Origin of the sequence: Candidatus Seongchinamella marina, assembly GCF_026262685.1 — a bacterium.
GTDB lineage: Bacteria > Pseudomonadota > Gammaproteobacteria > Pseudomonadales > Halieaceae > Halioglobus > Halioglobus marinus.
On sequence record NZ_SHNP01000006.1, the window covers coordinates 1 to 57,671 of the forward strand.

Here is a 57,671-nt window from a genome sequence, read left to right on the forward strand (position 1 = left end):
ATATCCTTGACCGTCTTTTCGGTGTTTGACATGCTCATGATGATGCTCCTGTACTTCAGTTTAAAAGTAGCAGAAGTCTCTCTTAGCAAATCAAGTCATTTGGTACCATCGTGGCTGACGGGATACAATAGTTAACAGCCTGGTCCGCGATAAGTGGTTGCCAGTGGAACGTTGCTTATAATGGATTGACCGAAAAGATAGCGTTAATCCCGCTTATACTTACGAGCTCATTGCGCAATATAATTGTTGAGACATAGCCCAAGCCTACACCTATCTCCAGTACTCGTTCCCCTGGCTGGATGATTCGGCCGATTTCTTTAGACTCTTTCCCTTCGTAGGTACCATTGCAAATGGCCTGCAGAATCGGAGGTGAGATGATTGATTCGTCTATAGGGATCACAACATCATTAAGGCGGATTGAACCCTTGAGCCTTGCGATTTTCTGCCGAAGCCTCAACCTGAATTGCTTGACCTTCCTAGTTAAATTCAATTTAGATCTCCATGCTGATTGAAGGAATTAATACTTATATTTGGCGAGTAAAGTCACTGCCAAACCTCTCCCTCAAAAATTCATTCTGAAGCTTGAAGTCAGTATCCAGCGGCTCAAGAATGTGATCGGGAATTTTGATTTTCTGGGTGACATGGGCGGCCTTTGACAAATTGGTGTATCCGTCGAAGGGAGAAAGCCCAATGTGTTTTTCAATCTTTAGCATGGTGTTTTTTGCTTCTCTAGAGACCTGTTTAAAGGGAATGTAAAGAAGGTCCTCAGCGGGGATCTCATCGTCCCAGACAGGAATATAATTCCTGTAGTCACCTCTGTTGAGTATCGGGGTGGCCTCAAAGGCCTCTTGCCATTGGCTGGTACTCAGGCACTTCATTTTCTTGCCAAACTTGCGCTCGACAGTCATGCGTAGTTGTGAGCGCGCCCTGGAGGCGGGGTCTCTAATCATGTATATGATTTTCGGGGTTCCCAACAAGCGCTTAATGTGCTGGATGCCCTCGCGAGGAACGGTGCAGTATTCTGGAGTGATATCCCCCAGTGTCTTCCCGTCAGCAGTCGCACGACCGAAGGCGCTTCTGTACCATTTTTCGGAGAATAGCTCGACTTGGGCCAGATCGGCCAGATACTTCACGTAGTCAAGATTAATGTATTCGCTGTTGTGAACATGAGATGAAATATTTGATCTCACGCCGGATTTGATGTGCCCCTCGGTCCACTGGCGGTTGTCGTCTACGTACAGGTGGTCAAAGTAGTGCAATTCCTTGACTGGCGGCATCCAGACATCGGGGTGCTGGATCAGCTTCGCGTACAGCCAAGATGTGGCAGCTTTCTGTGCTCCTATACACAGAAAAGAAGGTAAACTCATAATATTGCCTGGTTGTGAGGTGCTTTTATCACGTCTGATACGGGTTCCTTGCGGCAGGCCTCGCAAGAACCGTTCCAGAGGATTAGTGTGAACATCCGGCTAGTCTAGACTATTTGGGGTGGTGTGAGCAAAGCTTGCATGCAGTAGGAAGGTGAAATGAATTGGTTTCGGTGTAAAGCGCATGACATCTATAATCGCTGGCGAAAGTTCAGGGGCCACCACTTTGACTACGTGCTGATAATTACCTACGGCCGATCTGGGTCAACCCTTTTGATGGGGTTGTTGAATACGGATGACTCATGCGTCATCCGCGGCGAGAACAATAATTTTATGTATCACCTATATTGCGCCAGGAGGAGTCTTGATCGAGCCAAATCCGGTTACAGCGACGAAACTTGCGGGAAACCCACCTCTCCATGGTGGGGCGTGGATGATATTGATCCCGCTTCGTTCCAGCGGGACATGGAGCCAATTGTCAGGAATGTGCTGCTGAGCGGCCTCGGTCGGCGGCCCAGAGTGCTGGGATTCAAGGAAATTCGCTACTTCGATCTGTTCCTAGAAGGCGAACTGGGGGGATATCTCGGCTTTTTGGCCAGAACGCTTCCGCGTTGCGCTTTCGTTTTCAATGTGCGCAATATCGACGATGTTATGCAAAGCAAATGGTGGGCGGAGCTGGGGGAGAGCGAGGCTGCTGAGACGAAAGTCTTGCTAAGGGAATTCGAGGAATTTGCGATTAATTTCTGTAAAAAGTACCGAGACAGTGCTCGTCTAGTGAGCTACGAGGCCGTCGTAGCCAATGGCCGTGAACTGAGAAATATTTTTGCCTTTCTCGGTTTGAAATACGAACAAGGGAAAGTATCACAAATGATAGACGTGGTTTGCGAGCAGCCGATCGTTAATATGGACCCGCATTGGCGACCGCAGTTTTATCAGACACTACAGGATGGTTTCCAGTATGATTTTATTGGGAGATTCGAGAACCTTGATTCGGACTTCCTGCACGTACTAAGCAAAATAGCTCCAGGAGTAGATCAAGCTGTTGCCAGAGAGGATAGGCATGCCACTCGCGCTGATAGCGGGCTTGCAGACTATTTCACGAGCGAACTCAGCAAAAAAATCATGGAGAAATTTTCGGTTGATTTTGAGTTTTTTGAATATCCAGTTCATGTGTAACTAGTGTAGTTTTTTTCAGATAGCCCTAGCTTATTTTTACAATTGCACGTATTCAGGAGAGTTATTGATGCCTTCATCGCCCCATGTTTCTTTTAAGACTAATCCAATGTGTACCACTTGAATTGTGAACATCTAAAGTGGTTATGTAGCTGAATGGCGCCATTCTAACTGCTAACGTGCCCGCTGGATCTCTTTGATACAAGTAGATCGATGCATCGCCGGAAGCGTGGTAACCTACACTATGGCCCGGTAGAAGCTCCGAATAGGCCTGGATCGGCTCGCGTTCATCCGACCTTATTCGAAAGCGCGATATTGCCGAGTCTGAATAAAAAATATCGTCATCATTTTTCCTTCCAAAAGAAAAGCAAGATTCTGAGCCAAACTATTTATTATATTCACGCTTGGTATTCCGTCTTAAAGAATTTCTAGAGATGGTGTTATTGCTCTCGCACTGTTTGCATGCTTAGAGAGGATCAAGAGGCTGAGCCTTACCTATGTTTCATGTTCATATTTATTCGCGTTCTATCATGGCTGCCATTTCGATCAGGAGCTTGGGTATATATGTTTTAAATGCTAGCTCGTCGCTTACAAAGTCCAAGGGAGTTGAGTTCGGTACTCGCGGAGAAAATAGTTGGCTCCCCAAATTGTATCGGTTCGCTACAGATTTATTACCTTCTTCATAAGATTCCAATAAGTTAAAAGCTTGCGAGTTGTTGAGTAATCGCGTGGACCCTGTGTCCTCTGCAATAGCAAGGTTTTCCAGAGCTTCGAGTACCATATTCCGGCCGCGTGCTTGACCGAAAAGATAGCGTTAATCCCGCTTATACTTAAAAATCCGCCCTGTTCCTGGCATTTGTAACAACGACGTACCGCCGAAATATTGATGCGATCTTGAGAGGTAGTCAGCCGCAAATCGGCCTGGCAGATTTTAATCTTGTACTTTGCACTGAGGATGTCACCAAAACTAAACCAGACCCTGAAGTCTATGAGCTCGCCCTGAAGCGCCTTGGCCTCTCGGCAAATGAGTGTCTTGCTATCGAAGACAGTGAAACATCATTGGCAGCAGCTAAATCAGCTGGTATACCAACGCTAGCTACCCCAGGAGCGTTTACCGCAGAGCAAGATTTTTCGAATGCAGATTGGGTGTACCCTTCGGTAGCGGCATTCATTGACAGTGGCGAAGTGCAATTTTTATCGTAAAAATTTGGTTAATTGGCGGGCAGAGAGTCAGCAAGACGTGAATTTTTTGCCTGCCCCGATAATACCTTATTAACTAGTCGAGGGATTCTGTCGATTCTGCCAAGTTAACAGCCCGAATTGTTAGAATCGGCCTATGAATACATACAAACGCCACCGATCCCCTCCCGACATCATTTCTCAAGCAGTCTGGCTCTATTATCGATTTAATCTCAGCCACCGTGATATCGAAGATCTACTGGCTGAACGAGGCATCACTGTCACCCGCGAAGCTATCCGCCTCCGTCTCCTAGACTGGTTAGCACATTGATGGTGCCGTTTACTTATTCTTTGCGATTATCATCATGGCGTGCAACAACCTTGCGCAGCAACGCAACTAACACGCTTTTTGATAACGGCTTGACGAAATCAACATGGGTATTTAAAGGCACTGTCTCTTCTACGAATGGGCCTCTTGCTAACGGTCGCAGCGAGGTATAGCGCCATGGTCGCAACCGCTTTGTCACCAGGTGCCATGGCCGCGACTTCCTCACAGCACAGTGCATTGGTGCATGTCCCGGCATGGGGTGATAGTTAATCAGAAACCTGTCTACGGTCTTCTTTATCTCGTCGTTATTCTCTGGTACGTTCAGTTGCCAGGGGTTTCCAGAGTGTTTTTTTTGTCCATTTTTCTTCCTGGTATTTGCAAATTGCCAGAAGAATAGAAAACTGACCAAACTGTTCATAAACAGCTCAAGCCAGCGCTCTTTTCGAAATCTTCGCCCACCAACAATATGTACGGCTGGTTCCATCAACAGCAATTGCGGGACCGGAGCACCAAGGCGTTCCATTGCGTGGGCAGTTTCAAAAGCGAACCACCCGCCGAGCGAGTAGCCTACCAGCACAGGTCGACGATTCGGCAGGTGTTCTATCACCAATTGTGCAAACTTATCGGCAAAATGTCGAATAGCATCTGCATCGGAAACCTCCGATACAACTGTCCTGTAGTCTTCAACCCCAATCTCGATCGCATGTATCGAGGCAAAGGTGCCTGCTTCCGGCCACAAATGGCGCAAGGTTGCCGGCCCATGTATTCCCGGCATGAAGACCAGATCGACTGCCCCTGAAATAGTGGTCACAGACTGCCAGCAAGAGCTGCTCTGGGGTTCTTTTGTGTCAGCGTGGTATGCAACACCCTCGATGATATCCGTTAGTGTATTGGAACCATAAATCAACGAAAGCGGCAGCGGTTTTCCAACTGCAGATTCCAGTTCAAGTTGCAGTCCCACAGCGGCCATGGAATCTCCGCCTAGGTCGAAGAAGGATTCCGATGGATCAGCATTTGGTCGGGCGAGAGCGCCACGTATGGTCTGCAATACTGATTTTCTGTCTTTCGGATCGAGCAATTTCACGCTACCAGATTGCTCTGTCAACAAATCGAAGCGGCTGGCGAACGCAACACGATCGACTTTTCCTGTCGTGGTTCGCGGCCACGCATCAACCACCAGCCAGCGTCGCGGAACCGCGTGACGAGGAAGCTGGTCTTCGAGCAGGTTCTGAAGGCAAATTGTCCAGTCATGATCCAGCATGTCTGAATGGTCTTCATGTTCGTCAGCGATAGATGAAGGTGTTTCCGCAATGCGTATCACGGCCGCCCCCAGCTCTTTGGAAACGTCAGTTCCGAAAGCGATTACCTCAGCATCCTTGACTCCGGGAAGCTTCCGTATTGCCCTTGATACCTCCTCAGGCTCCACCCGATAGCCATGAATTTTTACCTGTTCATCAAGCCGGCCGTGGAACAGCAGTTCTCCATCGCTGGTCCAAGAGCCGAGATCGCCAGTGCGATACCAGTTACCACTGTCGTCAGCAAGCTGTATGAATCGCTTACCTGTTTCCTCCGGGTCATTTAGATAGCCATCTGCCACGCCTGCGCCACCGATAACTATTTCCCCGGTAATACTCGGAGCCACCCTGCGTAGTTGCTCGTCAAGAATACGGATCATTGCCCCGCGGTTCGGAAACCCTATCGGGATCGATGGAAAAGAAAGCGACTTGCTGCTTATATCGTAATGCGTGCACACGACGGTGGTCTCTGTCGGACCATAGCCGTTGCAAAGCAGTACTGCGTCATCTGCATGCGCGAGCCATTGTTCAACGAGTTCCGGGGAAAGTACCCCCCCACCAACACCAACAAAACGCAATGTGGGCGGTATCGGGTTTGCCATTTGCGGCGCATCACGCATCCACATAGACCAAAGCGCCGTCGATATACCTACGAAAGTAATGTCATAGGACGCAAGCGATTCAACAAAACCGCGAATGCTCCATACCGACTCTGGTTGCGGAATCACGACACTTCCCCCGACCGAAAGAGGAATCAGTACTTCTGACAGCGTCGAGTCGAAGGCCACTGAAGACGTCCAAATGGATCTCCGGAATGTCCCCCGACCAAAGTACCTGATCGAATCCTCAGTGTAAGCGTTAAGTCCACGATGGGTGATCCTGACACCTTTGGGTTTACCGGTACTGCCAGAGGTAAAGAATACACATGCAATTTCCTGGGCGAGAAATGCTTCGCATTTGCCCGGCAATCCAGTACCAGCCTGGTCATGGTTGCCAAGAGCAGGGAGCCAGGTGGTAGCACGATCGTCCTGCAGGGGCAGTCCAATAGCCACGTCGGCCGATGTTCGCTCCAGTATATCCCGAACCTGAACATCCGGACTCTCGTCAGAGATTGGGACAAAAGCGCAGCCCAGTCCCATCACCGCCAACTGCGCCATGATCAATTCGGGCGACCTCGCAAGCCGTATTGGCACCATATTCCCTTGTTTTACGCCTGCTTCCCGCAACCTCGCCATTATCGATGCGACTTCTCGCCCGAGTTTTCCGTAGGTCCAGAGCTGTCCATCCGCGGTTTCGATAGCCGTAGTGCTTGCGCTGCGCGTGAATTCATCAAAAATTAAAGCAAGAAATGATTCTGGCGTCGGCTCGAAGGCCCCGCCACTTTCCCATTCACGTATCGAGATCTCGCTGGCCGATCCCAATAGTGGGAGTTGGGAAATACTGGTCGTAGGTTGATTTTTCATCACTCCGCGTAAGGTCGCTGCAAGGTCCCCAATACATGAGAGATTTGAAGTGCCGCTAGCCAGCCAGCGTCCATTCTCTCGAATAATTTGCCACGAGGACATGCCGAAGTCTGTTGTCCCAGCACCTCCCGGAAGCCACTGGATCGGCAGTGTAGCTGGATCAGTTATTTGGGTCTCACCATTTCCCCCGCGCTCCAACAGATCGGCAAAGAACGGACCTTGCCTCTGGGCGCGTGCGACCAGCTCAAGCCATGTGTTTGCAAATGAGAGTATCGATGCATTTTGATCAATCTTGAGCACGACCGGGGCGACGGGGTTGAGCAGCGATGCCACAGCCAAATCATGGGCGGCGGTTACTGACTCATCTATCTCTGTTTGGGTCCACCACCGTCCCACTTCTAGTTGAGCTTTGCGGAAGGTCAGAGCCCAGGCCAGTAAACCGCAAGCCAGATCATACTCCGTCTTTCCAAGATCGACGGTAGGCGTCTTGTGCAATACTGAGGGCAAGGCGTTCCCGGTGCCCTCGAAACGCTTCTGCATCCGGCAACGCCAGCCGCACTCGAATTTGAAGACTCGCTTTTCCCATGTGGCAATTTGCGCGAATTCATCAGGCGACTTTATCTCGGCATGCCCCACTTGGCGGCAGAGCTCGTTGGTGAGCTTTGGCGTAACGCGTTTGGCAAGCAGACATCCCTCTGACGTTGCGATGTGCAACTCCAAGTTCGATGCTATGAAAAGGGTTCCCGGGTGGGCAATCTGATTCGGACAGCCATTATCAAGACACAACTCAGCACCGAGTAATCTGTGCCACGCCCCATCAACGCGAAAGCGCGCATAGCCTATATAGTTCGGAAAAGGACCAAAATCAAGAGCTCGCACAAGCCGCTGAATTCTGGCGGCTGACCATTGCCAATTAACCTCCATGCCCTCTCGTGGCCAATGAGAGTTGCCAAAGTAGGTTCGTTCATTCAAGTTTTGCTGGCGATGAACAAGGGATCCCTGGCCGAGTTTGAGGACAAGTTCATCAAACGCCTGAATACCTGCTTCAAGACAGCGAAGATTGAGAGTTTGGCTGGTATCGTCACCATATATGGGGACAGGCGTTTGCATGATGATGTCACCAGTGTCGATCCCCTCTTCAACCATATGCCACGTTACAGCATGCTCACTTTCTCCATCGAGCAGAGCGCGGGTAGGCGCATAGAGACCGGCATATCGTGGTAGAGGCCCATCGTGAAAATTAATGGTTCCCCGGGCTGGATGACCAAGAACCTCGATCGATATCAGGCGGGCATTATTTACACTGACTATCCAGTCGCACGGAATGTCAGTGAGTATGGCCAGCGGTGTGTCAGGATCGTAGGTTCTGATCCCTTCGCGGCGCGCTGAAGCGGCAAACGCCTCGCTATTGGCAAAACAAGCGACCACTTCATGTCCGGTTGCCTTTAATGCAAGGAGGCAGTGCATTGCGATGGTAGAGTCACCAATCACGGCGACCCGGCACCGTTGATCTTCAGGCAGGACAACACGTTCAATCATTGGCTATTAACACTATGCGCGGCATTAGCCAAAGTTACAGCCATGGTGACGTATTGCCAAGTTAACTTGAGGTGATAAGCCGGAGCGCTACCAATCGACTTCTAGTGCCCAGCTGGCAGGTAAAATCCGCCTCCGGCGGCACGTCATACATTAAAAATGATTGTCTCTATAGGTGCAACATGCGCTAGCTTATCAGGGTTCTGCCAAGTTAGGTCGCCAATGTTGCTAGAATTGGCAGATAAATACCTACAAGCGTCACCGATTCCCGTCAGATATCATCAGTTATGTCGTCTGGCTTTACTATCGCTTTAATCTGAGCCACCGGAGTTATGGGGATACGTTTTACATTGATGAAGTATTCGCCGGTGTGCCGGACCATTCGATCAGTGGTAGACAGCATTACCTTTGGTAAGCAGTTGATCGGGGTGGTGAAGTGGTTGACGTATATCTTCAGGCGAGGCGCGATGGGGCAGTGGTAAAGCGCTTCTTCAAGCGCCTGTTGCGGAGTCACGGCGATGAAACCAGAAAAATCATCACTGACAAACTGCGCAGCTATGGGGAAGCGCACCGGGAACTGCTTCCGGAGGCGATCCACAGCAGACGGCAGTATGAGAACAATCGGGCAGAGCAATCCCATGAGGCTGCCAGGGTGAGGGAACGGGGGATGCGGAAACCTTAGGGACAGTGCGTTTGTAGAATCAGGCAGGGCAGTAGCCTAGGATCAGGAACCGGTTTTCCTCGGTCTGGAGAGGTTAACTTGCCAGAACCATCACCACAAATGTATTGCCCGAAAAGATGGGTTTCAAAGCTAGGTTGACTACCGAGATGGATTTCACTCGCGCAGCTGGCAATGAGGCAACTAGTGCCCATTTTAGTATGCTCTTATCCAGTGATGGAAAGCGCAGTTTTTTTTAGTCAGCACCCAGCAAACATGATTCAGGCGTATAACCAAAAAATGATGTTACTGCAGAGTGCGGGCGTAAGGTTCTTACGATGACCCCTACTTCTGTTTCACTCAATAGCGACACCTGCTCTCGGTTTTTATTCTCTATGCTTGATCGTGGATGGTCTTTTATTTTCAGGAGCAGATTTTTTCCGAGGTTAATAGTTCCGCCAGTCGCTTTTTCCAATAAGTTCTTTAAGGACCCTGGTGACCTACAGAACTGTTTGTAGCTAAAGGTCGTGAGGATCTGAGCGGACGTTTACTCTTTGAGTATATTACTGCAATTCACCCACTCCATCGTGCGCCTTTGAAGATTTTGAAGCCTGTCAGCCTCCTCTAGCTGCTCGATATTCGGCGTATTTTGAAAGAAAGTGCTGGAACAAAAAGCTCCGGGATATCGGTTTTTCACTACACATTTCGTCTTACCAAATAATGAGCGAAGCGCTTCGATACGAACCATGTTCGGTGGCGATTTTTATACGATTATCTTTAACCGACCGTCGGTATTGTTCTCCCGATATCTATTCAGCCATGTGGACCTAACGGACGCTCTATAAAATCCTGCATTGGCTTTTCAGTTCCTCTGTCTCCCGGGAATCAATTGCTGACCTTCGCCATTTTTTACTAGTAGACTTATGTGAGGACTGATAGCCAGGTAACTGGCAGTGGCTGTGCACCCTGTATAGGGCGGAGTCAGAATAAACACGAAATGGGTTTCGTCCTGATTATTATAGCGAAAATTAGGCCATCGATTATTATCTGCCTCTACATTTGCAAGACCTGATCGTTGCATGCTGCCTTTAGTGTGTTTCATTTAGGCGCCTATGTTGGTGCTTCGTTAGCATTTGTCTTTTTAATTTTCTTAGAGTTTTGGCGTTGTGGTGAGGAATGAGTATTTATTAGATGTAGATCAAACTACAAAGGACTTCAGGCCCGGCTTATTGGCTTGGTATTGCGTTTATCAGTTGGGTCAATTCGGTTGAGATTATTTCCAGCTGCGCTGACATCGTCTACGATGTGGCCCAAAATGGATCGCCGCTTTCATTATTTGCTTGTATCTTCAGTAAGAGTGCCTAGCTTCTAAAACGTGTTTAACCTTTGCCAAGTTGAACTCTTCTCCGAGAAAATTTGGTAACGACTGCAATGACTCCGGATTAGTCGTATAGTCCTCGTACCTTATCCAGAAAGATTTTTGGAAATATTCTCTCATCGTATTTTTCATTAGCTCCTCCGTTTCTACTAATCTGCTATGCGCGTTAGGTTTATCCGCCCACCATTTGCTAGATGCAACGTTGGAGAGATTGCGAGAGTTAAATATAAAACAAGAATCGGGAAACTGCTTGTCGAGAAAGCTCATGAAGTCCGCAAACTCACCATCCGAAAATTGGCTCGCGATATAGCGAATTTCTTTGAAGCCAATTACAGAGGCTTTATCGTCAGGCCTTATTACGTACTTTATGAAGCTGGCAGTCAGTTCAGCGGCGAGCGATTCTGGGTCCGTGTTCTCTATTCCGTACCATGCCGATGTTACTGGAGTGGGTTTACCTACATGTTTGTTTTTGGCATCGCGAAGAATTTTGTAAGCGCGAAATATTGGGAGCAACACACACCCGTTCTCGCCTCTTATGCAATAGCCATCAAACGAATTAAGAACGCCCTGCAGCAATGTTGAGCCGGACCGACCATAGGAAATGATAAAGCAGAATGAATAGTTAGAAACAACAATGCCCTCGTTCTAGAAAAAAGGTTTGAGATAGAGAGGTAACGCCACCAGAAGCGCACAAAAGGATCTCACTAAATGTGTTGGAGTGCAAATAGCATCTGGTTCCCAAATAGGCTTCTTAAATGTCTGAAACCCCCTGATTGTCTACGACTGCCGTGAGGCGAAAGCAGACTTTTTGGGCCTGAATCACTTTGGAGGGCTAGATGTCCGCAAGTGGTTGCCAGTGGAACGTTGCTTATAATGGATTGACCGAAAAGATAGCGTTAATCCCGCTTATACTTCGTCCTCCAGCGTGTCTGTCACATCTGTAGCGGCCATCGTGGTCGTCAGTGGCCAGTTGATGATATAGCGGGAGTAATCATCCAACACCGTGGACAGGAAGTACCAGCCCCAGCCGACAACCCGGAAATAGGTGAAGTCGGTCTGCCACAGCTCATTGATCCTACCGGTGGGGTTCTGAAACTTGTCCGAGGCACTCATCACAACAAACTGGGGGCTGGTGATCAGGTCATGGCCCTTGAGAATCCGATAGACACTAGATTCCGAGACAAAGTAGTCATGGGTGTCGGTGATATGCAAGGCCAGTTCCCTCGGCGTCATGTCAGGACGCTCAAGCGCTACTGCCACAATCAGTTCCCTGACAGAGTCGGGAACCCGGTTCCAGTGCTGGCGGACCGCACGGCTTGTATTCTCGAGACCATCCAGGCCATCCTGCTCATAAGCCCGATACCAGCGGTAGAAACTGCTGCGGCTAATCTTGATCTCCCGTAGCGTTCGCCGAACCGATAGCTCGGACTCCTCGACTAGCCGGATAATAGCCAGCTTCTCGGATGCCGTGTACATCATTCGTCGTCTAAGGTCACACCCTGCCCAGCCAAACTTTTTTGAGCCAGTCATTGCGCAGGTAAAGCTCAGCCACAGCCTGCTTCAGATTCTTGTTCTCGCGCTTTAGGCCGGTGACTTCATCCGTATTAGCTTCCCGAGACGTATCACCGTCCAGCCGCTTCTTGCCGGCTTCCAGGAGGTCCTTACTCCAGCGGTAATATAAATTGGGGTTGATGCCTTCCTTGCGGCAAAGCTCGGCTATGGAGCTTTCGGCCCGCAGGCCATCCAGAACAATACGGATCTTCTCCTCTGTGGAGAACTTGCGGCGGGTCTTACGGCGAATATCTTTGACTGCTTTTTCTGTATTATTCATGCTCATTATGAGACTGCTCTGCTTCAGTTAAAAGTAGCAGAACTGTCTCCTAGTGAATCAGGCCTTTTTGGTAACTCATGCTTTGACGGCGCACAGGCGCACAGGCAGACTATGGTGTAAACTAGGGTTGGACTGATCGGATCTCGGTTGATCAATTTCTCTTTGTCCAGTTCTTAGGAAAAATCCAACTTATGAGAACATTCATTCTCGGGCTTGGTGCCCAGAAATCCGCCACGACGTGGTTATTCCGTCAGCTAATCAAATCTCCAGACTTTGCCAGGGGTTTTTCCAAGGAGTATCACCTTTTCAACGCGATCCATCTGTCGAGTGAGAAGAGGGCGATGAGCCATATTGTCCGTCGGATAAACAACTACCCATTTCATGACGGAGACAACTTTGTTGAAAAGCACGAGCGAATCATGCTCGACTTCTACAGTACTCCTGACAAGTACTATGACTACTTTGATAGCATACTCGATGAGGGGCAGTTTACGCTCGACATCACTCCTTCCTACTCCGGGTTATCGTCCGAAGTGCTAAAGGAGATTCGCAGGGAGTTTGAACTCAGGGGTATTCAACTCAAAGTTGTATTCTTCCTGCGCGAACCAATATGCCGAGTCGAAAGTGCGGTTAAGATGGGGTTGAGGCGTTCAAATGTACTGCGTGAGGTAAGTTTGGAGGTAATGACCCAGAAACTGCGTAACTGGATCAATAGCAAGGATGACCTTCTAAGGGCTAACTACAGAGAGATCGTCGCTAGAATTGATGGCGCTTTCAATCAGGAAGAGGTCTACTTTGGCTTCTATGAAACCCTTTTCTCTGCAAGTGAAGTTCATCGCTTGTCCACTTTTCTCGGACTCCCGGAATCCTTGATAGATCCCGGAAAGAAAGTAAACGCTACGCCCAGCCTGTTCAGGTATACCGAGGTCGATATGGATGACTTTCGGGACAAAGTCGCTGATAGGTATGAATTTGTATCCAGCCGGTTTGGTTTTGACCTATCAATATGGCACCGGGCTACAGAGGCGATAACGATAGGAGCCAAATAGGCTGTTGCCTCGATCCGGCACGAGTACCAACAACTCAAAGTCGAGGTGGTGTAGCTGAAGCCAAGTTCCCATTCGCTTCATTCTTGCTCAAATCGGTCTGTAAACAAATCGGCCAGACCTCTCTGAATCAGGCAGTAGTTCTCCATTTCTAATACTTTTCTAGGGCTTAGGTTGGCTCCTGGTGTCCAATGTGAAAACTCGTCTATGGCTGTATCCTTTATCTCTTCGATGCCTGCCACCGTGAAATGCCGAATTTTGATGTATTTGGGGTGATGCAGCACTTCCCAGTCTTTCTCCTTCCTGAAGTACACTGCTGGTCGATTTGGAAATAGCCTGTTTTCACGATGTATCTCTTTTTTGGATATGTAGCGGTTGCTATCGGGTGCTATATATACAGTTTGTACAGCAAGCTGCCCTATGGTTGGTAGGCGTGAATTCAGCAGTCCCTGGAAAAAATTTTGTAGTTTTCGGCTGGGGCTGTTGAGCGGGCTAAGCAACATATCGGCGTCCCACTTACAAACATAGGTGTATTGGCACTTGCTCAAGCACCAGTTGTAGTAATAAGCCAGACTGTGTACGGAGTTCTGCGATGTGGTTTCATTCTCTGTGCCACAACGAGATACTGTGAATGGGTACTTTTCTATACGAATCTTTTCAGATTGGTCGTGTTTGAGTATAAATTCTTGCGCAATCTCCAAAGTACGATCGGAGCTGCCGTTGTCGATCAGAACTATTTCATCAAACAACTCGTACATAGATTGGAGGCAAGCAGCGATACGTACCTCCTCGTTTTTGACGCGAAGCATTGCGCTTACGCCTACCTTTTTGTGGGAAGATTTTAGGTAGAAATTGAACGCGTCTTCCTTCTCCAGGTTGCTGAAGCGTCTAGTCCTTCTCAATCCAATTGCGGAAGTGGCGAGTACTAGGCGAATAAGCCTCGATATCTTTTCCTTTACCTGCTTGAAATCAGCGCTTAGCCTGGATGACAGCTTCTTCTTTGCGATTGGCAGTAGTTCCCTGAATCTAAGAGATGTGCTTTGACTCTTGCAAAACCTAACTTGTTGCTCCAGTTTGTCCTTTTCGGCCCAGGTGTCCAGTAACATTGTCATTGGAAGTGTAGGCAGAGAGAGCAAAGAGCCGTCTACTTCCTGATCGCAATTGCCTACATGTCCGGATGGTACGCGAGGGTATATCTCTACAGGCTTGTCTTTCGGTAGGTATTTACGTGAGAAAGCAAGGTTGGAGGCCTCAAAGTAGGCTCTGACTTGAGAGTGTAGTGAGTCGGAAAACCTGCTTGCGCTTGCAGTCTCTACGTAATTTCTTTTGCGAAACCAGTGGCGAAAGTAATGACTAATACGATCTCTCTGCGCGATGGACAAATAGTTGCTATCAAAGCGGTTAGCTTGTTGTAGGAAGTCGATGACATCGTCCGACCAGGTTTCATTCTTACTGGAACTGCTGAAAAAATACTCCGAATCATCCAGTTCTAGCACCTTCAGAAAGTCACGACAAATGTTGCCTTGGGGGAAATCTTCGAGATGATAACGATTGACGGTTATTGCTTCCTTGCCGAAGTGTTGCTCGTACTCTCCCAGAAGCCACCCGTAGTCGTGAGCCGATAGTGTTTTGTCGACAAACTCGGTGAAGGTATCAGAAACCGCTCGTACGCCCGAGTGAATAAGTTGAGCATAGCCTGATTCGATTCTTGAATCCTGTGCTCGCACATAGAAGACGAATCGAACCCTGTTGTTTCCCAGGAGGCGCTTCAGTTTGGCAAGGTTGGGTAGTTCATCCTTCAGGAACTCAGGGCTGAAGAACTCGGAGGATAGCAACAAATGCTCACACCCACTTTCCTGATATTCCTTTAGGATGCTATCCCATATTCTCTCTTCATCTAGCTCTGGCCAGCCCAGCAGATGCTGCTCTTGATCTACCAGTGATACAGGAAGTAGATGTGAGTTCGGTCCCCATGCATTTGCCACACTGCAGTAGAATATCCCATCGGATTTGAGCTGATCCTCGTTTTCAGCAAGGAACTCTTGAATAGCCGTTGAACCTGTTTTGTGTGTGCCGGAGTGCACTATTACTGTGCCGCGAATTTCCCTCGACGGTCTCTCAGGCCAATACTGGTTGAGTGTGGCGGTAGGCCATTTAGTAAGGTTCGTGCGGCAGAAGCGGCTGAATTTGGCGTTGATCTTCTCTCTGAAGTTGTTCTCAATTTCAAGAGGGTCACTCTTGGACAGCATGGCCGAGAATGAGTGTGCTTGTTTATTGAGGTCCTGCCATTCCAGTTCGCAGGCGAGTATATGCTTAGCATGGAATTCTATCGCAAGGGAAAAGAAGTTCAGACGATCTACCTTATCGAGATCTTCAAACGCCCTGGGGAAAATCGAACGCCACCAATAGTTCAGCTTTGTCGCCATGTAGTGCGAATGAATCAGTGGCATATGCTGCAAAGTTCTGCCAACTGCTTCTGAGTGAGATACCTCTTCGGCAAACTGGTGTGCCCCCCATTTCTTCCGCATCATGCTCTGTGAGTTTACTCTGTACGCGTAGAAAGGAAGATCAATTGTAGAGATTCTCTTTGCCGAGGACAGTATCTTGGCAACGTAGATCTGGTCTTCACCGATATTTATGTTTGAATCAAATTCAATCCTGTTCTTAAGGATCACTGATCTACGGCAGAAGTAGAGAAAAGTTGATCTGAAATTCCACAAGGATTTTTCATCCTCGAGAACAGTATTCTGCACTGGTACTACATGGCTTAGTGATGATCCAAGCTGCCCATCAGTATAATCATGCCCCGTAAATTTGATGACGTCACTTTGGCGAACTTCTGCTAGTTCATAGAGCTGCTCCAGCATGGTCTGGTCACGCCAGAAATCATCACTGTCCACATGTATGACAAACTCGCCTCTGGCTCGCTGCACACCACTGTTTCTGGTCTCGGGTAGTCCTTTATTGGTCGCGTGTTGAACGATGGACACCCTGCTATCCTGTGCCTCGTACATCTTCAACAGGTCGAGGCTGTTGTCGGTGGAGCAATCGTCCACCACTATGATCTCAATTTCCTTAAGGCTCTGGTGTAGCACACTGTCCAGGCACTCTGAGACAAAATCAGCAGTGTTGTAGACCGGGATGACTACTGAGACTTTTATGCGAGATTCTTCGATTCCCTCCAGCTTGCTGTTCATCTATCTGTTACCGGAATCCAAAAGTGCGTTGAGCTTGCCCGGAAAAGTCTCCTTCCCGGCCAGCTTGGGTTGCCGGTACTGTATGCCCAGAGCTTTAAGTTGATCGAAGTCTTTCTGATAGATTCGTTTGACCTGCTCAACTAGCGCATAGGTATAGAAGCAATGGCTTGGGGGTAGATTGCGACGTTTGGCTTTGAGTTCTGCAATGCTCCAGGTACTTACCTCATTGCCTTTGAAGGCCGTCTCTATATGTTTTGACTTGTTCGCGACAGAAACCAGGGTTCGTGGTGCACCAGTTATGCGCGAAACTTTGTCCAGTCCTTTTTGCAAGTCTTCCAGCTTGAAAACCTTGTCGAAAGTATAGTGATTGCCAAACTTCTCGTAATCTTCGCTGAACTGCGGGGTAAAGTGATGACGGTTGATTCGCTCTAGCTCACGGTCTTCTTCCAGGACCTGAATAAACTCTTTGAAGCTGTCCCATCCATCATTGTCATAGAATCTGCCTACATATTTGTTAACGAAACCGCTCACTAGCCTTGCGTAAGGGTTTCTGACCACCAGGAACTTGTGGTACTGCTTGTACCGGTCTGGATCCTCCCAATCTACCCGAGAGTACTCAGTGCCGCCGTAACCAATGAGTTTGTGGATGTTCCCGTCTTCGGGAGCGTCCAGTTGATGCGATTTGACATACCATTTCTTAATGCTAGAGCATCCACATTTGGCGGACCACCCGAGCAGGAACTTGTACCGATGACTCACTAGGAACTGCAACCTATCGATTCCCCTATTACCGTTGTAAGTTTGTGTCTCTTGGGGGTTTGAAGAGATCTATGAGCACTATCAGAATGCTTGAAAGATAGTTTGCTCTGGTGTGCGCCCCCGTTTGGTGCTTTTGAGGGTGCTTTCTAAAGTTAAGCATAGCCGAAGTAGTCGAGCAAGTGCTCATTAGATCTGAGGATGGAGGATATTGTATCCAAATCCTGATTTGACAGCAGTGCTATCTGCTTCGAATTTTGATTGCTAATGGTTTGCTCTGGATAATCCTTTACGGCTATGGGTTCGTTGAAGTTTATCGAATTCTTGATATGGTCCTCTGATGTCGGTGACCCAAGCCTGGTCAGGATAGTCAACGCTAAAGACTCTTTGCAGCTTATTCGGTGTAATGATGGAAGGTCTCCCATAAATGACACGAGGTGCTTTATAACCGCGCAAAGCCTTGATTTTGTGGTTCCGCATGTCGTTTGCACCGGATACTGAATCTGATGATCTCGAGTAAACCGGTACTTTACTCGGGCTGGCTTGCAAAGTACCGGGCGGCCTTTTTTAAAATGTCGCGTTCCTCTTCTGCGCGGCATAGCTCTGCTCGAAGCTTGAGGATTTCACGCTTGGCTTCAGTCAGCTGCTCCGCTTGTTCATCCGCTTTATCAGGCTTTACAGCTTTGACCCACTTATGCAGGCTGTGGATTGAGACGCCTAAACGCTGAGACACTTCCGCGACGGAATAGCCGCGCTATAGGATCTGTCTGACAGCTTCGTCCTTGAATTCTGGACTATATCGATGGTTGCTCATATGACTTCCTTCTATGGAGATAGAATAGACTAGGAGTGTCATCTAAACTGTGGGAAGTCCAATTTTGCCCGGAAAAGGTATCAAGGCGTCTGAGTATTTCACCGGCAGTGTTCTACATCGAAATTATTAACCTGTCCTCGTCCGTGGAAGCAGATTGCAGGTACTCGCAGTAACTTTTACCTTGAAACTTGTCCTTTGGCACTTGCATCCATTTTTCTGATCCTCGTAGATGATAATCTGTGCAACTGACTACTAGCGCTCTCAGGTCGCGTTTAGTACCAATGATTATTGCATCGGAGGGAAGTCGAGATAGCTGAGGATAGGTAAAGTTTCTTAATCGACTAATTGAATTACAACATTTGGGGATACGTGTCGCACTTAAGCCGGCCTTGCGAGTCTAAAAATTATTTTTAGGGTCATTCGCATGCCGACGTTAATCGGAATCAGAGAAGGCTGGAAGCAACTCAAGCCGGGATATACACATGAACCGGTTTTAAGGCGATCCAGTTTCAATGCTATTTATGAGATACTATTGCTATTATAGTTTATAAATATCAAACGGCGCTCACCCCTCACGAGTTGCCTCACGATTTAATGATTTGTGACCGCTTATGGAAAGCTCAAAGGCAGTATTTTTGCACGTAGGAAACTTCAAAACTGGCACATCCGCGGTGCAAAAATACTGCAGTGAAAACCGCCAATTATTAATTGATAAAGGGCTGGATTATCTTGAGGTTGCCAGGCCGACTACTAACAAGACAAACCACGGCCAACTTGCTCTCAGCTTGTACAGGGAGACAGGAAAAAGAACACCTGACTGGTATGTTGACGAAGTTTCATATAGGGCAATTTCTGCTGAGGTTCTAACCTCGATCAAGGCTTCACCTTGCCAGAAGATTCTCATTTCGTCAGAGGAGTTCTATAGAATCCCGGCGTTTGATGATGCCAGCAGAACGGTTATCCGAAAAAGCTTGCGGGCGTTATTCCGCGGTCATACGGTTAAAGTTATTGTGTATGTGCGGAACCCTATGGACTTCATTAAATCTTGGTATAACGAAGTTAATAAGTCCAGGTTTCCGATAAGACGATTTGTGGATTACGTTTTTCATTTAGATAAAAGAATGGTACTCCCGGACGCTAATGTCAATTTTTGGCGACATGTGTTTGGAAATGATGCTGTAATTATAGAACCTTACGCACTCACTGGCATAGAACACATTAAGAGATTCCTGACACTAGCATCGGTTAGCGGGCTTGAGTTCGGACAATCTACGGCTCTAAATATCAATCTACGCCTTGATAATTCAAGCCTGGAGAGAGACCGAATCAACAAGATAATGGCTGTATTAAAGGGAGATGAGAGAGAACGATATCTACGCTCAACGGTGTTATCATCGGTTGATAAGCTGAACTCACTAGAACGTAAGTTAGCTAAGATCAGCGCGGATTTTAAACGATTCTGCGATATCGAAAATTTGAAGGTTAGCGGCGCTGAGCTAAGTCTTTACAATGTATTGGTCCATGATGAGGCCGTAAATCGGAGAGATCTGATAAGCCCTAGCCTTTTTGGCATAGCCAGGGCAAAAATTTCGAATTCGAGCGTTGTGCTGTGGGCGAAAAAATGTATGCATAAAATTAAGTTCAATGTGAAATCTAAATGAGCAGTGAAAAGTCATCTGTCGTAGCAATCATCACGCGAACCAAGAATCGAAACGCATTGCTTACTCGGGCTGTGAACAGTGTGCTCGGCCAGACATACCTGAACTGGGAGCACGTTATAGTTAATGATGGCGGAGATCGTGAATCAGTCGAGTCTCTCTTGGCTCCGTACGCGAAACGTTACGCCGGGAGGCTTAAGCTTATTCATCATGATGTATCCACAGGTATGGAAGCAGCCTCCAACACAGGAGTTAATCATTCGGAAAGTGAATTCATTGCTATACATGACGACGATGATAGTTGGGACAAAGACTTTCTACAAATTTGCATCGAACAATTACTCACAGATCCTGATACTGACGTGAAAGGAGTGGTAACAGGAACTATTCAGGTCTTTGAAAGTATTAGGGGTGCAAATGTCGTCACAGTGAGAAGGCAGGAATATAATCCAGAGCTCACAGCTATATCGCTTCCTTCGGTGCTTGAGGTAAATCAGTTTTTACCTATTGCTTTTCTTTTTTACCGATCGGCTTATGAAGAGATTGGTCCTTACGATGAAACGCTACCGGTTATTGGCGACTGGGAGTTCAATATAAGATTTCTTTCCAAATTTGACATCAGAGTTATTCGTGACAGCCTGGCATTTTACCATGTTCGACTAGGTGCAGAGGGCGATTGGGCAAACTCGGTATCGAGGGAAAGTTTACATGCGCATTACAGGGCCAAGATAGTGAATAGATACGTTCGCAAAGACCTTGAGAGAGGTGCACACGTAATGGGGGCTTACATTGCTATGGGGGATTTTTTATTTCGCACCAATAGAAACCTTAGCCGATTCGGCCGCATATTGGACAAGCTAAAACAGCTTCCTTTTGTCTCTTTTCTAAGAAAAAAGACAGGAATTTAACAACTAATATCGTATTAATAAAGCGTGGGCTTTCTGGAGACTGAAGAAAGCGTCCGTCGCGCCATACCGCTCAAACATTAGTTGGATTGCACCCAGGAACCTAGTTCAATTGCGCGATAGAGCGGTGAAAAATCCTCACATTTTATCGTCACTCGATGCATTTTTGTGTTGGCGACAGATGCCATCTCTTCAAGCTTGTCTAACGCATCAAAGATCATAGCTTGATTCCTTTGGTACTGGTCATGGTTATACTCTTGATGAGCATTACTCGCCCTTAAATTATCAACATCAGCTGTCTTAGGGGTGAAACTGAGGCGTCGCTGTTCGCTACCTGGTGCATTACCACCTGTTGACGAGAGTTCGATAATGACAGCCTCCGGGTTGTAAAAGTGATCTTGTGCGACTCGCATAAAGGCCCTATCCTCGACAGGATTAACCATGAAACCGACTACCGGGACCTCAGTGGCAGCCATTAAAGAATTTAAAAACGTACCTCCTGAAACATCTCTTCTTACAACATCAGACGTTTTGTAGCCTGCATACTCCGATAACCCGCCGACGAACTCAAGCTCACCTCTCTTGTAAAGTCGCCCATGCCAAAGCGCATCCGTCCGTTGATTCATTTCGGCTGCCGCAGCGGTAAGCAGGCGGCTATCGTCGCTCACTATGATAAAGTATCTCAGCCCGTAAAAAGGGTTCCTTCTCGCAGATGCTACGCCTGAAAAATAAAATTTTGATCTAGTTGCTTCACCAGAAAGTAGCGTAGCAGGTAGATTCTGATCTTCTGACGAGATGTATGACAGAAACTCTTTTTCAGACATCGCTGCGATATCTTCTGAACAGCTTTTCAGTTTGTACGCTTGAGGTGAAATTTTACGCGCAAAGAATCGTTTGTCTGAAAGTAATTCGGCCGCGTTGTCATTATAGAATACCCGAGGTTTTCCATCATATATGAATGCATATTGGGTCAAACTATGGTTCGTAATGCAGTCTTTGTTTTCTTGTACATGATATACAAGAGTTTGAAAAAACATTTCATCAGGAATCCAGACACGCCGGAAGAACGCCTCTATTGCTGGGTCCTTCATTAATTGAACAACCTTAATCAGCGTCCCCCATCGCAAGGTCCACCACTGGGAGCCCATTCTGGGCTGGAGGCCCACTGGGAGCTTCCTTTTGATACCAATTAGCTGTTGGATCTTAACAGATATGTCAAAAGCTCTTGGTTGATCCCGCCAGTTTATGTAGTGATACACGCTCCAGCGCTCTGATTGATAGCCCTGATTGACCCACTGCTTTTTCACCGCATCAACACTTTCAATAAACTCGAGTCCATTGTTTTCCGTTAAAAAAGCATCGAGCATAGCTAGAGGTTTTGTTAATAGGCACGAGCCACTGAGTAATGTCACGTAGTCAATGTCAACATCTAGGTTTTGAAGTGCAGCTACACTATTCAGCGTAGCCTTTACGATTGACCACTCGCCCCACGCAACTTTTTCTTGGGTTGCAAATACCAGCCTCCCTTCGCTAGATGACTCCAGCTTACGCAACGCAGATGGGATTGATTTGCTCGACGAGAGATCATAATGGACTACAACACAACTACCATCTACTAACAGGCTACCAAGCAATGAAGTTAACTGCGCAGGATACTCATGCGCTAGTACTATGAACGCTTTTTTCACATCACAATTTCCAGTAGCCTAAATTCAGCAGACCTTGCCTGCTCAGCTTTCGCCAGCCTTTATATTCGGATGAAAAGCCCCGGCTGAAAATCTTTTCATTGTCATTAATTGCATCACTATATTTAACGTACTCAGAGGAATTATCGTAGTGCTGTTTGCGCAGCAGTTCCTCTGAAGCTTTCTCTTCCAACAAAGAAAAAAACTTGAAGTGCAACAAGCAACCTGTGATATTTTGCTCGCCGTAAACATCATTCGGGGCCCTTGGAATTAATGCATGCATCGATGAAATATAGTTGTAATGCCATCGCCACTTCACTAGCGGAATCTTATTGAGGGCTGGACTGCGGATCGGGTCGTCTCGATAGAAAACCCTGCCCCTGACTCCACCTTGGACAAACAATTCCATCTGCTTACTATTTATTTTTCCAGTATAGCCGAAGGGATCATAATAGGGGCATATTTTCCAAGGGACATCACCCGGCTTATACTCAGCTGAACTTATGTCATCGCTATACATGTCTAGCATCAAACAAAACAGCGCGGGCTGCTTTTCTTGATCGAGCATCATCAAAAGCTCTTCCAGTCCCCGCGTGTCCATCCTGGGAAATACGAGAAACTCATCTGGATCGCAAACGACGCACCATCGATTTTTCCCAAACTTTCTCAATAAAAAATTCATCCAGTGCATGCCGAAATTGGATCGCTTATATGATGCCTTCGTATGCCATACGCTAACGTCATCAAAATCTGCAATCAACTTTGCAAAACCGTCGGTGGAATCATTGTCGATAAAGAAGAAATGCTTCACTCCCAAATTCCGATAATATTGAAGGAAAAATGGAATTCTAACGGACTCATTTCTCAGTGTGCAGAATAAAACCAAATCTGAGGCTGATAGTTTTGCAGTATTATCTTGAATTAGCTCAAGGTCTCTTCCATGGACATATGACAGTGCTATGTATTTCACAAGCCGGCGTAAAATCGACAGGCGTAACCTAATCTGGCTAATGCACTCACGAATCGATTTCAAGATTTGCCCCGGCTATCCAAAAATGCTCTAAGCTGTGAATAATTCTCTACCTTTTCTTCAAACCCTTCTGGGTTTTGGCGAAGTACTTTCTCCTGAAGCTTATCGAACCGATATCCAAGATCGAGATATGAAATCATAGCATTAACTCGATCTAGCTTTTTTAGCTCTGTATAGTTAACGGGAAAGTATTCTTGCTTTGATCTTTTTATATCTGCCTCTACTCGGGAGTAGAATTCTTCCATTTCTTTTTCGTATTTAAGAAACGCTCTCTTGTCGAAGACGATTTTCTCTTCTCGCTTGTCGCTTTCATCCGATATAAACCACTGATCCGTCTTTCTTGCAATTTCAAGTGAGACATACGATTGTAGCGTATCCCTTTTTAGAATGATTTTTTTACAATTTTTATTATTTATAATCTTTTCCAAAGCTGTTTTGTCATGTTTATCGAAAATCCTGAAAGCTAATATGTTAGGCTTTGCGTTGACATAGAGGCGATTGTAAAACCTCACGCGATCTGCATCTCTCTCCGCGACGTCCGTCTTTCTAAATCCAGCAAATATCCACCTGTTAGCATCGGGCCGGTCTACTCCAACAAATTCTGGGTTGAAAATTTCCCCAAGGCAGGTAATTCCGGGAACCATATTTAAGTACGATTGCAGCAAATTTGAACCGGTTCGCATCGCGGCGATAATGCAGAAATAGGTGCCCTCTGCTAAAAAATCTTCGTCAATTTTTCGAGCCTCGGATATCAAATTTCACTCCAAACTATTAGTTTTCTCAACTAAACGGCTAAGCACTTTCATATGCATGCACTCATATTGATTGCCGTACCTGATTAGCGACGTCCATTATACTCTGTTTTTTTCTGAAGCTTAAGATGGTGATAGTCCATTCCTACTGTAATTTTCAAGATCAAAATTTTCTCAGTATGACTCAGGTGATAGGAAAGTTGGAGCAAGCTTAGATAGCCTTGCTTAGCAGTCAAGAGGGCTACATCCTTTATGCTTGCATATGAGTCGCGATTGCGGAGATGTGTGGAGCTCATTGAGGAGCCCTGCGCTTGTGGGTCGAATTTTCGCTGCATCCGAGATGTGCAGGGGCGCTTGGACGATATCTTCGTATACGCCGGGGGCACATCGGTCCATCCGCATGTGTTTCGTTCGGTGTTGGCGCGAAACTCGGAGGTTGTCGAGTACCAGGTCCAGCAGACCGAGAGCGGGGCGACGGTTGCCGTCACCGTTTCGTCGCCGATTGATGAGGCGAGCCTAAGATCGCAACTAGAGTCCGCACTCAAGAAGGTTGGCGTTGGGGGCCCTCAAGTTGACCTGAGCTGCGTAGCTTCCTTAGGCCGAGGCGGCGTCGGGAAGTTGAAGCGCTTTGTTTCGCTGTCGCCTGGCTAGCTTTTCTTGCTCGAATCTTCGCTAAGCGAACCAGCGAGAAGATCGGAAAATGATATCGGCTGGATTAATCTCCAGCCTTTGCGCAATGGCCTGGGTCAGATCTGAGCTGGAGTGCTCTATTGTTAGAGTGATATTGTTGAGTCGGAGCATAATGTCGGCTTATCTATTAGGGTCTGTCTAGGCTTACATGTAGATAGCGTAACCTGAAGAGCACCTTTACTGGAAATTTAATCCGTCCGGATGGCTGCCGAAATTGAATGCTTAGTTACGTTCTCACTCTGCGAGACCTGCACAGCAGGGTTTTACCAGGAGTTGGCCATACATACTAACTTGTCAGTACTTTTTTTATTCTTCTGTATTTGTTGAGCGAGGACTCAGAGAGAGTTTAACGGTAAACCCCTGTGCTTGATTTTGTGCGTTACTGACAAACCACAGTAGTGCGCTGTCGTCTTCTATTATTAATTTTGGTGGCAGTTTTTTTCCGGATAAGAGCTCGACTCCGCGGATCTCTGATGAGATAAATAATTTTGATGTCGCCTAGCAGTGATTTCACGTACTGTAATCCCTCCGGGGGAATGGAGCAGTATTCTGGTGTTATATCGCCCAGACATTTGTCTTTTCCAGTGTGATATGCAAACGCTCGCTTGTACCACTGCTCAGTGAAAACATCATTCAGTGAGATGCTGGTCAAATATTGCACATAAGCGAGGTTTACGTACACTGCAGCAGTCACGTGGGCTTTGATTAGCGTTCGAGCATTTGCTTTGAGGTGAAAGTGACTCCAGTTGTTTACTTCTGGCACGTAAAGATGGTCAAAATAATGCAGCTCCTTGATAGGTGGCATCCACACTTCCGGATGTTGTGAAAGTCGAGAGAATAGCCAGGAAGTTGCAGCTTTTTGTGCCCCAATACAAAGAAACGAAGGTAGTGGCATTTTTGGATTCCGATCTGGTCTCGCTGGGAATCGCGGTGCGAGACGTAGGATAATATACGAGGGTCAATAATAGCCTTGATGCGCTGTAATTAGTACCCAGCGAGATGTACGTAAGAGTTTAACCGACGAGGGAAATATGATCCGAAAAACGCATGAGCATATGGGGATAAAGATACCCATCGATAAAGCGATCTTTTCCGACACGATTATTGGGACGATTAAGAAAGGCAACTATGAGCGCAGGGAGGCTACTGAGGTTCAGCGCATTGTTGAGCCAGGGGAGCGAGTCCTCGAAATCGGAGGAGGTATCGGGTTTGTTTCGGCTGTTGCAGCGTTAGATCCAAGAGTCGAAAAGATTGTCGTTTTTGAAGCCAACCCGCTTTTGATGCCAATAATTGCTGAGCTCCATGAGATGAATGGTGTTGCAAACGTTGATGTGGTGAATGGGGTTCTAATGAATTCGACGCACGCTGAAGCCGCTAAATTTTACGTAAGAAAGAATTTTTGGTCTTCATCGTTGGCTGAGAAGCCATGGGGTTACGAAAAAGCCATCGACGTACCCACATATTCCTTCTCAGAGCAGGTAGAGCGCATTCGCCCCACTTTGATAGTGTGTGATATCGAAGGGGGGGAGCTCAATCTTTTTGAGAATGCCAATCTTTCCGGTGTTAAGAAGGTGCTTATGGAAGTGCATCAAAAAGTGATCGGTAGGGACGGCATGAAGAAACTTTTCGATAGTATGAGTAGCAGGGGGTTTCACTATGACCAATGGCATTCAAATGGATCAGTAGTGCTTTTTTCGCATATTAACAGGTAAGCGGTCACTCGTGAGCGATGTGACATCACTCGCCTTACCTTAGGGGCCGGTGTTAGTGGTGCGCGAAGGGGTTAGACTTGTGTTTACTTTTCCCCCGCAGGCATATCTCTGAACACTACAGTTGAGTTAATAAAGTCATTTAGCTCATTCCAGTTCTCGAACGCCTCCTCCAGCGAGCCCGTATACTGTTTTGCATACTCGCTGTGAACGTCCTCGATAGAGGCTGAAGAGCCCAGAAAGTTTAGCAGAGCATTCACGCGGCTTTCTTGCTCAATATGTGAATAAGATATCGCGAATGACTCAGAACTTTGACTAATCTTAAATGCGTTCTCCAAAAACGCGTTATAGCTGGTTGCAAACGCCATGATTGACTCGGGAGTGAACCGAACTTTTGGCGCCTCCTCGACCTCGTTTTTAGCGGAAATCGGCTTGGTCCACTTATTGGTTTTTCGTGCCCTGAGCAATGATGCGTAAACTTCTAGAGGGTCTCGATAAAGCACAACCTTTTTGATAGACGGTTTATTCAGATATGAACGGAGTGGTTTGACGCGGTTGACATGCTGATTGAAAAGTTTAAACCCAAACGCTTTGTGTGGATTAAGTGCTCTGAGTTCACTTAGAAACTCATCTGGCGAATTGTTTCTCTTGGCGGCCGTCCAGCGCTTCATTTTTCTGCGATGCCACGGGTAAAGCTCAAGCTCACCCTCTTTGAAAAGCTCTTCATGGCACGTGATGTCGTGGGCCGAATGAAGTCGGCTGATCAGACTATAGGAGCCCGTTCGTGGTTCGCAAAACACAACGAACTCGGATTTATTTTTCATTGACACTGCCACAAACCCTCGGTCATGTGTTGGGTCGCATAGTATAACAAACCAGTCGGTGCGAGGTTAGCGCTTCAGCAATATACTGCGCAAGCGGCTCCTTATGCAAGCATGCAATTTATACTGGTTACTAGAGATAACCTAAGCCTTGAATCAATTACTCCCCAAGCGTTTCCAGATAGCCATTGATGCCATTAGATCGAGCGATTTTTTTTAAAAAGTACGTTCAAATACGGATTGCATTATAGAGACTCTCCGTTCGCCTTAGACTGTTCGAAAAACATTACTTCCAATTTTGTCAAAGGGATAATCAAACACGACATTGAACAAGGAGATTTTGCATACTCTCCTCGGTTAGCAGTGACGCAAAAGTGCCTTCTCGGTATCATGAGTTAAACCATTGCCTGGCTATCTGCCGTGGCAGTTCCTCGCCTTTCACTGAGCTCCACCGGCAAGGTGGTCTAGACCCTGAAGACGCCCTACCGGGATGGCACCACGCAAGTGGCATTCGAGCCTATGGATTTCATCGCACGTTTGGCTGCCCTGGTGCCAAAGCCCCGCGTCAATCTCACCCGCTATCATGGCGTGCTGGCCCCCAACCACCGATGGCGTAGATTGGTCACGCCAGCAAAACGCGGCAAAGGAGTGAAACGAATCGCCAATACTGGAGTTCGCTCACCCGCTGAACGGCACGTCGCGATGTCCTGGGCCCAGCGACTCAAGCGCGTGTTCAATATCGACATTGAGGCTTGCAGTCGCTGCGGTGGGTCTGCCAAAGTCATCGTCGGAGCGCCGAACCGTTGCATTGAGGATCAGGACATCATCGAGCGGATTCTGGCTCATCTTGAGAGCAAGGGGCAGAACACCCCCGCTTTGCCGCACCTGGCACCACCGACCAGAGCACCGCCTGGCACATTGCCTCTCCGCTGAGAAGCGATTCCAGTTCAACAACACTCAATCAGCAATGGAGCCACTGAGTCATTGGTTAGTGCAGAGTTGCTCGTGCCAGGTCTTAAAGGTGAGCGAAAAAGATCTAATTATCGATCAAAATTGTATTTCGCCACTGTCAATGAATGCCGCTACCGAAGGATACACCCAATCTGCACTCGAAAAATCTTGTTCTGCGGTAAACGCTCCTGGAGTAGCTAGCGTTGGTATGCCAGCTGATTTAGCTGCTGCCAATGATGTTTCGCTGTCTTCGATAGCGAGACACTCATTTGCCGAGAGGCCAAGGCGCTTCAGGACGAGTTCATAGACTTCAGGGTCTGGTTTAGTTTTGGTGACATCCTCAGTGCAAAGTACAAGATTAAAATCAGCCAGTCCGATTTGCGGCTGACTACCTCTCAAGATCGCATCAATGTTTCTGCGGTACGTTGTTGTTACAAATGCAAGGAACAGGGCGGATTTTTTCGCACGCACCAGAAGATCGTCAACGCCCTCGCGCAGAGGAACACCTAACTTCTCTATTTCATCACAGGCGAGCTCGGTTTTGCGCGCATGAATAGCGACCACTGCGTCTTCGCTTAAACCTATGTTAGCCTTTTGGCCTAACCTTGACAGCCGGTCGCGACCGCCATTTTGCAGCAGCAAGTCTTTATAAACAGGAACTTCCCAGACCCAATCTAACCCGGCTTCCTTAAACGCTGTGTTGTAAGCGCGTCGTTGAATATCAGAGGTCTCTGCAACCACCCCGATTGAACCTAATAATATTGCCTTGGGTTTCATGCTGCTGCTTCCGTTTAATTTATTTTAGAGGTAGTTGATTTGTACACATCATTTTTTATGATAAAGATGAACGCCAGAGGACGCACGCCTCTCATCGTCACCTACAATTCTCTCAAAGATACGTCATGAGTTCTGAATCGGGTCACCGTTTTGAGACGGGAAGAAGATAAATCATCGATAGATTAGATATCGGAAAATTTACTTTTCTGGATCTGAAAAACGGAGCATTCAGAGTCAGACCACTACCCTGCCCCACTCGTCAAACGCAGTCATACTAAGATCACGACAGTGGTCAGCCAATATCAGGTGTCGTTTGAGGTTGAAAAGATTGGCGACGGTGATATGGGCACCAAGAAATCTCTAGGCATGAGAGCATTAGACTATAAGTAGTGGCTCATAGGTTAGTGTCGGTCGGTCGGTCGGTTTGTGGGTGGGTGTGTGGGTGATTGTCAGGCAGGTCGAGATATAATGCATAGCTGATGATGTCAGGCAAGTCGCTAATTTCCCGGTACAACTTCCAATGGGTAGTGCTTCTTCAGGTACTGTCCGAACTCATGTGCGCCAGCGGTTGTTAGATGCTTGCCGTCGAAGGTCAGCAAGTTCTGCCGGTCGTGCGTGTAGATACGGTACTGATCCGGCTGAAAAAATTGGCGGTTACTGATATATGTCGCGCCGGTTTGGTTAATTTTTTCCCGGTAAAGATCATCCAGACGAAAAGGAGGCTCCTCTACAAAACGCGCAATATAGGAATCATCCGTACTCCAGCGAATCTGATCGATGGCAATCTCCTGAGGTGATTTACCCACCAGGCCTTGGGACTGACCCAGGATAAACACCTGCTTACCGCTCTGCGCCAGGCGTCGCGCAGTCTCCAGCAATGCAGGGCCAACCCAGCCATTGAATTCCACAGCCAGAAAGATGATTTCCCCCTCTGGCGCGTCCAGGGCAGCCTGCATCCGTCGCCGGTTGAGTTGCGGACATTCCGTATAAAACCGGCTTCTGCTCAAAGCCGGGTCGATTACCGGCGGGCAACCAATCCCGAAGGACGTATACACATTGAATTGGGGATAGGCGGAGCGCAGTGCAACATACATATCGAACGCACGTGAGTCCGCGAGCAACATTATATTTTTACCTCCTTCCCTGCGCTCCCCACAGAAAGTGTCATCGTTCTGTGCACAGGTTTCTTGCAGAATCCTTTTCTGCTCAAGAGAAATATCCTCGACCGGCTGAGCGATGACTTGTGCATCATCGGGTAGTCGGCCAGGCCAGCCTTGGCCCATGATGCCCGCAACCGCAAAGCCTGATACAGCAAGCGTGGCCAGGCCCGTCAGACCCAGCGCCCGACGAGTCGCCATACCTGAGCGCGTGACCTGCTCTCGGGGGCCAAGTCGGAAGGCTCGCTCAACCCCGCGATTCAGCAATACGGCCAGAGCAACACTCGCTGCAGCCAGCACCAATTGATCTGCTATATCCAGCTTCGGCCCGTAAACGTTGCGGTAGAGCACGATTAAAGGCCAGTGCACCAGATAAAGGGCATAGGACAGGCGACCCACCCAGACCATTAATGCGTTCGACAGCAGCAATCGAGCCGCCGGTGAAGCACCAGACAGGATGACCAGCAAGGCGCCTATTGTGGGTTGCAAGGCGTTGGTCCCCGGAAAGGCGGTCAAAAAATTATAGGTGAGTGCGCTGTGCAGTATCATGCTCAGGCCGGCGACGCTGCCCAGGGACGACAGATTTTGCCATTTCCCTGTCAGCTGTCCAAGGCGAAGTATGACAAGGCTGCCCAGTCCCCCCAGGGCGAATTCGTAAAGCCGAAAGGGCGTCAGATAGAAGGCGGCGGTTCGGTCTATCCAAAAGTAGCGCTCGGCGGCAAACGTTCCTCCCACAACTAGGGTGAGCATCAGTAGCCACACGGCTCTAAGCCCGGCCAGGCGAAAGCAGGCAACCAGCAGTAGTGGGTAGAACAGATAGAATTGCTCCTCCACACCCAATGACCAGGTGTGTAGCAGCACGAAATTCTTTGCGCCCAGCGTCCAGTAATTTGCCTCCGCCCAGAAGAAAATATTGCTTACGGAGAACAGGGCTGCCAGTCCCTGCCGCATGGCATGTTCTAGCACCAGTGGCGAATACAACACTGTCGCTGCTAATAGTGAGATACCCACAGTCACAACCAGTGCCGGAACAATGCGGGCAATACGCCTGATATAGAATTCACGGAAGGAAAATGCTTCCTCAACCAGTTTGCGGAGAATAATACGGGTAATTAGAAAGCCAGAAATAACGAAGAACACGTCTACCCCGATGAACCCACCACTGAAAGTGATGACTTTGAGGTGAAATAGCAGTATGACCAGCACCGATACCGCCCGAAGTCCATCAATTTCGCTGCGGTAGGGTGCAGGGGTCATCAACTATGTGAGCCTTTATCGAATTGCTGTGTGGTGAATCTACAGGTGTGAGCTAAGCCTGTAAAATAGCGACTATGCGCTAATTGAATCCGCCCCCTGGTCTTCGTGAGACTGCCCTGCCCGTTTATTCTCATACTGCTTCGTACTGTGGATCGTGCCAGCGATCAGCTCGCGATAAGCAGCGCCATAGCTGCGGGGCTTGTCAGTCACAATCTTCCTGGGCTCACTGTAATGGCTTCGCAAAAGGCGACTGAGAAACCGTTTAGCGGCAGCGCCATCCCGTGTGGCTTGTAAATATACATCCATCACTTCAGGTTCCGCGACCACTTCCTGAACAACCAGTTATTCTCGACACCTCATTTATACTTCTTATACTTTGCCCAGGGTAAAGACGAAATTCTTGCGTTTCTGAGGTCGTTGTGATTTAACTTATTCACGACATAACATGAAAAATTAAAGGTGGTAGGATGCTTTCTCTCGATTTCACCGGTAAAATTCTCGTTACTCTGGCCGCTGCATTTTGTCATATCGCTGCAGCGCAGACCGTCACCGTACTTAATTATAACGTCTCAGGGCATCTCACACCCGACTATACCAACGAAAGGTCCGCCTACAATCGTTTTTTCGAGCAAGCTGTAGAAGAAGGGGCCTACGAAAGTATGGATTTCATTGGGACAGTTGAAATGCTTCCCGGCGTTGATCAAGACTTCGCAGACGCGCTTGAAAGTGCTAATTCTTACGAGATTTGTAATCGAAGTGACCTCCCCTGCGATACGGGGGAACTGATCACCCACGAATTTCATAGAATTGGCCGGGTAAGAGGTGGCTTGTCAGGACAAAGTGAAGACGAAATGGTCTCCATTTTTTACAACACCTCCAAGTGGGAATTGGTAAAGTACGACAGCCTTACGTTTGATGACGCAGCTTCCCAAGCGCGTCCCAATCCCGTTTTAAGCAACAACTGCCAAAACTATACATTGGACCTAACCAATAGGCACGAACCCTGTGCACTCGCGCTGCAGCACTTTATGCCCAGTGAAAATGAGCTCTATCACTATAGTTTTCCACTCAATTACGCTGATGACGATCATAGGGAAAACTACTTTCCCGGGGACACCAAAAATGAGTGGGGACCCTGGAATCGTCTTGCCACGTTTGGAGTCTTTGCTCCAAAAGAAAATTCAGGTCTACCTATAGACAAGGAGGTTATTGTTGTAGCGACGCACTTCCCCAAGGGAAAAGAAGATTATGTTATATACAAAAAAGATGCGTTTGAGGCTGTATATAACTACGTTATTAAACCCTTGATTGAATCTGCGAGAAACCCGAGCGTTATATTTCTCGGTGATTTGAACTTTAAGCCAAACCGCGATGCTTGGGCGTTTGATTTACTGGATTATATCGGCGCAAAAAGTGTTTTTTCTGGTTCTGTACCCTGTGGATTAGACGATGATGTGATGTGGACATTCGCCAGTCCCGACCTGGCACCGAAAGCCTGTCAGATATACCCCGAAGGGGAAACTGAGGGGACGACTGACCATATCGTCACTCAGGTTACTTATGAAATAACAAATTAATGGCGCACACCTAAATTTTATAAGACTTAAGCAAGGAGGCTTTTCTTCAATTGTGTTGCGTTTATTTCATATTATGAGGCGCCAGCACTTAGCAGCTTTAGAGAGACAACCCTTGAACAACTCTTTCCGGGATATAAATAACTGGCCTCCAGCGTTTATTGGTCCAGCAAGTGCTTTGTTAATGCTGACAACTGCGGGCGTGCCGGCTTGCGTTTTTGCCGGTTCATTATGTGACGTCAACGACTGCAAAACCACAGAGCTTTGGATGAACGGTGCATCGCAAGATTACCTAAACTACTTTACCCGGATCAATGGTTACCATGTCGGCACCCAGGAGCACCAAAAGTACGTCGATAAAAAAGTTAAGCCTGTTTTGGGCATTGGCGAGGCTTACATCGCTCTCAGTGCTGATGAGGTTGATGAATTTGAGTGTATTGGCAACGGTTACGTAAATCTTGATGACCGGTCGGAGGTATACCCAGGCAGGTGTCGCTATGAAGCAGGTGCCTTAAGCACTTTAAAAAATGGTGTTTTCGTCAATCGTACTCCTTTCGGTGGGGTAATTAATTCAGGCGGAATCGAAATTCGGCTTAAGATGGAAAAGAATGATGCGTCTATCTCTTTTGACGAACTTTTCAAACGCGGCGCATGGCCGGCTATTTGGTTAATGTCACCAGCGATTGATGACACCTTTCGCATCGATGGGGCGAGCTTTGAAGCGAAAGGCCTATGGCCTGAGGCAATGGAGTTAGACATCCTGGAGTTTATTAACGGTGGATGGACTGCAAATACGCCACTGATCGGCTCTATTCATTACGGCTACCTCGCTAATGAAACCCAAACGTCTTGGAACTACATAAATAACGTAGGGGACTATGATCGGCCGTTGCCTGCTGGCCTTTATCCCCAAGCCGAGCCAGAGAACTGGCACAATTATGGTTTTACGTGGAACCAAGTCAACACCACCGATGCACTACATAAAACTCGAACTTATACACTAAATTGGTATTACGACGGTAAGCAATACCAGTCACTGTCCATTGCTCGAACTGAGGATTACAGTTCTGAGGAGTCGACAACTTACTCAGCCGAACGGACCGTCGGAGGACAACCAACGGAAATATGGTGCACGAGCTCAAGTGCGCGGTGCTGTACCCTCGAATCAGCGCGATGCAATATTGACGTGGAGCGTGATTTACCGAAGTCAGAAGCCGAGGTTATGTTCCAAGCACTGGAGCTTGGAATGTCGCAGGGATATTATCTCAACATGAATTTTGCCGCGGGAGGGGCTGGTATTGGAGTGTATGACCCGGTAATTGGGGGGTTTCCTCCCCCGGCGTTTGGATCTGCGGAAATGCAAGTCAGTCACGTTTCGCGTTACACATTCGGATCAGCGCGAAAGGGAATGGGCAGACCCAAATCAGTACCGCTAATGTCAAAGTCGATTGTCGCATTATTAATAGTCTGGTTAGGATTTATAGGGCTGCGGCATCGAAGTCGCGCGCGGCTGAAATAGCATGCAAAACACTCCTATGAACTGGAAGACAAACCGAGGTAAAAAAGTTAAGTGACTGACCACATGTAAACAGCACCACCTCGCACCTATGATGCTACTAACATTATTTATCGGTCGTTACTTGAGAGCGGGGATGCAACCTATCTCGGACTTTTCCGTCATATTGTAGATCATGGGCCTTTTAATGTTTTGGATGGCAATGTCGAGTTCACGCCTGAAGGCACGTCTACTAAACCAGAGATATTCATGACTAAGATGAAGATGGGCTATGTAGTGGAAATAGTCGATTTGTGAACTCGCACAAGTATAGTTATATGTTCGCTCCAAGGACGCCCTGACCGTAAAAAATAGTTTGGATAGCATGTGTCGCGCTTGGCGAAGCATGAAGAAAATTTACCTGTATGCCTTCCATGCGTTCCCTGCTGCCAAGGCAGTGCTGGATCGCTACTTCCAGCTCTGTAACGGCTTCTGTCCATAGAGCAGCTTTGGCCGGCGGACACCAGGTCAGATTAACCTTGAATCGCCGCCGCTACTCATGGACAGCTTAAACCTAAGCCAGGCGCTCACTATTGAAACGGGAATTGCTGTTTAAATAACAGCCCCTCTTCTAGACAAACTTTGCAAAATCAGTTTAATCACTGCCGCTGTCCACAGTGAACAATTAACAGCTGCTGAGGTCACAGCGACATCAGAAACATCAGCATATCGCCCTTGTCATCCGCTGCTAATGCCTCGAAGTTTTCCCGCGTAGCATTTGCTTCTCCCCCGTGCCACCTAATTGCTTCGTCAATGGTTCGGGCGCGTCCATCGTGGAGATAGCTGTGCTCTGGCGTGCAACGCTGATAGCCATCTAAACCAAAGGCATCCCAACCCCTGGAACCTTCAGTACCACCCGTGACGCAAGCACTAAGTCCCAGACCCCACAGGGGTGCGGTACGCCATTCGCTGCCGCTGGCTTCAGCTTCAGCCAGCGTGTCCGTAAGCCCCGGACCCATGTCATGAAGCAATAAGTCCGTGTAAGGGTGTATGGTCTGGTTGCGCAACTCGGCAAAAGGGTGAAACCGACTGGTAGTTAATGTTTTAACATGACAACCAGTGCAGCCAATATCGATGAAGATGCGGCTTCCATTCTGGACGGCCGGGTCCTGAGAGTCACGTTGCGGACGAACCCCCAAAAGCGAAACATAGCGCACAAGGTCTTGTACATGCCGTTCGTCAAGTTCAGCACCCTCAGTACCACAGTCTGACTGCAATTGTCCGCAATCGGGACTGGGGAAGGCTTCTGTCATAACGCCCATATCCGTATTGAGGGCTTTTGTAATCTGGGTATGGATGCTTTCTGAGCCAGCTTTATAACCAAATCGACCCAGGCGAGCCTGCCCTGTCAGCGGGTCTGTAGTGCGTTGGGGGCGACCAGAAATGCCATCATTGTCGGCGTCATCGGGGTCAGCGAGTGCCAGAATATCTTCTTCCGGAATTGCTTCCAGAAGACCCAGTCCAACCAGCTGTGGCGCTATACGCGCCGAAAATGTAGCAGGGCGTTCACCAATGAACTCATAAAATGGCGTAAGCAAACCATTTTCTTCATTATAGTAGGCAATAGTCACAGACCCTTCAGAAGTTGCCTCAGCACTGGTTTGTGGTTGTAGCGTATGACCCAGCAACGGATGCTCTTCGCCGTTTGAGTCGCCAACTTTGACTACCCATTGAGTCAGGGGTTCGCCGATTTCCGGGACGGCGGCGCGGCCATTGCGTACGTGACAGCTGGAACAGCTCTGGTTTATGAAATGCGGTCCTGCAGTCGCTGCTAACGCGTCAAGACTGCCATTCTCATAAAACTCATCGTGTTGGCCGTCGATTGCCGATGAATGATGAAGTCGGCGCCCCCGCACAAAGGCTTGTCCATTTTCAGCAGCCAAATTAGTGGCCATTTGCTGAAAGTGGCCGTCGGGTTCGGCACTGCTTGCTATATGTAATGTTGTGTCCCCACCGAGGCGAGCATTTTTGGCAATTGGCACCGAGTCGCGTTGCAGGTAATCACCGGGCAGGAACACTTCGTTGTCGGTGACATCCCAGGGGACGAGCCCCTCGCCTACAATGTAAAGAAAAGTACTTCCATAGTAATTGGCCCGACCCTGCTTCAAATAGGAAGTATCCAGAAACTGGCTCACTTCAAATTCGAGTTTGTCGCTATTGCGAATTTCTCGGCCTTCACGGCAGTTATAATTGGACTCCTTGAAATAGGTATTAGGCGCTATCTCCGTCATCGCGCCGTTACCGCAATACTGTGCAAGAGTATCGGTGCCCAGATAAAACCAGCGGTTTTCTGCCTGGCCATCGGCCAATTTTGATTCAGTGAATACCGTCATGGCAATACCCGAACCTCCCTTTGCGACATAGTCTATGATCTCAATCTGTGCGGTCCGTTGTTCCCAATAAAATGGCAGGTAGTGATCATAGGCTTGGAAGTGATTTTCTTTGGCATGTCGGTCTCGCGCTCGATCGGCAATGCGAGTCACTAATGCATCGCCACGATCAAATGTGACAGGCTGTGACAAGGCTGCTGTCTCTGGGTAGAGTGGCTCAAACCAAAAGGTGGCTTCATTTCCGCTTAACGGTGACTGTCCAGTACCGGCTGCAGTGCCACCTGCTTCTGCAGTCGTATCGCCGCCGGTATTTGGATCAGTAGACGATGTGCCATCGCCTGTTAGGTCTGCCACTGCGATGTCTACGTTGTCGGCATCTTGAGGGCACCCCGAGAGCGAGTCAGAGGTAAGGCAGGATTCTGTATCAACACCAGAATCGACTAGTTTACGGCCCATTTCATATACGCGAATGTAGTCGATTTCAAAGTCCATGCGTGTAGTCGTTGAATCGGGCCGTGTTCCCCAAAATGGAGCGACAGCAAGATTGATGAGCAAATAAAAGTTAGAGTTACCGTGGTAGGGCCAGTTATCCTGAGTGGGATTTTCCGGACGATCGTAGCGACCGACCAACTCACCATCCTCGTACGCTTCAATATAGTCAGGCGTCCAGTCAACACGATGTACGCGCCACTCAGAAAGGTCTGTATTATCACCGTGCCAGGTCACCGAGTTGCCACCATGGCGCTCCTGAAAGTGCAAAGCTGAAGGCGTATAGTTCCAGAGGCTTTGGTATTCGACGATGTCGATTTCACCGCGCCTAGGCCAGCCCATGCCTCGATCAACGTCAGGATGACCCTGCATCCAGACGGCGGGGAACGCGCCATCATGAGCAGGCATTCTCACCCGGGTTTCGAAGCTGCCGTAGTTAAACTCTTTCTTGCCCTTGCTACGAAAGCGTGCGGAACGCCATTGGCCATCCTCTTTAATAGCCGAAAGCGTCAGAATGCCTTCGCGCACGCTGGCGTATTTTGGATCGTCGGTATAAGTTTGAATCTCCCCATTGACCTCTGAAGGATTGTGCTGCCAGACTGATCGATCCAGGGTGTCAAATTCATCACGCCATATCAGGGTCCTTGCATCTGGCGTATCTGACGCCTTGGTAAGTTTGATCCAGTTTATATTGAATTCACCAAAATCTACGACGACTCGAAGCTTATGGGCGCCTCCCGAAATCACCGCTGTACCAACCTCCTGGTCTATAAAGGTCTGCCAGCTGCCTGTGCCGTCGACCATCGAGAAGCCAACTAATTGATTGTCGAGGTAGATGGCGTATTGTGCATTGCCATTTTGCGATGCGACACGAGTGGACACGCTATAGCTGCCGGGTCCAAGATCAAGATCATATTCAAGCCATTCACCTTGTTGGGTCCAGCCCACATTAAAACCGCCGTCGGTATCTGAGGAGGGTTCAATGTCCACCTCGTCTTGACGATAGGCACCACCAAAGTTGCCGGCGCTCAAATCGTGAAATCGGTCGTAATCCTCTGCCTCTATGCGAATATTCTCTTCGACAATCGTACAACCTCGATGATCGACCTTGTCTCCAGCGGGAGTGTCGGCGCATTCATCGCGCATGTCGCGGATAGTGTCGTTGTCAGCATCTACATTCACTGCGGTTAAGCGGATCCAGTTCAGGTTCAACTCACCGCCTGCGAGGGTTACCGTGAGCCGTTCGGCGGCGTCGTATAAATCAAGCTGGCCCAGCTTATGGGTTTCAAAGGTCTGCCAGCCTCTTGTATTACCTACCTCGTCACTTAACGCTGCGGTTTGATCGAATTGCAGGGTGTATTTGGCACCCCCAATCGCCGACGCTACCCGTGTTTCTATGTCATATATTCCCGGCGCTAGTTTAAGATCGTAGATCAGTTGCTCGCCGTCGGCGGTCCAGCCCACGTTGTAGCCACCACCCTGATCCGAAGTTACTTCGATATCTACGTCACCGCCACGATAGGCACCACCGATATTACCGGAGGTCGTGTCGAGTGCTTGCTGGTAATCCTCGGCCTCCAGAGTTTGACTGACGCCCATAGCAGGTAACCGGCAGCCAGCCGCGTTAACCTGAGTTGCCAACTGGGTTGAGGGGCAAGAATCAATGGTATTATCGATACCGTCACGATCTGCATCGTTGGCATTTACCTCCTGACTAAGCACGGGTTGCGATGAAATTATGAGCCGTAATAGCAGCAGAAAAAAAACCACTTGAACGCCAATGCTTTGCATTATTTTGTGCTCTAATTAGGACGAGGCTCGTTATTAGAAGCGGAAAAACTGTGATTTATCTAGCAAAATTGCAAGAATTCTCAAGAAAAATCCCTATGTTAGACGGGAACTAACCAATGATACCGAGGCTGTCCCGGGCACATCGATATACCTTAGCCGGCTTTTTATACTCTGTGGCCGTCGTTATTGGCGCACCGGTAACTGTAGCTTCCGAGAACTGCAGTACCAGAGCACTGGTTGGCCTGCAGGAAAAAGCCGGTGCCGCTTTTTCTGTGAAAGCACCCGCCTTGTCCATTAGCATTAAAGAGCAGGCAAAGGCCCCGGTAAGCTGGAAAATAGTAGACACAGCGTTGATCGCTGATCCGGCAGCGACGCCGCTTTTTCATATAGGAAGCATCACCAAAACTTTCACAGCGGCGCTGGTACTACTGTTGGATCAAGAGCAGCAGCTGAGCATTAATGAGCCCGTAAGCCGTTGGATAAATTTGCCAAATGCAGCGAGTGTCACCGTGGCAATGCTGCTGGAGCACACCAGTGGTATTCCCGATATCCTAGACCTTCCGGGGCATGCGGCGCAGGATTCCCCCGAAAACTCCTTAGGACATATCGCCAAAGCGAATCTTTTGTTTTCTCCAGGCAGCCGATGGGATTACAGCAATTCCAACTACCTGCTTTTGGGTCTAATTATTGAGCGTGTGACCTCGCGCAGCTATGGTCAGGTTCTCTCTGAGCGATTGTTAGAGCCGTTAGGTCTCACCAATACCTATCTATGGGGTACTGAGGACCGCCCTAGCGTTTTACCGGGCTTCCGTTTGGCCTGTGGTGGTCCCGAAGAAGATAAATGTCAGGATGACAAAAACTATCCTGTGCATCGTGTGAATAATGGCAGGGATTGGCGTGTGGCATGGTCTGCCGGTGGTCTGGTCTCGAACTCGGCGGATCTCAGCGAGTGGATGCAGGCACTCACTCAAGGCCCCGTGCTCGACGAAGCACATCGTAATTTACTCATGACGCCTACAGCGCTATCTGTACAGGGATTGACGGATAAGGGTCGTTTTGAAGGTTTGCGGTGGCGATCGATGGGCATGGGCTTAATGCAGTTCGTCTTCGAAGACGAATCAGAAGCATGGGGTCATTCGGGCTACATAGATGGTTTCAGTGCTATAGCAGCATCAGCAGAGGGCCTCCCATCTGTCGCGATCACGGCAGCTCTGCAGCAGAGCAATGTTTATGAATTAGCGGCATCTAGTTTTAGCGAATTGGACTGCTGGACGGGTTCTGACAAGTTAGTTTTCTAAGGTCAAAGGAATTTGGTTTCTGGCCTCAAGCAACTGCCCTACTCCAATCAGCGAACTCACTTACCCTCAGATCCCGATAATGCTCAGCCTGGATCAAGTGCCTTCCCAGCTTGAACAAGTTTGAGACCGCCGCATAAGCACTCAAGAATCGCTGCGCCTGCCCTGCCGATTTAAACTTTCGCATCCTTCGTTCACTGGCCCTGGTCGGTGCATGAGATTGCCCTGCCCGATTGTTCGCGTACCGATCTGTGACATGCGTTGTTTCAGAGCTCAGCTCTCGATATGCAGCGCCATAGATAGTGCGGGTTGCCGTTGATTTTGATGAAGACTTCATCAATAAAGACAGTATTGCCATATCCACGGTGCTTACGGTTCAATCGACGGGTATAGAAGGCGCCGAACTTTGTACATCAGAGACGAGATGGCTTCTCAGGATTCAGTGGTGCCTCGCAGGGCGAGAAGATCTTCAAAATCGCGGTGACTGAGATTGAACCGGTAATAGAGTCAAACAGCGTAGGAAATGATATCCGGTGGAAATCTGTGTCGTTTATAAACATTCATCCGCCGCTTTTAGCAATTTTGGGTAAGTTAACTTGTCAGTACCCTCAATAGGCTCAACTTGGGTTCAGGCTACTCAGGGTAAGGAACAAAAAAAGCTCTGACATTGCCTTGCAACTCAACTTGTAAGCGTCGCTCTTCCCCGGGAGCCAGTAAATGATACATAACAACTTTTTTGGATCCGGATTGGGGGACTTGCAAGCTCATCATGGCTTTCATGATTGCCGATAGTTTGCCAGCGAAGCTGTTTGCTGGATATTCGGTGGTATTCAAGTCGGTGAAGATTCTTGCCACAACTGCTTGTGATGCTAAACCGGTTACTGGCACACCGCCAAGTCCAGCCATTTCCCGGCGGAAATCGCAAAACCAACCTGAGGGAGTGTTAGTAAGCCCGCCTTTGTCTATTCGGGTCGTAGGCCAGAGATATTTCTCCCGCTGTTTATCATCCTCATAACTGATCTCTTCATTTTCAATATCGCGGCGAAACTTAACATAACCCCTAAACCGGCAGGCACGATTTATGTAATTGTAAGCAGACTGCCAGGTGTCCGTGGGAAAGTGATCTGTGGGGAACTTCAACCACCAACCTTTGCTTTTGACTAACATGCCACCGTTGGTGCCAAATTCCAGTGTAAGCTTGCCCAGAGCTGGAACAATCAAATCGTTGTTGACCTGCATTTCCAGCAACCTCCAGCGCTGGTCCAAACTGCCTGCCACTAGTTCGCCACTAAGCTCCTCGTCCAGCGACTGGTTAGCCATGATCAAGATTACTTTGGAAACCTTATCCAGATTTTGTCCTTCGCAGGGGCCAATAGCTTGGTTGCAGACTCTACGCTGGGCTTTACCGCTCCAGTCTTCGTAGCGGTATTGATTGGTCTGGCTATCTTTTAAGTAGGCGTGGACGATAAAGCTGTCGTCATCGCCTAATTGATCAAAATGGACGTTGAACCACTCCACACCAGCGTCAACGTCTAACATGGCGTGTTGCCATGACAATGGGGGTAGATTGATTTCGGTGTTAACCAACCCCTGCTTCGGCACCAGGTATATTTTTCCCTCTGATACAAAAGAGGGCGAGACGAGATCGCCTGCCGGGACTACCATTGGGCTTCCATCAATCAAGATCGGGGTGATCGGGGCGCGGTTAAACATCGCCTTGGTAAATTCAAACCAGTGCTGGTCGATGGCCATTGATGAAGCAACGCTGATGCCGCTATGGCTGTCGCCAAACTGCCGCATTAACTCCTGAAAACTGGCCGGGTCTTGTTGCCACAGGTAATAAATAAACAAGGCCGCATGGTGCCCGGCATTGATCACGCTTTTTTGATGGTTGGCAGACCATTGCAGATACTCGATAAAGCGATTTTTTTTATGTTGATGGGGACTAGAAAAATAATACTCAGCAATTTCTGCCGTGCCTTCCAGTACCCATAGGTTTGAGTGGGTCGCATGGTCATCAGAGCGAACTACTCTGGCGCGATAAGAAAGATGATGGAATAACTCGTGCACCACCGTGGTACGCAAACGATCTAGGCCAACGACTGCGTCAGGGTCTATATTAATGGTGAAGTCGCCGTCTCGGTTGGTAGAGGCCATCGGATTTTGGCCGGGCCACATCTGTTGTAATTCGAGCAACATGCTGTCCATGTTGACGGGGACTTTCTGCGGGCTTGGTGCCATTGAACCTATCTGGCTGAAAAAAATAAACATAGGCCCATATTCCTGGTCTATGGTGTTCCCCACGATCAAGGCCAGAGTTGAGTGTTCGCCTGCGTGCTCAATGGTAGCGTGGCGGGTTTCCAGAGTATCTGCATGGGCTACACTAAAAAACCCGCCTAATAGGGCCGGGGCCAGCCAGGTTAAAACACTCGGAAGGTGTAGGCCCATGTCATGCTCCTAGCGAATAAAGGCTTGCAATAACCACTGCCCATTGGTTGTTTTTGCCAAAAACCGGATGGTGGTTGGGCCACCGTCTTTGTTGGCGCCTGGCACGAGGGCGGCCACGGGAGAGCCGCTCTCTATTGTAATGGTAAGTTCCGCGGTACTCCGTTGTTGATCAAGCTCGACCAAATGCCAGGACGTCGGTTGTAACATAGACATCATAGTCAGCCCCTGGCCCAGGGATCGACGGCTATCGCGTTCATCGACCCACATATTTTTTGTGGCAGCGGCAACCTTGTTCACATTGGACCCTGGTGAGCCTGATGCCGGCCCTAATTCTTGCAATACTATGTCCATAAAGCGGCTAACTAGAGTAGCCGGAGTGTCAGACGGGTCAACGGTAAGTGCGTCAGGCAGAGCTTCTGATGGTTTGACTTCAGGGCCTTTAAAATCAACGATAAACCAGTCGTCATTTTTAAGGACCAGGTTAAAAGTCGTGTCGATAGTATCGTGCTCTTTATTACGGACTACCCCCGCAGAGGCGCTGGGCTGAAACCGCACTTCGGCTCTTGCAAATTCACCGGCGCTACGCAGACTGGTAATCACCCAGCTGCTGGGGCGGTTAAATTTAAAAAACATCACCGAATTTAAATCGGCAACCTGGCCGGTTTGCTGTACTTGCTCACGGGTGGTTCGTATCCAATAACCGTCGACTAAATTGTAAGTCGCGTTTAACCCAAGTTCGGCGTTGGCTGGATTTTCTACAGCGGTGCTCAAGTCGGAGAAGAAAGCTTCCAGCACGGCTTGTGGTAACGCACCTGCGGCAAGTTCACGTTTGGCTTGAGCTGGAGAAACAAGCGTGAGGCCAATTAAGCATGCGAGAAAAAATATTCTACGGTCCATGTTCACCTCTCATTCAGGGGGGTAGTTCAACTTCAGCGTATACGATGAAAATACTGCGTTCAGGCTGGGGTTATTATCTTTTATCTGCAAGCTTACCGCTGTTGTAGCGCTGTTCAGTGGAATGATTGCATCGCTGGCCCCGGTTTGCTGGGTCAACCGAGTAATTCGCTTATTCGTGTTAGCGTCTCTTATATCCACTTGGTAGCGAAAATCTGCGATGGTAAATCTTATTTTTAGCTGTAACTCGGTCGCGCCCGCTCTGATGTTTGAACGATAACTATCATATCGGTCAGCCAATCCAAGATGTCCTACCACAAGTCGATCGAGCGGCAGGTTCGGGGCTTGTTCGACTCGTTTAGGCGCATCCTGTCCCACTTGCAGATCGCCTGCTTCGTCTATCTGCAGACCAAATAGGGCATCTTTATTCACGGTGTCGTAGCGATTGCCGACCGAAAAGTAAAAGCCTTCGCCAGATAAATCTATATACGTTGTATGTGCTTGTTCGCCACGTGCGCCATAAACCCTGGCCCAGTGACCTTTTACTTCGCTACCATCCGGACGGAACAGTCTAATTTCAAATCCCGCATGGGCCACGGAAGATTCACTGTTGGCGCCATTGTTGCCAATTATCGCCTTACGCGATTGGATAACACCTCGCAGCAATGCTCGCTGTGCTAGCTTTGTTGTTACCTTAAAAAAGCGTTGCTCGCCTTTGGGTAAGTGCCTATCAAGAGTGTAATTCCCCGGAGTTAACTCGGTGGCTTGCTCTAAATTGGGACCGCCGCTTACAGGGCGAATATGTCGCATATCCCAAGGATCTGCGGCCTCCTGCGCCAGATCGATTACTCGCATCAGGCTAGCGCCTAATTCATCGCCGTCGGCTGCGTCAAAATACTGGCCACCACCGGCGCTGGCAATAGCCTGCATTTGTTGTTGCGCAGTGGCATCAAGATCAAAACCTATTACGTGAGTCTGCAAGTCGATGCCTAGCGAACGCAGGTTGGCGGCTACCGCTGCGGGGAAACCCCCGCAGGTCTCCTCTCCATCGGATATCAGGATAATCATGTGCTTTTGAGCGTCTATGGCCAGTAAATCATGACCGGCTAATGTCAGCGAGTTAGCGATTGGAGTGTAGCCGTATGCACTTAGCGCATCCGCCGTGCGGTTAATGGCCGTTGCTTGCCTGTTAGCGGTAAACGGTAGCACTAGTTCGGTGTTAGGGCAGGAGGCATCAGGGGTCTTATTCAGACTTTGATCAAAACCGTAGGCGCGCATGCCAACCAAAATCGAAGGGTTTTCAAGCCCGGGCACTGCAGCTGCTAGCGCTCGCCGGGCCAGACTAAGCTTGGTTTGTCCTTGCAGGCGAGCTGCCATGGAGCCACTGGCATCAAAGATAATTTCTACCGCCAGAGCTGGAGCGTTAGTAGTGACTTGTGGTTCTGGCAACAACATTTTTGCCACCGGAGGCAGAGCAATAAGCGGCACCTTAATGCTTGTGGCGGAATCAGGCAGGGCAGCGGGCAGCTCTTTAGACCTGGCTGCCGGTTGAGGCTGTCGTGTTGCATCTGATACCCGCATCGGCAGAGCTGCGCCAGTGCTGCTTCCACCTGTTGCCGTTGCCATGGCTTCCTGCAAAGCAGCCAGATTTTCTGCCAGGTGAAACTCACCTGCGCCGGCCAATGCAATCATCCCCAGCTGGGCGAAATTGCCTGGGGGCCCTATACCTATCGTATCGACAGTAATTCCCGCCCCGGAAAATGCTTCTGCCAAACTTTCAGGATCTTGTTGACAAGTTTCCTGACCATCGGATATCAGAATAATTTTGCGTGGCCCTAGCCATCCCTCCATGTCTTGCTGAGCTCTTTCCAAGGCGTAGGTGATCGGAGTCTGTTGTCCCACAGCATTAATGTTATCTATCATACTGCTTATACCTGCGGCTGACCGGGCTGCGCCCACCCCCAGGCCAATTTTGCTGGATTGGCAATCAATCATTTTATTTGAACTGGTGCCGCCGGCAAAAAAACGCAGGGACATATTAGGATCCAGGGCAAACTGTTCGCTCATTCCCTGGAATAAGTTTTTGGCCAAATCAATTTTTCTGGCGCCTTGATGCGATTGCAGCATGCTGACAGAGCGATCAAACAGAATGACGGTGCGCTGGTCCAGGCCCGTTTGCCCCAGTGATGTCATGCTGAGCAGACATCCAAAGATGACAATAGAAATAGATTTGAAGACGGCTCGCATGTGTTCTCCTTACACTTGTCTGGACCTCTATACCAGAGGCTCAGTCCTCGTGTGGAACGTAAACTCGATAGGCCAGGCTTTGGATTTTGCGTGGAGTCTGGTCTTTCAGCCATTCAATTCAGTCGGTCGTTAACGGCCAACACTACAGAGTATAGGTGAAAAAAGCCGGATCTTGTGGGCAAAACTGCAAAAGGGCGCTATTTGCCTATACGGGTAATTGAGGAGGAGATAAACCAAAAAGGCGCCATCCGCCCACTCGACCAGCCTGATCCGCTACCGGAAGGCGTCGCCAAGGCAACAAGTATCGACAATTTAACGAATTGAATTCGCAGGAGTCTGCGGCCTAATATCAAACAACCGCCTTACCCAACAGACTTGAATTGTCGGAATACCGCACCACTCATCCCCCGCTCCATGACCCCCTCGTCGGCTCAGGTGATTGCTCCCCAATGATTAGAATTTTGGCTGTGGTAATGAATAATATCTGGCATTATTCATCAATGATCAACGCTGTAAATGTACTCATGATGCGCAACTTAGGCTGCCTTTGCGTAGCGTAATATCAGGCCTTCGGGAACGAATTAACAAATAGCTAGCGGACATATTAGATATGAGTTTTTCTATATTTCGGTGGACGATTGCCAGCGCAATAGCGCTTGCTGTAGTGGGTTGTAGTGATGGTAGCGACAGTAGAGATGCACCACCTGCAGAAACCCCAACGCCGGCCGATGCAAATGCCGTGTTTGCCGTTGCGAATGGTTGTTACTCAATTTCCCCCGATGCCGGGAACAAGTTTATTGGCGCAGCATTTGCCGATGACACCTATACCGCAGATATTACCGATGTGAACGTCGCCGGTCGCTTTCTGTTGCGTCCATCAGATCTCGGAAAATATCTGGTGTATGACCAGGACCGGGGTTACCTGGTATCCGATGGACAGGGTCTGTTGCGCCAGATGTCGCTTACCTCTGATACCAATGAGGTCGACGGCACAGTGGTTATCGAGGACCGCATGCAATCCGAGGGTGAGTGGCAATTATTTGCCGTAGAAGATGGGCGCTTTCGCCTGCAGCACATCAAGAGCGGAGCATTTATCGCGGCAGATGGCACGCTGGTGCCCGAGGCCCAAGCCGCCGACCTCGATTTTATGGCCCAGTCCGACTGCGCAGATTTTCCTGAATTGACGGTCAATGCGTCCGGTGAGATTGATGTGACTGAATTTGAAGATGGCGACCTGTTCGGTTTTGTCGACAGCCACTCGCACCTGTTTACCAATTTGGCCTTCGGCGGTGGCGGAGTATTCCACGGCGCGCCATTTCATCCGTTAGGGGTGGAACACGCCCTGCCAAATTGTGCTCTTTCTCACGGAGTCGATGGCCGCAAGGACCTGATGGGGTCTGGATTTAGTGATGGCGGAATACTCAGCCTGGCATCAGCTCTAATCACCGGGGAACTACCGGAAAAAAACCACGATACCGAGGGCTACCCCCAGTTTACTGACTGGCCCAATGCACCCTTCAGTTCGACGCATCAAATGCAGTATTACACGTGGCTTGAGCGGGCTTATCTATCGGGCTTACGGCTGGTAGTGCAGCATGCCACCACCCAGGAGACTCTCTGCCAGTTGACCACAGCAGTAGGTGCTCAGGCCAACCGCTACGACTGTAATGACATGGTGGCAGTAGACAGGATCATTGAGGCTACCTATGACATGGAACGCTATATTGACGCTCAGTCAGGTGGCCCCGGTGAGGGCTGGTTTCGTATTGTCTTGACACCAGAGGCGGCGAGAGCAGAGATCAGCGCCGGCAACCTGGCGGTAGTCCTTGGCATTGAGACGTCCGATTTGTTCGACTGCTTTCTCTCCCCCCGCGGCGCTTTTGAGCGCTGCTCCGAGCAAGATGTGCTGGATAAGCTCGATGAATACCATGGCAAGGGGGTGCGGGTGCTGTTTCCCGTCCACAAAATGGATAACGGCTTTTCCGCTGGCGACGGCGACCGGCGGGTCAGCGATATCGGCAATTACGCCCACACAGGTCATTATTCCAACTTCGTACTCTGCCCGGATGAGTTTCTGAATTACGATGGCGGTTTTGACCGGGGCGGTGTGAACTTTGCAGAACTCAACCAACCCAGGGACGAGTTTGATTCGATGCCGCCCGTAAACCCCGAGGATTTCGATGCTGATCCCGTGGGATTTTTCTTCCAGTCTGTAGGGCTACTGTCCGGCGGTTCACTCGAAGGGGAGTACTGCCAGAATCACGGTCTCACACCATTGGGTGAATTCCTGATGAGCGAGATGATGAAGCGAGGCATGGTGATGGAGGTAGATCACTTTTCCCGGCGCAGCTACAAGCGGGCCTACGAAATCCTCGTGGAGAACGAGTATCCCGCAGTAGGCACCCACGGTCGCGACTACAACGGCCTGCTGTATGAGCTAGGCGGTGTGTCTACCAGTGGCTTTGGCCGCTGTCGCGACCCAGAAGTAGCTGCGACCACCGATGATAGCTTTCAGCGGCGCCTGGCGCTGATGAAAGAGAAAAACGCCTATCCCGGCCTCGGGTTTGGATTCGATCTGAATGGATTTGCCGGTTACCCGAAACCGCGCTTTGGCGAATTGGCCAACTGTTCGCAGCCTCAGAGCGACCCAATTACCTACCCCTTTAAGTCCTTCGCCGGTGATATCACACTAGAGCAGCCATTGGTGGGTGAACGCGTACTCGATTTTAATACCGAGGGCATGGTGCACCTGGGTTTAGTAGCCGAGTACATTGAAGAGGTCCGTAGGGATGGAGTCAGTGACGAGGCGTTGGAGCCCCTGTTTCGTTCAGCCGAAGGTTATATCAGAGTCTGGGAAACATCGGAACGTCGCGCCCTTGAAATGCGTCAGTAGACTTGGTCGGCACCCTCTGCATGAAGTCGCAGATAAGTTTGGCCTTTTCTCTTTCTTTTACTTCTGCGTTACCTCCAATCATGTTCTATTGTAACGTCCATCGACGCAACAGGGGCCAAATTCAGGTCCACGTGAATAACGAAAAAACGATCGCACCATTATCAGGAATAATGATGAATACACTAAAATTAGCAAGACACTCTTTACTCACTATTGCGCTTGCAGCCGCAGCGGCGCAGGTAGCTGCATCGTCTGAGGGGCCGACCGAAGCGGCAAAAAAATACTCCCCTCCTGCCAATACCACCCACGCCACCAACGTCTACTGGGGCGACTCCCACCTGCACACGGGTTTATCGCTGGACGCGGGCTTGTTCGGCAATATCCTGGGCCCTGACGAGGCCTATCGTCTAGCCAGGGGTGAAAAGATAACTGCCTCTACCGGAATACCGGTGCAACTGGCCCGACCTCTGGACTGGATGGTAGTCGCCGATCATTCTGACATGATGGGCATCGCTACAGACATCAAAAAGGGGACTCCCAATATCTTGGCCAATGCCAAGGGCAAGGAGTGGCACGACGCTTTCAAGAAGGGCGGTCAGGCTGCAGGCGAAGCGGCATTTGACCTTATCCAGAACTTCTCGCAGATGACTGTGCCTAAGCAATTAGTTGCTGACTACAGCCCTGGGTCAAAGGTATTCACCAAGGTCTGGAAAGAGATTGTCGATAACGCAGAGCTACACAATGAGCCTGGATTGTTTACCGCCTTTATTGGCTATGAGTGGACTTCTGTACCCAAAGGTTTCAACCTGCACCGAAATGTTATCTTCCGCGACAATGCCGATAAGGCACTGCAGGTAGACCCTGCAACCACGCAGCCACCCACAGGTAGCACCGACCCCAAATACTTATATAAATGGCTCGAGAATTATGAAAGCAAAACAGGTGGTCGTGTATTTGCTTTTGCACATAACGGCAACCTGTCCAACGGCTGGATGTTTCCTACCGAAGAAACCTATCACGGCGGCGTAGTTGATAAAGAATATGTGACACAGCGCGCCAAGTGGGAGCCCCACTATGAAATCACCCAGATAAAAGGAGATGGCGAAGCCCACCCCACACTTTCTCCTGACGATGACTTCGCCGACTATGAGAACTGGGCGGTGGGCAACCTGGACCTGAGTGAACTCAAGACCGAGAAAATGTTGGCCGGCGAGTACGGTCGATCCGCTCTCAAGCTAGGTTTGCAGCTGGAGAAAAAGTTCGGCGTTAACCCCTACAAGTTTGGTGTTGGTGGCGCAACAGACAGCCATACCGCACTGGCCACTGCTGATGAGGATAACTTCTTTGGTAAATCTACCAGTGTCGAGCCCAGTGCTGACCGAATAAGCCATCCCTTCATAAAGTCTGATCTTGGTGAGATTCCCGGCTATATGCTGGTCGCTTCTGGCTACACGGGTATCTGGGCCCATGAAAACACCCGTACTGCCCTCTTTGACGCTATGGAGCGCAAGGAAACTTACGCCACCACCGGTCCGCGCATGACAGTTCGCTTCTTCGGCGGTTGGGACTTCATCGAGAAAGATGTCCATTCCAGTGACTCAGTGGCTATCGGTTACGCCAAGGGTGTACCCATGGGTGGCGACCTGAAACAAGCCAGCGCCAACGCCCCCAACTTTATGATCCAGGCAAGCATGGACCCTCTAAGTGGCAGCCTCGATCGCGTTCAGGTCATTAAAGGTTGGATGGATGCCAAGGGTGAAACCCATGAAAGGGTCTACGATGTCGCAGTCTCTGGCGGTCGCAAGATCGACAAGAATGGGCGCTGCAAGCAAGCAGTTGGCAATACAGTGGACCTCAAAACAGCGACCTGGAGTAATAGCATTGGTGACGGGCAATTAAGCACTGTCTGGACAGATCCTGATTTTGATGCGAAAGAATCGGCGTTCTACTACGTGCGCGTCATGGAAATTCCTACACCTCGCTGGGTCCTGTATGACAAAGTGAGACTGGGAGCTGAGATACCCAAAGAGGCGAAATTGGTCGCTCAGGAGCGCGCCTATACCTCTCCGATCTGGTACTCCCCAAAGTAGCGACCTCCCAGCCGGGCAACTAACAGTGCGTTATCGCCAGCTTAGTTGCCCCGCCACGTTCAGCCTGGAGAGTAAATCACCACTGCGACCTCCTGATTTACTGCCCTCCAGAAAAAATGTTGTTTGCCATTGATTTGAATGGTCTGGCACACCAGCGAAGACTTCATCAGTATAAAAAATATCGCCGCTGCCTCGTTGCTCTCGCTTCAATCGGCGGGTATAGAGCGGTCTAGTTTTTATACACCAGAAACGAATTGCTTTGCGGTTGACAGTGATACCCTGTTCCGCAAAAAGAGCCTCGACATCATGGTGACTTAATTTGACAGTACCTGCCTGAGCACTCGTCGGATGATCTTTGCGCGGGCACTATGCTATGCTTTTGGCCCTCGTCTCAGTGAAGCTTTGTAATGCGTCGTTGGTCAAAATACCTTGCGTGGACTGCCTTGCTTTTACTAATTATCGCAGCGGCGGCTTATGTCTTTGCGCGCGCCGGACTGAAGGAATTGGACGGTAATGCACGCGACGAATTGGGTGGCTTATATCTGCAGACTGAACAGGGTGTTTTGTCATACACGCGCGAGGGTAATAGTGGCGCGCCCGCGATAATCCTGGTTCACGGCTTCAGTACCCCAAAGTTTGTGTGGGAGCAGGTAACACCCTATTTGCTGGAAGCGGGTTATCAGGTAATCACTTACGACCATTTTGGCCGTGGTTTTTCTGATCGTCCTGAAGTGCCCTATGATTCCGCGCTGTACCAAGGTGAGTTGGCGTCATTAATCACCGGCCTAGAGCTTGTAACCCCTTTGACGTTAGTGGGCTACTCAATGGGCGGTGCCAATGTGGTCGATTACAGCGCCTCTAATCCAGAAGAAATCAAGCAGCTGGTGTTGATAGCCCCTGCGGGCTATATGCCTGACGCTGGTTCTAGATCGGTATTGACCGCACCGCTATTGGGCGAGTGGCTGTTCACACTTATCGGCAGGCAATATGCGTATGCAGGTATCGAGGCGGAGGTGAGCGCAGGCAGAGCCCCAGACGACATGCTCCCCAAGTTCGAGGAGCAGGCCAGTTATAAAGGGTATACAGATGCGATGCTGTCTACGCTGCGCAATTACCCTATGGATGATCTATCTCAGCGTTATCAAGTTTTGGGGACGACGGATATTCCCGTCACCGCTATCTGGGGAACTGCTGATGAAATTGTTCCCTATGACGGAGCTGCGCTGATGGCCGAGGATTTACCGCAACTGAAACTCATTACGATAGAAGATGCGAATCACAACATGACCTTTGGCCAGGCTTCGGTGGTCACTGAAGCGCTGCTGGCAGCGCTAGATGCCCCTTAGATTTTAACGCCACAAAGCGGGAGGCAGGTCGCTTCCCTGAATGCATTAATGCCTCGCTGGGCCAATGCATCTTCGACATCTCCATACCTGAGACTTAAGCTGATAGCACCCAAACGGGGTGTCAAATTTGAATCCAAACCTACACACAGGGACTACTTCGCCCGCAGCGGGCTCAGTCGGTGAATTCCGTGCACGCTGCCGTCCTGGTTGACTGAATAGAAGAGATCCTGCTCCCGGTACAGCGGTCCACAGCTCTCGATACCTTCTCGGTCGGGCAACCCGCCAGTGATCACGATGCAACGCCGATCATCCTCGGCCCACCAGCGTCCACGCACTTCTCCCGAGCGCTCCGCATTGCTCCAACGATTCACAAAACTGCCGTCGCTGAGCCATTCGTTGACGGCCCTGGTCCTAATGAGGTCCTGAACCTCGGCATCGTCGCGAACACCAGAGAACAATCGCTGGATCTCTTCGGTAGACAGTCGCGTGGCTCCCGGGGGCAGATTGCCATCCTCTTCTTGGGCCACGACGATACTGCAGGCAATCAGCATGAGCGGCAGTAATAAACCTCGTAAATTCAAATTCATACTAGTTGGCCTGCATCTATTGTTTCCAACGTGCCTCGCTTGCGACACCGCTAGACGGAAAAACCCTTGGCATGGTTCCGACGAATTCACTTTTGAGGTCAATGATAATTAGCGGTGGCCACTCAAGCAACCGCCCTCCCCTGTTCTGTAAACACACTCACCCGCAGATATCGATCATGTTCAGCGCCAACCCTGTGCGCACCCAGGTTGAATAAATTTGATACACCAGCATGGGCAGTCACGAATGCGAGTCGATTTCTTATCAATACTTCATTTATATTACTTATACTGGCGAACGCTCATGGTTTAATCGTTGCGCTTACTTATAGTGTGCTGAGTGGATAGGTTTTATTGGAGCCGCTTTATCGCTAACGCAACGAAAGGCACGTTAGCGATAAAACCCATCCGGGTGGGATTATTTTACTGGCAATGACTATCACGACCTTTGCCGATATTTGGACAAATTAAGGAAAAATTTCATGGCTTGCGTTATTGAAAAGACTATCCGTTCCGCATTTACCCCCGTGATCGGCGCTGTAGCAAACTTCAATCGCAAACGGATGACCGCTCCCGAAGGTGGCCATCCCTATTTGACCGGCATTCACAAACCGATGACGGAAGAGTTGACGCTTGAAAATCTGACAGTCGAAGGCTCTATTCCAACGCAGCTGGATGGACGTTATTTGCGCATTGGTCCCAACCCGGTGACCGCGCCGGATGAAGCCAGCTATCATTGGTTTATCGGCGATGGCATGACCCATGGGGTACGCATCGTTGATGGCAAGGCCGAGTGGTACCGCAACCGCTGGGTGCGTTCCAATCAAGTCAGCGATGCCTTGGGCGAAGATCGCAAGCCGGGAATCCGCAACCCGCGCAGCGATAACGCCAACACGAATGTCATTGGTCTCAACGGGCGGACTTTTGCGATTGTTGAAGCTGGTAGTTTTCCGGTGGAACTAAACGAAGAGCTCGACACTATTGCGCATAACCCATTTGATGGCACGCTCCATCATGGCTTTTCCGCTCACCCCCATGTTGATCCAAAAACCGGCGAAGCGCATGCAATTGTTTATGACGCGCCGGTGATGAACACGATCTGGCACGTTGTGCTTGGCACCGATGGATTAGTTAAACGCGAGGAGCCAATCAAAGTGCAACACGGCCCTTCAGTCCATGATTGTCAAATCACCGATAACTTTGTGTTGGTCTTCGATCTACCGGCGACTTTCTCAGTAAAGCGAATGCTTGCTGGTTTTGATTTCCCTTACGACTGGAACCCGGATCATAAAGCGCGAGTTGGCCTCTGCCCTAAAAATGGTTCCGGCGCAGACACCATCTGGTGCGATGTTGATCCATGCTATGTGTATCATCCGGCCAATGCTTTTGAGACCGCCGATGGCAAAGTGATTGTCGATGTTGTGGTGCATGAAAGCACCTATGCGCGGACAACTTTTGGTCCGGGCGGCACTTGGTCTCGATTGGAACGCTGGACGGTTGATCCGAAAAGCCAGAGGGTGGATCGCAAAATAACCAACAACAAGGCGCAAGAATTTCCGCGCTATGATGAACGACTGACGACACAGGATTATCAATATGTCTATACCGTTGCACTGGTCGGTGAGGCGGATCGACTCGATATGGCGGGTAGCGAATTGTTCAAGCATGATCTCAGATCGGGGGCAACATTGAGCCGTCATTTTGGAGATAATCGTCACCCTGGCGAATTTGTTTTTGTTCCACGCAGTGCTACTAGCGGTGAAGATGAAGGCTGGTTGATTGGCCTGGTGATCGATATGGGTCAGGAAACTACTGAACTACAAGTGCTCAACGCGGATGACTTTTTGGGCGAAGCGCAGGCCATTATACACTTGCCGCACCGCATTCCTTCCGGATTTCATGGCAATTGGGTGGCGTCTTCCTGAAACCAGCACCCGAATAAAAACCCTCTTCGGCTAAATCGGGCTAGATTTGCGTCTCGCCCATTATCGTCAAAAATACTTCATCGATGCAGAAAGTATCGCCAAAGCCTCGATTTTTTGGTTTGAGTATTATCGTATAGATCGCACTGAATTTGATACACCAGAGACGGTTGGCTTCTTTAAACCCAGTGGGGTGTCTAGGGAATCGATAGCAATTTTTAACCGTTCATTCGTTAAATCTACCGAGATCGACCAATTTATTTATCGATACCGCCGGTATCTTTCACACAAAAATTGTTACGATTACTTGTGAAACAATGACTCCCAACTGACGCCAGGGGCTAAACATGCAGACAACGGACTTTTCAGATATTAGCTACCAGCTCGACAGTGACGGTATTGTCACAGTCAGTTTGGCCACCCCCGAACGTAAAAATGCGTTAAGCGGTTTGACAGCACTGGAACTGTACTGGGCGGCCAAGCACTTCCGCGAAGACGACAACGCGCTGGCGATGATTCTAACGGGCGCTCCAGACTTACAGAGCGAGCCTACAAGGCAGGCTTTCAGCAGTGGTGGATATTTCGTTCCCGGAATTTATGATGAGCTCCCGGAAGAGATCCTGACCCAGATCGACATGACCGATATTGCCATGAAGCGCACCGTCCTGGAGTTCTTCGCTTGCGACAAACCGGTACTGGCGGCTGTAAATGGTTTAGCCATCGGGGGCGGCTTCACCCTGCCGCTGGCCGTTGCAGATCAAATTTACCTGTCAGAGTACGCCTGGGCACGGCTGCCTTTCGCGAGCCTGGGTATTTCCGCCGAATTGGCGTCGACCTATATGTTGCCGCTCTTCTTGGGTATGCAAAAAGCCAAAGAGTTGTTGTTTTACCCGGAGAAGATCGAACCGCAGGAGCTGCTCGACCTTGGTATTGCCAATGCCGTGGTACCCCACGATGAGTTACTGTCATTCACGAGAGAGAAAGCGCTGCAGCTGATTCCTCCGCGCGGCGCAGGTGCGTCGATTCGTGCGATGAAGCGCATCGTACATCAACAACGCTTGGCAGAGGTGACCATAGCCCTGGACCTAGAGAACGAGGTACTTAACGAACTGATGAAGAGCGAAGATTTTGCCGAGGGACTAATGGCGCGTATTGAAAAACGCGCGCCGCTCTTCAAGGGACGCTAATGTAGCTGCTACGGCGAATTCGTCAATCGCAAATAAAATCAATCGGTTCAAGTTTGGCAGCGGTCCCTCGCTCGGCTAGGATATCTTCGGTATCTCGGTGGCTCAAGTTAAAGCAACTGCACAGCCGGACCAAGAGGTAGGCGGATTCGACTCAGGCTGCCGAAGGGAGATCTTGCGCGATATAGTCAACCGCCTGGTAGTTTATCGGCGCCTGAAAGCCCAACTCATTGCGCACAGATTGCAGCGGCTCATGAAGCCTGTCTTCCCAGCGAATGGCGGGCATCCACGCTGCCTTTTTACCGATCGCTCGGCCTTCGGCGATGAATCCTTTGATATCCAGCTGGGGATAGTCACCCTTAAACTTGCGGCCACCAATGAAGATAATAAAATTGATGCCGCGGTTCTCAACCTGTGTAGTCATGAAAGAGAGCAGGCTCAGCTCGCCAAGAGGATCTCTGCCATAGCCTGTGAGTACATGTTGCAGATCGTGAATGTCACGCAGCCGGTTGGCGAACCACTGTTCCTCTTCTGACAAGCCGTCGTAATCTGGAGCTTCTTCACGCGCTGCGATCAGGCCGTCAGCTGATAAGCCTTGAGAGTGCACGAAGTCGTAATAAGCTCGCCCGATGCTGCCCTCAGGCATTGCCAGCAGAGCATCACGGTCGTTAAGACGGGTCACGATATTAATACGCTGTTCAAGCATGGCGGCGCCAACGGGGTCGGCTTTAAGACGCTTCAGTGGCGCTGTTATGCCATCGCCTTTCAGCGCCTCAATAATTTTGAACACCTGCCCGGTATCATCCGGATCCTGTAACAGCCTGCTAATGGCTTTTATCGCCACGATGGGCTTGATTCGGTTTCGTGTCATCCAATGGCGTAATGCGTTCATGGCAGTCAGATTTGTGAAGTCAACCTCTACGCTAGCGCAAGCAGACAAACATCACAAGTCAGCTAAACAGGCCGTGCAGATCTTATGCATCTACACCACAGCGTTAGCGTCCTATCCGCTTGCTTCTAAAATGATATGTTACATCATAATGAAGCTTTTCGCATTTATACCATCGAACCTATAGTCTGCAGACACATGAATAATTTACCCGTGACGGTTTTATCCGGTTTTCTTGGCGCAAGAAAAACAACGGTGCTGAGTCATATTCTCAACAACCGTGAGGGCAAAAAAGTCGCTGTCATTGTCAACGACATGAGTGAAATCAATATTGATGCAGCCATGGTGCAAAACGAAGTCACGCTAAACCATCAACAAGAGAAGCTTGTAGAAATGAGCAATGGCTGCATCTGCTGCACCTTGCGAGAAGATCTATTAATCGAGATAAACAAGTTAGCTGAAGACAGGCGGTTCGGCTATTTAATGATGGAGTCCACCGGTATTTCCGAACCTTTACCCGTCGCAGAAACATTTACCTTTGCAGATGAAGAAGGTGTATCGCTGTCCGACGTAGCGACGCTGGACACGATGGTAACCGTCGTTGATGCCGTCAATTTTCTAAAGGACTATGAAGAGGCCAAGTACCTTCACGAAACCGGAGAGTCCCTCGGGGATGAGGATGAGCGTAGCGTTGCCGACTTACTGGTTGACCAGGTGGAGTTTGCTGACG

Annotated in this window: 33 protein-coding genes and 8 pseudogenes (1 of these 41 running past the window's edge); 19 read left to right on the forward strand and 22 right to left on the reverse strand. The window is 49.2% G+C overall.

What is annotated here, in order from left to right; genetic code table 11:
• Window positions 1–524: 524 nt before the first annotated feature.
• Window positions 525–1,367, reverse strand: coding sequence for a sulfotransferase (locus EYC87_RS15965; protein WP_279253749.1), 843 nt, complete (start codon window positions 1,365–1,367; stop codon window positions 525–527).
• A gap of 156 nt (window positions 1,368–1,523) precedes the next feature.
• Between EYC87_RS15965 and EYC87_RS15970 the strand changes: the two genes are divergently transcribed.
• From EYC87_RS15970 to EYC87_RS15980, 3 genes and pseudogenes are all read left to right on the forward strand, one after another.
• Window positions 1,524–2,540, forward strand: a complete 1,017-nt coding sequence (locus EYC87_RS15970; RefSeq protein WP_279253750.1) for a sulfotransferase — start codon at window positions 1,524–1,526, stop codon at window positions 2,538–2,540.
• A gap of 846 nt (window positions 2,541–3,386) precedes the next feature.
• Window positions 3,387–3,740, forward strand: a complete 354-nt coding sequence (locus EYC87_RS15975) for an HAD family hydrolase (protein WP_279253907.1) — start codon at window positions 3,387–3,389, stop codon at window positions 3,738–3,740.
• 133 nt (window positions 3,741–3,873) lie between these two features.
• A pseudogene (locus EYC87_RS15980) lies at window positions 3,874–4,017 on the forward strand (IS6 family transposase); the annotation flags it as partial.
• 43 nt (window positions 4,018–4,060) lie between these two features.
• Here EYC87_RS15980 and EYC87_RS15985 read toward each other — a convergent pair.
• Window positions 4,061–8,341, reverse strand: a complete 4,281-nt coding sequence (locus EYC87_RS15985; RefSeq protein ID WP_279253751.1) for an amino acid adenylation domain-containing protein — start codon at window positions 8,339–8,341, stop codon at window positions 4,061–4,063.
• A gap of 238 nt (window positions 8,342–8,579) precedes the next feature.
• Between EYC87_RS15985 and EYC87_RS19515 the strand changes: the two are divergent.
• Window positions 8,580–9,014: pseudogene (locus EYC87_RS19515) on the forward strand (IS6 family transposase); the annotation flags it as partial.
• Window positions 9,015–10,344: 1,330 nt separating this feature from the next.
• Here the strand turns inward: EYC87_RS19515 and EYC87_RS15995 are convergent.
• Together EYC87_RS15995 and EYC87_RS16000 are read right to left on the reverse strand one after the other, a co-directional pair.
• Window positions 10,345–11,010, reverse strand: coding sequence for a sulfotransferase (locus tag EYC87_RS15995; protein WP_341474994.1), 666 nt, complete (start codon window positions 11,008–11,010; stop codon window positions 10,345–10,347).
• 282 nt (window positions 11,011–11,292) lie between these two features.
• Window positions 11,293–12,211 (reverse strand): annotated as a pseudogene (locus tag EYC87_RS16000) (transposase); the annotation flags it as partial.
• Between the two features lie 185 nt (window positions 12,212–12,396).
• Here EYC87_RS16000 and EYC87_RS16005 point away from each other — a divergent pair.
• The gene (locus EYC87_RS16005) at window positions 12,397–13,254 is read left to right on the forward strand and encodes a hypothetical protein (RefSeq protein WP_279253752.1); all 858 of its coding nucleotides are present in this window, start codon (window positions 12,397–12,399) and stop codon (window positions 13,252–13,254) included.
• A gap of 77 nt (window positions 13,255–13,331) precedes the next feature.
• On the opposite strand, the gene EYC87_RS16010 is transcribed toward EYC87_RS16005, so the two are convergent.
• The 3 genes and pseudogenes from EYC87_RS16010 to EYC87_RS16020 all read right to left on the reverse strand — a co-directional run.
• The gene (locus tag EYC87_RS16010; protein WP_279253753.1) at window positions 13,332–16,448 is read right to left on the reverse strand and encodes a glycosyltransferase family 2 protein; all 3,117 of its coding nucleotides are present in this window, start codon (window positions 16,446–16,448) and stop codon (window positions 13,332–13,334) included.
• Window positions 16,449–17,207, reverse strand: coding sequence for a sulfotransferase family 2 domain-containing protein (locus EYC87_RS16015; protein WP_279253754.1), 759 nt, complete (start codon window positions 17,205–17,207; stop codon window positions 16,449–16,451).
• Window positions 17,208–17,543: 336 nt separating this feature from the next.
• A pseudogene (locus tag EYC87_RS16020) lies at window positions 17,544–18,018 on the reverse strand (transposase); the annotation flags it as partial.
• 611 nt (window positions 18,019–18,629) lie between these two features.
• Here EYC87_RS16020 and EYC87_RS16025 point away from each other — a divergent pair.
• Window positions 18,630–19,679 carry a hypothetical protein gene (locus EYC87_RS16025; RefSeq protein ID WP_279253755.1) on the forward strand — a complete coding sequence of 350 codons (1,050 nt, stop codon included), beginning with the start codon at window positions 18,630–18,632 and terminating at the stop codon, window positions 19,677–19,679.
• Window positions 19,676–20,584 carry a glycosyltransferase gene (locus EYC87_RS16030; RefSeq protein ID WP_279253756.1) on the forward strand — a complete coding sequence of 303 codons (909 nt, stop codon included), beginning with the start codon at window positions 19,676–19,678 and terminating at the stop codon, window positions 20,582–20,584. The genes EYC87_RS16025 and EYC87_RS16030 overlap by 4 nt, the downstream gene beginning before the upstream one ends.
• Window positions 20,585–20,661: 77 nt before the next feature.
• Here the strand turns inward: EYC87_RS16030 and EYC87_RS16035 are convergent, their stop codons facing one another.
• The 3 genes from EYC87_RS16035 to EYC87_RS16045 are packed head-to-tail and all read right to left on the reverse strand — an operon-like array spanning window position 20,662 to window position 24,051.
• Window positions 20,662–22,269, reverse strand: coding sequence for a beta-1,6-N-acetylglucosaminyltransferase (locus tag EYC87_RS16035; protein WP_279253757.1), 1,608 nt, complete (start codon window positions 22,267–22,269; stop codon window positions 20,662–20,664).
• Between the two features lies 1 nt (window position 22,270).
• Entirely contained in the window at window positions 22,271–23,236 is a 966-nt protein-coding gene (locus EYC87_RS16040) for a glycosyltransferase family 2 protein (protein WP_279253910.1), read from the reverse strand.
• Window positions 23,237–23,295: 59 nt separating this feature from the next.
• Window positions 23,296–24,051 carry a hypothetical protein gene (locus tag EYC87_RS16045; protein WP_279253758.1) on the reverse strand — a complete coding sequence of 252 codons (756 nt, stop codon included), beginning with the start codon at window positions 24,049–24,051 and terminating at the stop codon, window positions 23,296–23,298.
• 351 nt (window positions 24,052–24,402) lie between these two features.
• Between EYC87_RS16045 and EYC87_RS16050 the strand changes: the two genes are divergently transcribed.
• Window positions 24,403–24,699 carry a hypothetical protein gene (locus EYC87_RS16050; protein WP_279253759.1) on the forward strand — a complete coding sequence of 99 codons (297 nt, stop codon included), beginning with the start codon at window positions 24,403–24,405 and terminating at the stop codon, window positions 24,697–24,699.
• A gap of 418 nt (window positions 24,700–25,117) precedes the next feature.
• On the opposite strand, the gene EYC87_RS16055 is transcribed toward EYC87_RS16050, so the two are convergent.
• The gene (locus EYC87_RS16055; protein WP_279253760.1) at window positions 25,118–25,633 is read right to left on the reverse strand and encodes a sulfotransferase; all 516 of its coding nucleotides are present in this window, start codon (window positions 25,631–25,633) and stop codon (window positions 25,118–25,120) included.
• A gap of 136 nt (window positions 25,634–25,769) precedes the next feature.
• Here EYC87_RS16055 and EYC87_RS16060 point away from each other — a divergent pair, with 136 nt between their 5' ends.
• The gene (locus tag EYC87_RS16060; protein WP_279253761.1) at window positions 25,770–26,450 is read left to right on the forward strand and encodes an FkbM family methyltransferase; all 681 of its coding nucleotides are present in this window, start codon (window positions 25,770–25,772) and stop codon (window positions 26,448–26,450) included.
• Between the two features lie 83 nt (window positions 26,451–26,533).
• Here EYC87_RS16060 and EYC87_RS16065 read toward each other — a convergent pair whose 3' ends face one another.
• On the reverse strand, window positions 26,534–27,271 hold the full coding sequence (locus EYC87_RS16065) for a hypothetical protein (protein WP_279253762.1): 738 nt from the start codon (window positions 27,269–27,271) through the stop codon (window positions 26,534–26,536).
• Between the two features lie 414 nt (window positions 27,272–27,685).
• Here EYC87_RS16065 and EYC87_RS16070 point away from each other — a divergent pair.
• Window positions 27,686–28,201, forward strand: a pseudogene (locus EYC87_RS16070) (transposase); the annotation flags it as partial.
• A 114-nt stretch (window positions 28,202–28,315) separates the two neighbouring features.
• Here the strand turns inward: EYC87_RS16070 and EYC87_RS16075 are convergent.
• From EYC87_RS16075 to EYC87_RS16085, 3 genes and pseudogenes are all read right to left on the reverse strand, one after another.
• Window positions 28,316–28,996 carry an HAD-IA family hydrolase gene (locus tag EYC87_RS16075; RefSeq protein ID WP_279253763.1) on the reverse strand — a complete coding sequence of 227 codons (681 nt, stop codon included), beginning with the start codon at window positions 28,994–28,996 and terminating at the stop codon, window positions 28,316–28,318.
• Between the two features lie 497 nt (window positions 28,997–29,493).
• The gene (locus tag EYC87_RS16080) at window positions 29,494–31,410 is read right to left on the reverse strand and encodes an acyltransferase family protein (RefSeq protein WP_279253764.1); all 1,917 of its coding nucleotides are present in this window, start codon (window positions 31,408–31,410) and stop codon (window positions 29,494–29,496) included.
• 102 nt (window positions 31,411–31,512) lie between these two features.
• Window positions 31,513–31,722: pseudogene (locus EYC87_RS16085) on the reverse strand (DDE-type integrase/transposase/recombinase); the annotation flags it as partial.
• A gap of 155 nt (window positions 31,723–31,877) precedes the next feature.
• On the opposite strand from EYC87_RS16085, the gene EYC87_RS16090 reads away from it, so the two are divergent.
• Window positions 31,878–32,987, forward strand: a complete 1,110-nt coding sequence (locus EYC87_RS16090; RefSeq protein ID WP_279253765.1) for an exonuclease/endonuclease/phosphatase family protein — start codon at window positions 31,878–31,880, stop codon at window positions 32,985–32,987.
• Window positions 32,988–33,039: 52 nt separating this feature from the next.
• Complete coding sequence (locus EYC87_RS16095; RefSeq protein ID WP_279253766.1) at window positions 33,040–34,503, forward strand: hypothetical protein; 1,464 nt, start codon at window positions 33,040–33,042, stop codon at window positions 34,501–34,503.
• A gap of 677 nt (window positions 34,504–35,180) precedes the next feature.
• On the opposite strand, the gene EYC87_RS16100 is transcribed toward EYC87_RS16095, so the two are convergent.
• The gene (locus tag EYC87_RS16100) at window positions 35,181–39,149 is read right to left on the reverse strand and encodes a di-heme oxidoredictase family protein (RefSeq protein WP_279253767.1); all 3,969 of its coding nucleotides are present in this window, start codon (window positions 39,147–39,149) and stop codon (window positions 35,181–35,183) included.
• Between the two features lie 116 nt (window positions 39,150–39,265).
• Here EYC87_RS16100 and EYC87_RS16105 point away from each other — a divergent pair, with 116 nt between their 5' ends.
• Window positions 39,266–40,447 (forward strand): serine hydrolase domain-containing protein, encoded by a 1,182-nt coding sequence (locus EYC87_RS16105; protein ID WP_279253768.1) that lies wholly within the window; start codon window positions 39,266–39,268, stop codon window positions 40,445–40,447.
• Window positions 40,448–40,472: 25 nt separating this feature from the next.
• Here the strand turns inward: EYC87_RS16105 and EYC87_RS19520 are convergent.
• The 4 genes and pseudogenes from EYC87_RS19520 to EYC87_RS16125 form a co-directional block, all read right to left on the reverse strand.
• Window positions 40,473–41,008, reverse strand: a pseudogene (locus tag EYC87_RS19520) (IS6 family transposase).
• 69 nt (window positions 41,009–41,077) lie between these two features.
• The gene (locus tag EYC87_RS16115) at window positions 41,078–42,892 is read right to left on the reverse strand and encodes a hypothetical protein (RefSeq protein WP_279253769.1); all 1,815 of its coding nucleotides are present in this window, start codon (window positions 42,890–42,892) and stop codon (window positions 41,078–41,080) included.
• A gap of 9 nt (window positions 42,893–42,901) precedes the next feature.
• A complete protein-coding gene (locus tag EYC87_RS16120) occupies window positions 42,902–43,789 on the reverse strand; it encodes a hypothetical protein (protein WP_279253770.1) in 888 nt (295 codons plus the stop codon).
• Window positions 43,790–43,798: 9 nt separating this feature from the next.
• Entirely contained in the window at window positions 43,799–46,033 is a 2,235-nt protein-coding gene (locus tag EYC87_RS16125; protein WP_279253771.1) for a vWA domain-containing protein, read from the reverse strand.
• A 610-nt stretch (window positions 46,034–46,643) separates the two neighbouring features.
• On the opposite strand from EYC87_RS16125, the gene EYC87_RS16130 reads away from it, so the two are divergent.
• The 3 genes from EYC87_RS16130 (at window position 46,644) to EYC87_RS16140 (ending at window position 52,362) form a co-directional block, all read left to right on the forward strand.
• Entirely contained in the window at window positions 46,644–48,926 is a 2,283-nt protein-coding gene (locus EYC87_RS16130) for a hypothetical protein (RefSeq protein WP_279253772.1), read from the forward strand.
• Window positions 48,927–49,099: 173 nt separating this feature from the next.
• Window positions 49,100–51,016: a DUF3604 domain-containing protein gene (locus EYC87_RS16135; RefSeq protein WP_279253773.1), complete on the forward strand. Its 1,917-nt coding sequence runs from the start codon at window positions 49,100–49,102 to the stop codon at window positions 51,014–51,016.
• A gap of 407 nt (window positions 51,017–51,423) precedes the next feature.
• Window positions 51,424–52,362: an alpha/beta fold hydrolase gene (locus EYC87_RS16140; RefSeq protein ID WP_279253774.1), complete on the forward strand. Its 939-nt coding sequence runs from the start codon at window positions 51,424–51,426 to the stop codon at window positions 52,360–52,362.
• A 152-nt stretch (window positions 52,363–52,514) separates the two neighbouring features.
• Here the strand turns inward: EYC87_RS16140 and EYC87_RS16145 are convergent, their stop codons facing one another.
• The gene (locus EYC87_RS16145) at window positions 52,515–52,949 is read right to left on the reverse strand and encodes a hypothetical protein (protein ID WP_279253775.1); all 435 of its coding nucleotides are present in this window, start codon (window positions 52,947–52,949) and stop codon (window positions 52,515–52,517) included.
• Window positions 52,950–53,428: 479 nt separating this feature from the next.
• On the opposite strand from EYC87_RS16145, the gene EYC87_RS16150 reads away from it, so the two are divergent.
• Window positions 53,429–54,871 (forward strand): 8'-apo-carotenoid 13,14-cleaving dioxygenase, encoded by a 1,443-nt coding sequence (locus EYC87_RS16150; RefSeq protein WP_279253776.1) that lies wholly within the window; start codon window positions 53,429–53,431, stop codon window positions 54,869–54,871.
• Window positions 54,872–55,215: 344 nt separating this feature from the next.
• Window positions 55,216–56,055 (forward strand): enoyl-CoA hydratase/isomerase family protein, encoded by an 840-nt coding sequence (locus EYC87_RS16155; protein WP_279253777.1) that lies wholly within the window; start codon window positions 55,216–55,218, stop codon window positions 56,053–56,055.
• A 151-nt stretch (window positions 56,056–56,206) separates the two neighbouring features.
• Here EYC87_RS16155 and EYC87_RS16160 read toward each other — a convergent pair whose 3' ends face one another.
• On the reverse strand, window positions 56,207–56,944 hold the full coding sequence (locus EYC87_RS16160) for a Coq4 family protein (RefSeq protein WP_279253778.1): 738 nt from the start codon (window positions 56,942–56,944) through the stop codon (window positions 56,207–56,209).
• A 195-nt stretch (window positions 56,945–57,139) separates the two neighbouring features.
• Between EYC87_RS16160 and EYC87_RS16165 the strand changes: the two are divergent.
• Window positions 57,140–57,671, forward strand: a pseudogene (locus tag EYC87_RS16165) (GTP-binding protein) (its annotated part continues 317 nt past the right edge of the window); the annotation flags it as partial.

Excerpts from the sequence above, each read along its gene's own strand:
- EYC87_RS15965 (WP_279253749.1), bottom strand. The coding sequence starts at position 1,367 with ATGAGTTTACCTTCTTTTCTGTGTATAGGAGCACAGAAAGCTGCCACA.
- EYC87_RS15970 (WP_279253750.1), top strand. The coding sequence starts at position 1,524 with ATGAATTGGTTTCGGTGTAAAGCGCATGACATCTATAATCGCTGGCGA.
- EYC87_RS15985 (WP_279253751.1), bottom strand. The coding sequence starts at position 8,341 with ATGATTGAACGTGTTGTCCTGCCTGAAGATCAACGGTGCCGGGTCGCC.
- EYC87_RS16005 (WP_279253752.1), top strand. The coding sequence starts at position 12,397 with ATGAGAACATTCATTCTCGGGCTTGGTGCCCAGAAATCCGCCACGACG.
- EYC87_RS16010 (WP_279253753.1), bottom strand. The coding sequence starts at position 16,448 with ATGAACAGCAAGCTGGAGGGAATCGAAGAATCTCGCATAAAAGTCTCA.
- EYC87_RS16025 (WP_279253755.1), top strand. The coding sequence starts at position 18,630 with ATGGAAAGCTCAAAGGCAGTATTTTTGCACGTAGGAAACTTCAAAACT.
- EYC87_RS16030 (WP_279253756.1), top strand. The coding sequence starts at position 19,676 with ATGAGCAGTGAAAAGTCATCTGTCGTAGCAATCATCACGCGAACCAAG.
- EYC87_RS16055 (WP_279253760.1), bottom strand. The coding sequence starts at position 25,633 with ATGCCACTACCTTCGTTTCTTTGTATTGGGGCACAAAAAGCTGCAACT.
- EYC87_RS16060 (WP_279253761.1), top strand. The coding sequence starts at position 25,770 with ATGATCCGAAAAACGCATGAGCATATGGGGATAAAGATACCCATCGAT.
- EYC87_RS16065 (WP_279253762.1), bottom strand. The coding sequence starts at position 27,271 with ATGAAAAATAAATCCGAGTTCGTTGTGTTTTGCGAACCACGAACGGGC.
- EYC87_RS16075 (WP_279253763.1), bottom strand. The coding sequence starts at position 28,996 with ATGAAACCCAAGGCAATATTATTAGGTTCAATCGGGGTGGTTGCAGAG.
- EYC87_RS16080 (WP_279253764.1), bottom strand. The coding sequence starts at position 31,410 with ATGACCCCTGCACCCTACCGCAGCGAAATTGATGGACTTCGGGCGGTA.
- EYC87_RS16090 (WP_279253765.1), top strand. The coding sequence starts at position 31,878 with ATGCTTTCTCTCGATTTCACCGGTAAAATTCTCGTTACTCTGGCCGCT.
- EYC87_RS16100 (WP_279253767.1), bottom strand. The coding sequence starts at position 39,149 with ATGCAAAGCATTGGCGTTCAAGTGGTTTTTTTTCTGCTGCTATTACGG.
- EYC87_RS16105 (WP_279253768.1), top strand. The coding sequence starts at position 39,266 with ATGATACCGAGGCTGTCCCGGGCACATCGATATACCTTAGCCGGCTTT.
- EYC87_RS16115 (WP_279253769.1), bottom strand. The coding sequence starts at position 42,892 with ATGGGCCTACACCTTCCGAGTGTTTTAACCTGGCTGGCCCCGGCCCTA.
- EYC87_RS16120 (WP_279253770.1), bottom strand. The coding sequence starts at position 43,789 with ATGGACCGTAGAATATTTTTTCTCGCATGCTTAATTGGCCTCACGCTT.
- EYC87_RS16125 (WP_279253771.1), bottom strand. The coding sequence starts at position 46,033 with ATGCGAGCCGTCTTCAAATCTATTTCTATTGTCATCTTTGGATGTCTG.
- EYC87_RS16130 (WP_279253772.1), top strand. The coding sequence starts at position 46,644 with ATGAGTTTTTCTATATTTCGGTGGACGATTGCCAGCGCAATAGCGCTT.
- EYC87_RS16135 (WP_279253773.1), top strand. The coding sequence starts at position 49,100 with ATGAATACACTAAAATTAGCAAGACACTCTTTACTCACTATTGCGCTT.
- EYC87_RS16140 (WP_279253774.1), top strand. The coding sequence starts at position 51,424 with ATGCGTCGTTGGTCAAAATACCTTGCGTGGACTGCCTTGCTTTTACTA.
- EYC87_RS16145 (WP_279253775.1), bottom strand. The coding sequence starts at position 52,949 with ATGAATTTGAATTTACGAGGTTTATTACTGCCGCTCATGCTGATTGCC.
- EYC87_RS16150 (WP_279253776.1), top strand. The coding sequence starts at position 53,429 with ATGGCTTGCGTTATTGAAAAGACTATCCGTTCCGCATTTACCCCCGTG.
- EYC87_RS16155 (WP_279253777.1), top strand. The coding sequence starts at position 55,216 with ATGCAGACAACGGACTTTTCAGATATTAGCTACCAGCTCGACAGTGAC.
- EYC87_RS16160 (WP_279253778.1), bottom strand. The coding sequence starts at position 56,944 with ATGAACGCATTACGCCATTGGATGACACGAAACCGAATCAAGCCCATC.